Origin of the sequence: Enterococcus moraviensis ATCC BAA-383 (assembly GCF_000407445.1) — a bacterium.
Taxonomy (GTDB): domain Bacteria; phylum Bacillota; class Bacilli; order Lactobacillales; family Enterococcaceae; genus Enterococcus_L; species Enterococcus_L moraviensis.
In genome coordinates this window covers 1-57,671 of sequence record NZ_ASWB01000003.1, presented here as the reverse complement: position 1 = coordinate 57,671, position 57,671 = coordinate 1, and the positions used below count along the sequence as shown (strand labels likewise).

Annotated in this window: 50 protein-coding genes and 3 pseudogenes (1 of these 53 running past the window's edge); 46 read left to right on the top strand and 7 right to left on the bottom strand. The window is 35.5% G+C overall.

Annotated elements, in window-relative coordinates:
- The 5 genes from I586_RS10355 to I586_RS10335 form a co-directional block, all read left to right on the top strand.
- Window positions 1-469, top strand: the 3' portion of a protein-coding gene (locus tag I586_RS10355) for a response regulator transcription factor (protein WP_010766101.1). 218 nt of this gene lie to the left of the window's left edge; 469 of the gene's 687 nt are visible here — the last part of the coding sequence; its start codon lies beyond the left edge, outside the window; it ends in the stop codon at window positions 467-469.
- Window positions 470-587: 118 nt separating this feature from the next.
- Window positions 588-1,718 carry a glycerate kinase family protein gene (locus I586_RS10350; RefSeq protein ID WP_010766100.1) on the top strand — a complete coding sequence of 377 codons (1,131 nt, stop codon included), beginning with the start codon at window positions 588-590 and terminating at the stop codon, window positions 1,716-1,718.
- Between the two features lie 232 nt (window positions 1,719-1,950).
- The gene (locus tag I586_RS10345; protein ID WP_010766099.1) at window positions 1,951-2,631 is read left to right on the top strand and encodes an ABC transporter ATP-binding protein; all 681 of its coding nucleotides are present in this window, start codon (window positions 1,951-1,953) and stop codon (window positions 2,629-2,631) included.
- Entirely contained in the window at window positions 2,632-3,915 is a 1,284-nt protein-coding gene (locus tag I586_RS10340) for an ABC transporter permease (RefSeq protein ID WP_010766098.1), read from the top strand.
- Window positions 3,916-4,042: 127 nt separating this feature from the next.
- Window positions 4,043-4,984, top strand: coding sequence for an NADP-dependent oxidoreductase (locus I586_RS10335; RefSeq protein WP_010766097.1), 942 nt, complete (start codon window positions 4,043-4,045; stop codon window positions 4,982-4,984).
- A gap of 39 nt (window positions 4,985-5,023) precedes the next feature.
- On the opposite strand, the gene I586_RS10330 is transcribed toward I586_RS10335, so the two are convergent.
- Complete coding sequence (locus tag I586_RS10330) at window positions 5,024-5,320, bottom strand: ArsR/SmtB family transcription factor (protein WP_244147884.1); 297 nt, start codon at window positions 5,318-5,320, stop codon at window positions 5,024-5,026.
- A gap of 115 nt (window positions 5,321-5,435) precedes the next feature.
- On the opposite strand from I586_RS10330, the gene I586_RS10325 reads away from it, so the two are divergent.
- The 17 genes from I586_RS10325 (at window position 5,436) to I586_RS10245 (ending at window position 22,734) form a co-directional block, all read left to right on the top strand.
- On the top strand, window positions 5,436-6,074 hold the full coding sequence (locus I586_RS10325) for a nitroreductase family protein (protein WP_010766095.1): 639 nt from the start codon (window positions 5,436-5,438) through the stop codon (window positions 6,072-6,074).
- A 12-nt stretch (window positions 6,075-6,086) separates the two neighbouring features.
- Window positions 6,087-6,452: a DUF1304 domain-containing protein gene (locus I586_RS10320; RefSeq protein WP_010766094.1), complete on the top strand. Its 366-nt coding sequence runs from the start codon at window positions 6,087-6,089 to the stop codon at window positions 6,450-6,452.
- Window positions 6,453-6,614: 162 nt separating this feature from the next.
- Window positions 6,615-7,211, top strand: coding sequence for a nitroreductase family protein (locus tag I586_RS10315; RefSeq protein WP_010766093.1), 597 nt, complete (start codon window positions 6,615-6,617; stop codon window positions 7,209-7,211).
- A 25-nt stretch (window positions 7,212-7,236) separates the two neighbouring features.
- Window positions 7,237-8,082: a VOC family protein gene (locus I586_RS10310; protein ID WP_010766092.1), complete on the top strand. Its 846-nt coding sequence runs from the start codon at window positions 7,237-7,239 to the stop codon at window positions 8,080-8,082.
- Between the two features lie 815 nt (window positions 8,083-8,897).
- Window positions 8,898-11,345 (top strand): lectin-like domain-containing protein, encoded by a 2,448-nt coding sequence (locus I586_RS10305; RefSeq protein ID WP_010766091.1) that lies wholly within the window; start codon window positions 8,898-8,900, stop codon window positions 11,343-11,345.
- Between the two features lie 16 nt (window positions 11,346-11,361).
- Window positions 11,362-11,700 carry an LPXTG cell wall anchor domain-containing protein gene (locus I586_RS10300; protein WP_010766090.1) on the top strand — a complete coding sequence of 113 codons (339 nt, stop codon included), beginning with the start codon at window positions 11,362-11,364 and terminating at the stop codon, window positions 11,698-11,700.
- A gap of 1 nt (window position 11,701) precedes the next feature.
- Complete coding sequence (locus tag I586_RS10295) at window positions 11,702-12,490, top strand: WxL domain-containing protein (RefSeq protein ID WP_010766089.1); 789 nt, start codon at window positions 11,702-11,704, stop codon at window positions 12,488-12,490.
- Between the two features lie 28 nt (window positions 12,491-12,518).
- On the top strand, window positions 12,519-13,292 hold the full coding sequence (locus I586_RS10290) for a WxL domain-containing protein (RefSeq protein ID WP_010766088.1): 774 nt from the start codon (window positions 12,519-12,521) through the stop codon (window positions 13,290-13,292).
- Between the two features lie 93 nt (window positions 13,293-13,385).
- Window positions 13,386-14,450 carry a WxLIP family cell surface protein gene (locus I586_RS10285; protein WP_010766087.1) on the top strand — a complete coding sequence of 355 codons (1,065 nt, stop codon included), beginning with the start codon at window positions 13,386-13,388 and terminating at the stop codon, window positions 14,448-14,450.
- A 104-nt stretch (window positions 14,451-14,554) separates the two neighbouring features.
- Window positions 14,555-15,220 (top strand): hypothetical protein, encoded by a 666-nt coding sequence (locus I586_RS10280; protein WP_010766086.1) that lies wholly within the window; start codon window positions 14,555-14,557, stop codon window positions 15,218-15,220.
- A 28-nt stretch (window positions 15,221-15,248) separates the two neighbouring features.
- A complete protein-coding gene (lepB, locus tag I586_RS10275) occupies window positions 15,249-15,857 on the top strand; it encodes a signal peptidase I (protein ID WP_010766085.1) in 609 nt (202 codons plus the stop codon).
- A 45-nt stretch (window positions 15,858-15,902) separates the two neighbouring features.
- On the top strand, window positions 15,903-16,589 hold the full coding sequence (locus I586_RS10270; protein ID WP_010766084.1) for a winged helix-turn-helix domain-containing protein: 687 nt from the start codon (window positions 15,903-15,905) through the stop codon (window positions 16,587-16,589).
- Window positions 16,590-17,244: 655 nt separating this feature from the next.
- A complete protein-coding gene (locus I586_RS10265) occupies window positions 17,245-18,762 on the top strand; it encodes a helix-turn-helix domain-containing protein (protein ID WP_010766083.1) in 1,518 nt (505 codons plus the stop codon).
- 375 nt (window positions 18,763-19,137) lie between these two features.
- Entirely contained in the window at window positions 19,138-19,782 is a 645-nt protein-coding gene (locus I586_RS10260) for a DNA alkylation repair protein (RefSeq protein WP_010766082.1), read from the top strand.
- A 6-nt stretch (window positions 19,783-19,788) separates the two neighbouring features.
- Window positions 19,789-20,430, top strand: a complete 642-nt coding sequence (locus I586_RS10255) for an ABC transporter ATP-binding protein (RefSeq protein ID WP_010766081.1) — start codon at window positions 19,789-19,791, stop codon at window positions 20,428-20,430.
- A complete protein-coding gene (locus I586_RS10250; protein ID WP_010766080.1) occupies window positions 20,427-21,185 on the top strand; it encodes an ABC transporter permease in 759 nt (252 codons plus the stop codon). The genes I586_RS10255 and I586_RS10250 overlap by 4 nt, the downstream gene beginning before the upstream one ends.
- 148 nt (window positions 21,186-21,333) lie before the next feature.
- Window positions 21,334-22,734, top strand: coding sequence for a glycoside hydrolase family 1 protein (locus tag I586_RS10245; RefSeq protein ID WP_010766079.1), 1,401 nt, complete (start codon window positions 21,334-21,336; stop codon window positions 22,732-22,734).
- An 81-nt stretch (window positions 22,735-22,815) separates the two neighbouring features.
- Here the strand turns inward: I586_RS10245 and I586_RS17580 are convergent.
- Together I586_RS17580 and I586_RS10225 are read right to left on the bottom strand one after the other, a co-directional pair.
- A pseudogene (locus tag I586_RS17580) lies at window positions 22,816-24,365 on the bottom strand (IS3 family transposase).
- Between the two features lie 127 nt (window positions 24,366-24,492).
- Entirely contained in the window at window positions 24,493-26,001 is a 1,509-nt protein-coding gene (locus I586_RS10225) for a helix-turn-helix domain-containing protein (protein ID WP_010766075.1), read from the bottom strand.
- A gap of 389 nt (window positions 26,002-26,390) precedes the next feature.
- Between I586_RS10225 and I586_RS10220 the strand changes: the two genes are divergently transcribed.
- The 13 genes and pseudogenes from I586_RS10220 (at window position 26,391) to I586_RS10165 (ending at window position 39,495) form a co-directional block, all read left to right on the top strand.
- Window positions 26,391-27,509, top strand: a complete 1,119-nt coding sequence (locus I586_RS10220; RefSeq protein ID WP_010766074.1) for a site-specific integrase — start codon at window positions 26,391-26,393, stop codon at window positions 27,507-27,509.
- 266 nt (window positions 27,510-27,775) lie between these two features.
- Window positions 27,776-28,441, top strand: a complete 666-nt coding sequence (locus I586_RS10215) for a winged helix-turn-helix domain-containing protein (protein ID WP_010766073.1) — start codon at window positions 27,776-27,778, stop codon at window positions 28,439-28,441.
- A gap of 73 nt (window positions 28,442-28,514) precedes the next feature.
- Window positions 28,515-31,703, top strand: a complete 3,189-nt coding sequence (locus tag I586_RS10210) for a hypothetical protein (RefSeq protein ID WP_139242629.1) — start codon at window positions 28,515-28,517, stop codon at window positions 31,701-31,703.
- 16 nt (window positions 31,704-31,719) lie between these two features.
- A complete protein-coding gene (locus I586_RS10205; protein ID WP_010766071.1) occupies window positions 31,720-32,112 on the top strand; it encodes an LPXTG cell wall anchor domain-containing protein in 393 nt (130 codons plus the stop codon).
- Window positions 32,109-32,819 carry a WxL domain-containing protein gene (locus I586_RS10200; RefSeq protein WP_010766070.1) on the top strand — a complete coding sequence of 237 codons (711 nt, stop codon included), beginning with the start codon at window positions 32,109-32,111 and terminating at the stop codon, window positions 32,817-32,819. Before I586_RS10205 ends, I586_RS10200 begins: the two co-directional genes overlap by 4 nt.
- 14 nt (window positions 32,820-32,833) lie before the next feature.
- On the top strand, window positions 32,834-33,670 hold the full coding sequence (locus tag I586_RS10195) for a WxL domain-containing protein (protein WP_010766069.1): 837 nt from the start codon (window positions 32,834-32,836) through the stop codon (window positions 33,668-33,670).
- A 29-nt stretch (window positions 33,671-33,699) separates the two neighbouring features.
- On the top strand, window positions 33,700-34,530 hold the full coding sequence (locus tag I586_RS10190; protein ID WP_010766068.1) for a WxL domain-containing protein: 831 nt from the start codon (window positions 33,700-33,702) through the stop codon (window positions 34,528-34,530).
- Between the two features lie 24 nt (window positions 34,531-34,554).
- On the top strand, window positions 34,555-35,382 hold the full coding sequence (locus I586_RS10185) for a WxL domain-containing protein (protein ID WP_010766067.1): 828 nt from the start codon (window positions 34,555-34,557) through the stop codon (window positions 35,380-35,382).
- 48 nt (window positions 35,383-35,430) lie between these two features.
- A complete protein-coding gene (locus I586_RS10180) occupies window positions 35,431-36,264 on the top strand; it encodes a WxL domain-containing protein (RefSeq protein ID WP_010766066.1) in 834 nt (277 codons plus the stop codon).
- Window positions 36,265-36,290: 26 nt separating this feature from the next.
- Window positions 36,291-36,413 (top strand): annotated as a pseudogene (locus I586_RS17560) (DUF3788 family protein); the annotation flags it as partial.
- Between the two features lie 138 nt (window positions 36,414-36,551).
- Entirely contained in the window at window positions 36,552-37,697 is a 1,146-nt protein-coding gene (locus I586_RS10175; RefSeq protein WP_010766065.1) for a WxLIP family cell surface protein, read from the top strand.
- 337 nt (window positions 37,698-38,034) lie between these two features.
- Entirely contained in the window at window positions 38,035-38,778 is a 744-nt protein-coding gene (locus I586_RS10170) for a TraX family protein (RefSeq protein ID WP_034702336.1), read from the top strand.
- A gap of 171 nt (window positions 38,779-38,949) precedes the next feature.
- Window positions 38,950-39,495: an NADPH-dependent FMN reductase gene (locus I586_RS10165; RefSeq protein WP_010766063.1), complete on the top strand. Its 546-nt coding sequence runs from the start codon at window positions 38,950-38,952 to the stop codon at window positions 39,493-39,495.
- 486 nt (window positions 39,496-39,981) lie between these two features.
- Here the strand turns inward: I586_RS10165 and I586_RS10160 are convergent, their stop codons facing one another.
- From I586_RS10160 to I586_RS10145, 4 genes are all read right to left on the bottom strand, one after another.
- Window positions 39,982-40,704 carry a GntR family transcriptional regulator gene (locus I586_RS10160; protein WP_010766062.1) on the bottom strand — a complete coding sequence of 241 codons (723 nt, stop codon included), beginning with the start codon at window positions 40,702-40,704 and terminating at the stop codon, window positions 39,982-39,984.
- Window positions 40,705-40,819: 115 nt separating this feature from the next.
- Complete coding sequence (celB, locus tag I586_RS10155; RefSeq protein WP_010766061.1) at window positions 40,820-42,088, bottom strand: PTS cellobiose transporter subunit IIC; 1,269 nt, start codon at window positions 42,086-42,088, stop codon at window positions 40,820-40,822.
- A 274-nt stretch (window positions 42,089-42,362) separates the two neighbouring features.
- Window positions 42,363-43,175: a TPM domain-containing protein gene (locus I586_RS10150; RefSeq protein WP_010766060.1), complete on the bottom strand. Its 813-nt coding sequence runs from the start codon at window positions 43,173-43,175 to the stop codon at window positions 42,363-42,365.
- A gap of 6 nt (window positions 43,176-43,181) precedes the next feature.
- Complete coding sequence (locus I586_RS10145; protein ID WP_010762751.1) at window positions 43,182-43,781, bottom strand: LemA family protein; 600 nt, start codon at window positions 43,779-43,781, stop codon at window positions 43,182-43,184.
- Window positions 43,782-44,086: 305 nt separating this feature from the next.
- Between I586_RS10145 and I586_RS10140 the strand changes: the two genes are divergently transcribed.
- The 11 genes and pseudogenes from I586_RS10140 to I586_RS10090 form a co-directional block, all read left to right on the top strand.
- On the top strand, window positions 44,087-44,974 hold the full coding sequence (locus I586_RS10140; RefSeq protein WP_010766059.1) for an SDR family oxidoreductase: 888 nt from the start codon (window positions 44,087-44,089) through the stop codon (window positions 44,972-44,974).
- Between the two features lie 384 nt (window positions 44,975-45,358).
- Window positions 45,359-46,216, top strand: coding sequence for an AraC family transcriptional regulator (locus I586_RS10135; RefSeq protein ID WP_010766058.1), 858 nt, complete (start codon window positions 45,359-45,361; stop codon window positions 46,214-46,216).
- A 208-nt stretch (window positions 46,217-46,424) separates the two neighbouring features.
- Window positions 46,425-47,861: a family 1 glycosylhydrolase gene (locus I586_RS10130; protein WP_010766057.1), complete on the top strand. Its 1,437-nt coding sequence runs from the start codon at window positions 46,425-46,427 to the stop codon at window positions 47,859-47,861.
- Between the two features lie 53 nt (window positions 47,862-47,914).
- On the top strand, window positions 47,915-49,336 hold the full coding sequence (locus I586_RS10125) for a PTS transporter subunit EIIC (RefSeq protein ID WP_010766056.1): 1,422 nt from the start codon (window positions 47,915-47,917) through the stop codon (window positions 49,334-49,336).
- Between the two features lie 26 nt (window positions 49,337-49,362).
- Window positions 49,363-51,567, top strand: coding sequence for a glycoside hydrolase family 65 protein (locus I586_RS10120; protein WP_010766055.1), 2,205 nt, complete (start codon window positions 49,363-49,365; stop codon window positions 51,565-51,567).
- Window positions 51,568-51,724: 157 nt separating this feature from the next.
- Window positions 51,725-53,776: a BglG family transcription antiterminator gene (locus I586_RS10115; RefSeq protein WP_010766054.1), complete on the top strand. Its 2,052-nt coding sequence runs from the start codon at window positions 51,725-51,727 to the stop codon at window positions 53,774-53,776.
- Window positions 53,773-54,054, top strand: coding sequence for a PTS sugar transporter subunit IIB (locus I586_RS10110; RefSeq protein ID WP_010766053.1), 282 nt, complete (start codon window positions 53,773-53,775; stop codon window positions 54,052-54,054). Before I586_RS10115 ends, I586_RS10110 begins: the two co-directional genes overlap by 4 nt.
- Before the next feature lie 25 nt (window positions 54,055-54,079).
- A complete protein-coding gene (locus tag I586_RS10105; protein WP_010766052.1) occupies window positions 54,080-55,447 on the top strand; it encodes a PTS ascorbate transporter subunit IIC in 1,368 nt (455 codons plus the stop codon).
- Window positions 55,447-56,277 carry a transketolase gene (locus I586_RS10100; protein WP_010766051.1) on the top strand — a complete coding sequence of 277 codons (831 nt, stop codon included), beginning with the start codon at window positions 55,447-55,449 and terminating at the stop codon, window positions 56,275-56,277. The genes I586_RS10105 and I586_RS10100 overlap by 1 nt, the downstream gene beginning before the upstream one ends.
- A complete protein-coding gene (locus I586_RS10095; protein WP_010766050.1) occupies window positions 56,277-57,203 on the top strand; it encodes a transketolase family protein in 927 nt (308 codons plus the stop codon). Before I586_RS10100 ends, I586_RS10095 begins: the two co-directional genes overlap by 1 nt.
- A gap of 217 nt (window positions 57,204-57,420) precedes the next feature.
- Window positions 57,421-57,671 (top strand): annotated as a pseudogene (locus I586_RS10090) (PTS transporter subunit EIIC); the annotation flags it as partial.

Here is a 57,671-nt window from a genome sequence, read left to right as displayed (position 1 = left end):
ACCAATTATTATCATTTCAGCTCGAGATCATGAAAATAATAAGGTTGAAGCACTAGATCTAGGAGCAGACGACTATATTACCAAACCATTTGGAACACCAGAATTACTTGCTAGAATCAGAACAGCATTAAGACATGCTGCGAGGAACGGAGATATTCAAAACGAAGTGAAACAAATCAACAATGGTGATTTATGTATCGATATTGAACATCACACAGTTCGTAAAAGAGGGAACGTGATTCATTTGACCCCCAATGAATATAAGATCATTCAAGTTCTGGGTGAAAATGTTGGCAAAGTTCTGACTCACACGTATATTTCTCGAAACGTCTGGGGACCATACAGCAATGAAAGTCAGACTCTAAGAGTAAACATGTCAAACATTCGCAAGAAAATTGAAGACAATCCTGTTGAGCCTGAATATATAGTGACAGAAATTGGAATAGGCTATCGAATGTTAGAAAAATAACGTAAACGAAACTAAGGCAAATTTTGTCTTAGTTTTTTTCAGCAAGAATAGGAGTATCGAAAACCAAAGGATGGTAAAATTAGGACTATAAGTTAAGTGAAATGAAGGAGGAGCGAAAATGAATGTAGTAACCGCTGTTGATTCTATGAAAGGATCGATATCCAGCATTGAAGCAAATCAAATCATCACAAAAGTATTTACAGAAAAAGGGCATATTGTCAAAGACATAGCAATCGCTGATGGTGGTGAAGGGACTGTGTCAGCAATCGTAAAAAATGGAGACGGTCAGAAGATAACAGCACACGTTCACGCCTTAAATGGACAACTAGTGACTGCTGAATTTGGTTGGTTTAGTGCTAAAAAAGTGGCTGTGATCGAATCGGCTGCGGCATCTGGTATTCAGTATTTAGATGGGACAAAAGCAACACATCCACTAAATACCTCTTCTTATGGCACAGGAGAATTGATTTTAGCAGCAATAAACCACGGAGCACAAACAATCATCATAGGCCTAGGGGGAACTGGAACAGTGGACGGTGGAATGGGCTTGTTAAGTGCTTTAGGGGTTGAATTTTTTGATCAAGAAAATCAGTTATTATCTGCTAAAGGAAGTCACTTAGCTGTAGTGGATCATTTTTCAATTGAACAGGTAGATGTACGTTTGGCAGATGTTTCATTTCAGATTGCTTCAGATGTCACTAGTCCATTATTAGGGGAAACAGGGGCTGTTTATATGTTTGGTCAACAAAAAGGCTTAGCTGAAAATGAGCTAACTAATTATGAAGCAGGAATGAAAAACTATCAGGAAAAAATATGCGGGGGAATTGAGTCAGTAGCTGGCGACGGGGCAGCGGGAGGAATTGGTTTTGCGGTCAGAGTCTTTTTAAAAGGTGTCATTCAATCAGGCTTTGCGCTTATTTCAGAACAAACGGGGTTAGAAAAAGCAATTAAAGAAGCTGATCTAGTCATTACAGGGGAAGGGAAAATGGATGATCAAAGTCTGCAAGGAAAAGTCCCAGTTGGTATCGGACGTATCGCAAAAAAATACGATGTCCCAGTTATCGCATTTGTAGGAAGCTTTGACGGCGTGCAACAGCGTTTTCGTGAAGAAGGAGTGTCTGTGATCGTACCTATTATTGATCGAATAACGACGTTGGAGCAGGCGATGAATGAAGTGGAAAAAAACTTGCAGATTACCGCCAAACGAACGTTAGATTTATTAACTCTAATGGGGAAAAAATCTATCTAATGAGTGTTATCAAAAGAATGTGAAACAGTTTTTGTTAGTGTGAGTAGCTAATAAAAACTGTTTTTTATCTCCTCCTAAAGTCCGTAAAATATAGGTCTTAGGTACCATGACAAGAATGATAAATTCCGCCAAAATAATAAGAGAAATGGGAGGAAATAAGACGCAAAAAGATAAACAAAAAAATAAAATGATTGTGTAGTCAATGAAAATGAGAATCAGTGGAGGGGAAAAAATGTCTGTAATCGAAGCAAGAAATATAAAGAAAAGTTACGGTCGTAACGAATCAAAATTTGATGCATTAAAAGGTGTGGATTTGAAAATCGAAGAAGGTGAATCCGTTGCGATCATCGGGAAAAGTGGATCAGGTAAATCAACATTTATGCATATTTTAGCTTTATTAGATAAACCAACATCAGGAGAAATTTTATTAAATGACCAAGATGTAACCAGCATTGGAAAAAAAGAATTAGATAAAACAAGAAATAAACAATTTGGATTTGTTTTTCAGCAATTTTTCATGAATTCTAAAGATACGGTTTTAAATAACGTAATGTTACCACTAAAAATTGGTGGTATTTCTAATAGCAAACGAAAAGAAATGGCACTTGAAGCACTAAAAGCGGTTGAATTAGACGATAAAATCAATAATAAAGCGAACAACTTATCTGGTGGTCAAAAACAACGTGTGTGTATTGCGCGTGCCTTAGTAAACAATCCTAAAATTATTTTTGCAGATGAGCCAACAGGTAATTTGGATTCAACGACAGGGGATAAAATCGAGCAGTTGTTATTTGATTTAAATAAGGAAAAAGGAATCACGCTGATTATTGTCACGCATGATCCAGAGCTTGCAGCACGCTGTGATCGTCAAATTCATGTGCGTGACGGGTTAATTGTTGGGGGGAACGAGTAGATGAAATTTAGTGACATTTTAAAATCAGCCAGTTCAAATTTAATGCGAAATAAAGGGCGGACGATTCTAACAATCGTAGCTATTTTTATAGGCGCATTCACGATTTCATTAACAACAGGTGTTAATATTGGGGTGAATGATTACATCGATAAACAAGTTGGAAGTGTCGGTGGCCAAAATCAAATCATGATTCAACCGAAAATGAGTGGAGCAACTGGTGAAGAAGGCGAACCACAAAAATATGATGAGAACCAAAAAACAAGCTCAATGCAGCAACAAGAAGCATTGGATAGCAAAGATCTTGAAAAAATCAAAAAGATCGATGGTATCAAAAATGCAGAAGCGATGAAATCTGTTTCAACAAGTTATATTTCAGGACAGAACGATGAAAAATATGTCTTTTCAGGAATGCCGATGCTAGAAGAATTGAGTGTTGATCTAGAAGCAGGTAAAGCAGCAGATCAAAATAGTTCAGAATTTCAACTCAATTTAGCACCTGAATATGTGAAATCTTTAGGCTATAAATCAAGTGAAGAAGCAATCGGTAAAACAGTCAAAATCGCAGCGCCTTCTGCAGCGACAGGAGAAGAAAAAGTAGTCGAAGCGACTATCGTTGGGGTGCGCAATACAAGTTTGATCCAAGGCGGAATGTCGTTAATGAACCGTGCTCTTGTTGATGAAATTTCAAACATCAACGAAGACGGATTACCAGAAGCGATGAAAGGGCAATACGGCCTGATCATGGGTGAAATGAGTAAAGACGTAACGAAAACAGAAATTGCAGATGTGAAAGAACGTTTAGATAAAGCAGGATACATGGGACAAACCGTTGAAGACCAAATCGGTATGATCCGAAACGTGATCAATGCAATTACAGGTGTTTTAACAATGTTTGGTGCCATTGCCTTATTAGCGGCAAGTTTCGGAATCATCAATACATTGTACATGTCAGTGCAAGAACGGACGAGAGAAATCGGTTTGATGAAAGCCATGGGACTTAGCAGTGGGAAAGTCTTTACGATTTTCAGTGTAGAAGCGGCATTAATTGGGTTTTTAGGTTCCCTTTTAGGTATTTTGGGAGCAGTCGGAGCAGGTGCATTGATCAATCAAGTTGCAGCTGATTCATTCTTAGAATCCTTATCAGGTTTCACATTGATTCAATTCTCGGCTTCTTCATCTGCTGTTATTATTCTAGTGATCATGGGTATTGCATTCCTTGCAGGAACATTGCCAGCTAGAAGAGCAGCTAAGTTAGACCCAATTGAATCATTGCGTTATGAATAAGCGTTAAAGGATAAGAACAAGGCTTAAAATGCCTTGTTCTTATTTTTTGTAAGCATATTTTTTACCTAAATAAAAAATAAGGAGTATACTAAGTTCACATTTAGTCAAAAACGGAGGATTTATAAATATGAAAGCAGTAGTAATCAATCAATATGGCAGTAAAGATGAATTAATTGAACAAGACATAACCTTACCTGAATTAAAAGAAAACCAAGTACTTGTTAAAGAGCATGCTACATCTGTCAATCCAATCGACTGGAAATTAAGAGAAGGGTATTTAAAACAAATGTTTGACTGGCCATTTCCAATCATTTTAGGCTGGGACGTTGCTGGGGTCATCACTGAGGTTGGTAGTGGCGTGACGGATTGGAAAGTCGGCGATAAAGTGTTCGCTCGTCCAGAAACAACGCGTTTTGGTACGTATGCTGAAGAAACGATCGTTGATGATACTCTATTAGCAAAAATTCCAGAAAATGTTTCTTTTGAAGAAGCAGCAGCAGTTCCCTTAGCTGGGTTAACGGCATTACAAGCACTATTTGATCATGGAAAACTTCAAAAAGGCGAAAAAGTATTGATTCATGCTGGAGCTGGTGGTGTAGGAACGTATGCAATCCAATTAGCAAAACAAGCAGGGGCTTATGTCATAACAACTGCTAGCGAAAAAAATCATGAATTGCTCAAAAAATTAGGTGCAGATGAAGTAATCGATTATCATACGACGAACTTTGCGGAAGTATTAACAGATATCGACGTAGTTTTCGATACAATGGGTGGAGACATCCAAAAATCAAGTTTTTCTGTTCTAAAACCAAATACAGGACGTTTGATTTCAATCGTTGGCATTGCAGATGAAGAGTTAGCAAAAGAAAAAAATATTAAAGCAGAAAGCATCTGGCTTCAAACAAACGGCAAACAATTACAAGAAATTGCCGATTTAATGGCTTCTGGAAAAGTGATTTCAGTAGTTGGAGAAGTTTTTCCTTTTTCTAGACAAGGCGTTTATGATGCTCACGCATTAAGTGAAACCCACCACGCAGTTGGAAAAATCGTCATTAAAATGGCCGACTAAATAAATAGACCATCGTCAACAGGAGTTGTTGATGATGGTCTATTTGCTAGTTTTCCCTGATCTAAAGCGAATCAGCTCTATCAATCCTGGCAATTCTCGTTGGATGTACTCTTGATTTAAAACATAGGTTTTTGTCGTTCCCGTTTTAATTTCTTGAACTAATTTTGCATCCTTGAGTAGTTTTATATGATGAGATAGAGTAGATTTTACAATGTTGTATTTTTCAGAAGTGATTCGTTTTTCACCATCGATCAATAAGCACGTAACGATATTTAAGCGAATGGGATCACTAACTGCCTGTAATGCTTGAAGAACAGGATCGTTGCTATCAGTCATTTTATTTTTCATAAACAGATTATAACATAAACATTCTTCTTTACATATGGAAGAGTGAGTGCTATATTTTTAATGTTCGAAAAAAATCGAACGAAATACAGAAATGAGGGATATTATGGAAAACACATATAAAGAAAATAATTTCGAAACAATCATGAAAGGTAGACGATCGATTCGTAATTATGACACAACCGTTAAAATCAGCCGTGAAGAGATGGAACAAATCATCAATGATACGGTGAAAGCACCATCTTCTGTCAATATGCAGCCATGGCGTTTTGCCGTAGTAGAGAGCGCTAAAGGGAAAGAAGCATTAGCTCCGTTGGTTCGTTTTAATAAATTACAAAATGAAACATCTGCTGCAATGATCGTGATTTTTGGTGATTTAAACAGTTTTGAACATGCTGAAAAAATTTATGGTACAGCAGTTGAACAAAACTTAATGCCACAAGAAGTCAAAGAACGTCAGTTAGAAGCACTAAGCCCTTTGTTTGCGGAAATGTCGACAGAAGATAAAAAAGAAATGGCGATTATCGACGGTGCGTTGGCTGGAATGAATTTAATGCTCGTTGCTCGTGCTTATGGCTATGACACGAATCCGATTGGCGGATTTGAACGTGAAAAAATAGCAGAGGCTTTAGACATGGATAAAGAGCGTTATTATCCAGTTATGATCGTTTCGATTGGGAAAGCCAATGAAGAAGGCTATCCTTCTTATCGCTTACCGGCAACTGATATTACAACGTGGAAATAGGAGGGAAAATCAATGCATATTATTCCGTTAGTTTTAGCTGTGCTCGTTGCAGTTGAACATTATTACATTTTATATTTAGAAATGTTTCAAACAACTTCACTGGCGGCGCAACGTAGCTTTGGACTGGATAAAGAATTTTTGGATGATCCAAGAGTACAGACTTTGTTCAAGAATCAAGGACTATACAATGGCTTTTTAGCTACAGGAATTTTATGGGGCGCTTTTTTTGCTGTAAATAGTTGGAGTGTTGTGACATTTTTCATTATATGTATAGTGGTGGCTGCAGTCTATGGTGGACTGACATCATCAAAATCAATTCTATTGAAACAAGGAGTTCCAGCAATCATTACATTAATTACGCTATTGATTTTCAGATAATAATAATTGTTTTGAATTTGAAAAGCCTATATTTTAGGCTTTTTTCTTTTATTTTAAAAAAACTTATAAAAAGTAAGCTAAAATTCTTTACTTACTTTTAGTAAGAGTATATACTATGAAAGTAATCTAAAAACTAATTCGAATCGAAAAGGAGCAATACACATGACAGAATTTATTCAAGCTTTAAAAAAACGCCGTTCAATCTACTCTTTAGGAGATAATCTTCCACAATCACAAGAAGAAATCAAAGCCTTAGTCAAGGAAGTTGTTAGAGAAAGCCCAACATCTTTCAATTCACAAACACAACGTGTGGTGTTCTTATTCGGCGATGCACACAAAAAATTATGGTCAATGACAGAAGAAGCATTGAAACCTTTAACACCTGCAGAAGCTTTTCCAAATACACAAGCTAAACTACAAAGTTTTGCAGCTGGAACAGGAACATTGTTATTCTTTGAAGATATGGATATTGTTAAAAACTTACAAGAACAATTTGCCTTATATGCAGATAACTTCCCAGTTTGGTCAGAACAAGCAAGTGGTTTAACACAAGCAAACGTTTGGACTGCTTTGGCTCAAGAAAACATTGGTGCAAACTTACAACATTACAACCCAGTAATCGATGAAGCAGTTGCGAAAGAATGGTCTATTCCAAGTAGCTGGAAATTAAGAGCACAACTTGTTTTCGGTTCAATCGAAGCCGAAGCTGGCGAAAAAGAATACATGGAAGATAGCGCACGTTTCCTAGAATTTAACTAATAACGAGCAAGTGGAGGAGAAAAGTATGGTGTACACATTACCTAAAGAAACGATTGTAAAACTAGTAAAATTAAAAGTAGCGAATCTGGATGTAATGACAGAATTTTATACGCAGATGATTGGACTTGTTTTACTAAAAAAAGAAGAAAATACAGCTTTCTTAGGTGCACAACAGTCTTCTGAAGCAATCCTTATTTTGGAAGAACTTGTTGATCCTGTGGTAAAAGATAAGACGACGGGATTGTATCATACGGCTTTTCTCTTACCTACTCGTAAAGATTTAGGCAATACGTTATTGTGGCTATTGCAAAACAAGATTGAAGTTGGTGCCGCTGATCATGGCTACAGCGAAGCCATCTATCTAACGGATCCAGAAGACAATGGGATCGAAATCTATCGGGATAAACCGATGACGGATTGGGATATTCGAGCAGACGGAGAAATCATTGGTGTGACGGAAGAGTTGGATGGAGATGGGGTTGTCGCAGAAGCGGATGGCAAGTGGTTAGGTATGGCGCCAGGCTCAAGAATCGGACATGTTCATCTACAGGTTGCAGATTTAGAGGAGACTGAGAAGTTTTATGAAAAACTTGGTTTTTCTTTGAAATCGAATTTCGGCAACCGTGCGAAATTCTTCGCAGCAGGCGAGTATCATCATCATATAGGGACGAACACTTGGAATGGCGAATATGTGGCTTTAATTGGTGAGAATCAGTTAGGCTTGGCGTGGTATACATTCCAGTTACCATCCAGAGATGCATTTGAGCTTTTGAACAAGCAACTTGATGAAGCCTCTGTTGAATACGTGAAAGAACAAGAGCAAATCATGATAAAAGATCCAAATGGAATGCAGATTAAATTTGGGTATTAAATTATAAAGGTCAACTTCTTGATTGAGGTTGGCTTTTTTTGATTTTGTGACAATTTGTTACTTCTCGATGGGATGATTCTGTTGTTACATGTCCCTCTACCACCTTTAACTTAAATTGAACAGAGTAATCCTAGCTTTTTCGACTATGGAGAAACTTTTCTTCAGCAAAAATTCATTATACACATCTATCTATTTCTTATTTATCTAGTACTTTCCCCCTATTTTTTGAAGCTGGTACTCATGAACTATTTTTAAGTCTAAATTCAAAGAAATATTTTGTTATACAAAAGAGCATATGAAAAAAACTCAAGTAAAGTGAAAAAACGATAGAAATAAGAAAAGTAAAAAATGTTTTTTTTATGGATATATGCCCTTTTTTTTAATATGATTTTATACCAAAAAAATCCATAAAAAAGAAAAAAAATAGTGAAATCTAGCATAATTAAACAGGGAATACTGCTTTTTTCAAAAAATGTTTCCACTCTTTACACAGATTGATCATCACTTTTCTTGAAAAAAAAGTATAATAAAAAAGTGGATTTCAAAAACATCTCATTTTTATCGTTGTAATCTCGTTAAATAATTGCGAAATGTTTTTTTATCTCAGCTATGTTGTTATTAAAACATATTTGAATAGCGGGCAAATTAAATAGTTCCTTATTAGACAGACTAACTACTCTTTCAAAAGAATTTTAAATAAGGGGGTGATTAGTGATTTTCGATTAATACAATGAGTGTCACTTAGAGGTTATTGGGTTATAGGTTATCCCGAAAGAAAAACCTAAATTTATTTTATGAGGAGGTGAAAATAAAAGATGTTAGGTAAAGTAAAAAAACTTATTTTTACGACTTTAGTTGTTGGTATAAGCTGTGTTCCATTAATAGCAGAGGCTTCAGACTATGTTCAACCACCTCATAGTATTCCTTTGGATCAGATTTTTGTCACTCCCAAAGGAGCTAATAGTTATGTTGAGGGAAATAATGTTGTGATTACAGACAAAAAAACGAATCAAATAGGTAGTATTTTTTCTACAGAGCTAAATAAAATGGATTTGACACAAGATTTTAAGTCAGAGATGTATTTGTATATTGACGGTGCAGCGGATGGTATGACTTTTGTCATGCATAACGATAAAAATGCTATATCAAATTTCTCAGGTCGGGTAGGTGAATATTTTGGAATCTATTCAGGTAGATATTATATTAATAACCCTTCTGGACTGGACGGAAAGCAACTCAAGAAAAGTTTTGCTATAGAGTTTGATAGCTACTATAACAAGGGGTCTAATGACATGCATGTTCTTATCAATGATGGAAATGGCCATGTTGCATATAGTTTTCCAGATCAAAGAAGTTCATATATTACTGAGTCAGCCTATAGCTTAGTTATTGAGCATTATGGATTGCAATATCCGAAATTTAAATTAGGTGATGCTCGTTGGCGATTGTTTAGTATGGAATGGAAAGCGTTTGATTCTTCTGGTAAAGGATATGTGACCTACGCTCTTGAAGGCTTGGATCCTGTAACAGCAGAGATTTCTAAAAGTACTTTTGGTACTGATAGTGTGTATTGGGGATTCACAGGTTCTACGGGTGAAGAATTTGAAAAAGCTATTGTGGCGTTTAAATCAGTTCCAGGATTAGTAAATTACACCGAGAATGTTGAGTTTATGAATACTGAAGGGAAAAAAATCGAAAGTACTACCCAAGATTCAGAGGTGACCGTTCGTTATTCTGGGAAATATACAGGTGGTAAACAAAACATGATTCAACCAAGCTTTAAGTTTGCCTTGTCACCCAATCAAGTATACCAGCAAGGAACCTTTCTTTTGAATGGTATTTCTGTAACCCCAACGTATAGTAACAATGAGTTAGTTATTCCGTTGTCTAAAGATTTAACAGTTGGAGATCCCGTTGTTGATATTCAGTTTAAAGTAAAAGATACCGAGGTAACGGGTGATAAAAAGTTAACACTGACAGCACAAGCAGTTGCTGAAAACTTTATCTCAGATAAAGAGGCTGCTTACGATATCACGTATGATAAAACTGCACCAGTTGGAACGGGTAAATTGACGTTTATTGATATCGGGGACACAAAAGCAATCACGGAAGTTGCCGACTATAGTATCTTTTTATCCAACTATGAAGATGATTTTTCACCAAAAGATAAGATAAAGATCGATTTAACAACGGGACAAGATATAACAAATATTGTGAAAGCAGTCGGTTCAAGTAGTTTCCAAGTTACTCTTACAGATGAAAAAGGAAACGCACGTGACGTAACGATTCCAATTTTTATTCAAAATCAGGAAGTTGTTAAAAGCAGTCAATATATTATCTATGGAAAAGACTTTAGTGTTGGGGTAAAGGATTATCCTAAAACAGAAGCAGCACTGTTGACTCTGATTAAGGAGAAAGCCGAGTTACAACTGTGGGATTATAATGAAGTATCTGCAAATTCACTAGACAAAAATAAGTTGAATGTAACAATTGGGACATTACCGAAACCACCTGAACTTGCGGGCTTAGGCATCTATGAAGCAATCGTGTCTTATGGCGCAGACAGCGCAAAAGTAGACAAGACAATTCACGTTACTGTCACTCAAAGTTTTGCAACAGTAAAAATTTCTTTTGTCGATGAAAAAGATCAACCAATCATTGATGATCTATCCTTTGAAGCAGCGATTAATGATCGTATCGATTTAAGCCAAAATGCTCAAGTCCTTGAAAAACTTAGCGCAGTCAAAGGGATGAATTACATGTTAAACACACCGCCATTAGATGAAAAAGATCTCTTGGTTGTGCCAGAAGGAGTCACAAGGAAATATACCTTTAGAGGAACTTTGTTTATTGAGTCAGCCCCTAATGCAATTGATTTTGGGGATCAAAAAGTAAGTAGTAGAAATAAAAAATTCGACGATCCAAATTATGATCAACACTTAGTTATTTGGGACAACCGTTCATCATTAGGAACGTGGAAAATCACGTTAAAGCAATCACAAGATTTTAGTATTCCAGGGGATCCGTCAAACCGACTACCAAACGCCCTAAGCTACCAGACAACTAATGGAGAGAAAGTAATTTCGACAGAAGCCCAAGAAGTCTTCCGTTCAAAACACCAGTCTTCTGGAAAATATGATATTAGTGAAGAAACGTGGGGACCTGAAAAACAAGGGTTACGTCTGAATGTACCAGTCGGGTCTGTTAAACAAGTAGGAAAATACGAAACAACACTGACTTGGCAAATAGAAGAAGCCTATTAATGGAGGGAAGACTGTTATGAAAAAGCATCGAATTATTCGTTTTATTCTAATTCCTTTGATTTTTCTTGCCGTGTCTTTCGGTACGAATAATAGAGGCTGGGCAGCTGAGGAAGGTGGACAGGTACAGACAAACGCTGGGATCGTTTTAAAAAAATCTAATACTGAAACAGAACAGACAAGTGAATCAACCACAAATGAATCTTCAATTAGAGAGAAAAAGCCAGTGGGTCGGTTGCCGAATACAGGAGATTTAATAACAATCAGTTTTCTTTTCGCAGGTATTTTTTTAAGTATACTTGCAGCAATTTTTTTCTTTCTTAGGAAGAGGAGCATTGTGAAAGGAGAGCGTGATTGAGATGAAAAGAAAAACACTCATCAGTTACCTAATGTTGTTAGCTGTGTTTACAAGCCCACTAATAGCGAAAGCAGATGTTACTAATTATTCTGATAAAGGGACAATCGAATTTTATGGAAAACATCCAGTGCAAGTGATGGACCCAGAACGTCCAGGGACACCAGCTGATCCTGGGGAGAGCCCTAAGACAAATAATCTATTGCGTTTTGATTTTGTTCCTCAAATCGATTTTGGGGAAGCAAAAATGTCCAATCAAGATCAAACATATTATGGAAATGCGCAACTGTTCAAGGATGATACTGGCGCGCGAGGAAATTTTATTCAAGTGTCGGATTTTAGAAACGACAGTCCTGGTTGGACATTACAATTAAAACAAGAGACTCAATTTCAGAATATAGAAAAAGGTAAAGAATTAAAGGGTACGGTGTTATCGTTTGACCAATCATGGGCGAACTCAATAAATGATCCAGCAATGGCACCTACAGTATCTAAAGAAGTCATTCGGTTGTTGAATATCGGTGAAGTTTATAACTTAGCTGAAGCAAAACCAACTATGGGTGATGGAACTTGGGCGATTATCTTCGGTGCATCTGTGAACAATGATAAAAAACGACCAGATACACTAAAGCCAAAATTGGATGAACAGAACAATGCAATTGTAGATCCAAGGTTTAATAATCAGCCAATCTATGAGAACCAAGCTATCTCTTTATTTGTACCTGGTAAAGCAGCAAAAGAACCAGGAAACTACCAAACGGTGTTAACTTGGATATTATCCGAGCTACCATAAATAAACCAAATTTTAGGAGGAAACACACATGAAATTAACACACAAATTATGCGCAGCTACGCTATTAGCAGTATTAGGAGCAGCGGTAGCATTACCAAACGCTGTTCAAGCGGCAGAGGATCCATTGAACTGGAGCGGAAAAGGAACAATTAAATTTACTGAAGATGACGGTGGGGATAACACTATCGATCCAACAGACCCAACAAAACCGGTCGATCCTGAAAATCCAATTACAGAGCCAACTGTTAACCCAGCTAAAGGGCCATTAAAAGTGATTGCCGTAACTGATTTGAATTTTGGTGATAATAAAGTAGCGCCAGCTTCTGGTAATGGATGGGAATATACAGCCCAAGCAGCTGAAATTGTATACAAAAATGGAACAAAAGTAGTAAGTCCAAACTTTGTCCAATTTAAAGATACGCGTGCAGATAACCAACCCAATAAACACACAGTGACAGCAAAAGCGACAAAATTTACAAACACAGAAAAACAAGAATTAAAATCAGCTCAATTAAAATTTGGTAATGTGAAACTAATCAATGCAGCAGATCAAAATCAAGTGAACGCTGCAGGAGTTCCTGCAACACAAGTTGTTGAAACCGATGGGACAACACCAACAACCTTTGTTACACAAGATGCAGCAGATAAAGGATTCGGTCAATTTATCCTACAATTTGGAGATAAGGCCGATAGTACTGAAGCAGATTCTGTAAAATTATGGGTTCCTTCAGCAGGCAATAAATTATCAACAAGCAGTGGCTATTCTTCAACAATCACATGGACAATCGCTGACGCAAGATAATCTAAGTTACACGTAAAAGTAAAATGAAGTGTAAGAACAAGTCCGCCATTAGTGGCGTACTTGTTCTTAATATAAAAAGAAAGGCAGTATGGCATGAAAAAAAGAATCTTAACGTGGTTGGCAATTATTCTATACATAGGGATGAACAGTACTTTTTTATTCACAACGGGATTAGCAGAAGAAGATGACGGTAGTGGTTTCACATATAAAGTAATTCAGCCAGAAAATCAACATAATAAGGAAGTTGGTTATTACGACCTAAAAATGACACCAGGTCAAGAGCAAACAGTCACAATCAAAATGAATAATAGTTCCTCAGAAGAAATCACCGTAGAAGTCGCATTGAATAGTGCTAAAACCAATACAAACGGTGTCATCGAATATGGCCCTTCAAAACTAGAGAAAGATAAGTCGCTAAAATATGATTTTGCAGATCTCGTAAAAGGCGAAAAAACGGTTAAAATTCCAGCTAACCAAAGTATCGATTATAAATTAAATATAAAAATGCCGGATTCCCAATACGACGGAGTGATTTCTGGTGGTATCTACATGATCCAAAAAGGCCAAACAGAAAGCCAAGAAGCGATGATCAAAAATGAATACGGCTATTTAGTTGGGATGATTTTAACGGAAACAAACGCAGTGATAACGCCAGAGTTAAAACTTAATACAGTATTCGCAGAGCAGCAGAATTACCGTAACGCAGTATTTATCAATTATTCAAATGTAACACCTGTCTACCTTGATGATATGACTGTAGATGTTCAAGTCATGAAAAAAGAGTCGGATGAAGTATTATATGATACCAAGCAAAATAAAATGAGAATGGCACCAAACTCGCAAATTAATTTTCCTGTGTTGATGAATGGCGAGAAAATGCAAGCTGGGGACTATCGCGCTCATATTTTAGTTACAGCGGAAAATAATGGTAAGTGGGAATGGGAGCAAGAATTTAAAATCACGGATGAAGAAGCTGATAAATTTAACCAAGAAGATGTCAGTTTACTGCAAGAAAGTCGAGTGAATTGGATGACGATCATTTTGATCGTGTTGGGTGTTTTAGGTATCGTTGTGATCTTATTTTTTGTAGTTCGCTTCTTTAGAAAAAAGAACAAGAAGAAAGCTAGGAAGAAAAAGAAATCAGGTAAAAAAAGATAGTGTAATTAAATAACGTTAAACGAACAACGTTGTTTAGTGATTAAAAAAATGGCAGCTTAAAAGCAGGCAATTGCTAAAACTGCCAATCTTTGGGGGATAGAAAAATGTCGATACTAGATTGGCTATTCATTGGGATACTTTCAACGGCTATCCTCTGTATTATTTTCTCGATCGTTTGTTTGATTTCTTATTTTTTAACAAAAAAAGAGCGGCTAAAGATAAAACAACGTCGACCGAAAAATAGGAAAAAGCGCAGAATTCTTAAAAAAAAAGTGCATATGTTAATGAAAAAAGGTAAAAAACAAATTCAATTAGGGCTAACATTCTTACTTTTAGGCATAGCCTTAGCAGGTGGAGCTGCCTTTTCCCGCTACCACCAAGCAACAAATTTAGGAGATCGTGATTCAGATGGCATTGTAGAAGGTTACTATTTATTAAATAAGACATTCGAACAATTAGAATCGATCGAAGGGACACAAAATGTTGAGAAAACGAGAAAAAACATGCGGGAACTAGCTGCTAAACTATCAGGTTTTGGCATTCGCTACGCTGACCCCAGATTAACGGTAGAAGGACAACAGCTACTAAACCGATACTATTCGCAGATGAAGGAACTGGGATTGAATCTGAACAATCAATCAGTCGACAGCCTGCAAGAAAAAACAACCTATGAAAATTACTTAGCAGATATCAAAAAAGTTCAAACAATCCAGAAAAAAGTGTTTACCTATTTCAATGTGAATGAAACGGCACTAAAACAAAAGAAATAAAGGATTTAAGGAATGATTGTGAGGCTAAATGAGTAATAAAAAAATATCTAATAATAGGAGAAAACGTAGGAAGAAAAATAAGAAAAAACACTTTCTTCAAGAAATCAGTAAAGAACTTGGGATAACATTGTTGATTGTGTTGTTGTTATTATTCGTTTTATCTAAAGTGATCTTTGTGTTGCCTAAAAATGAAGGCTATGGCATGCGGGAAGCACTCAATGACGGAGACCGTGTTTATGTTGATCGCCTAGGTAAGCCAAAGCGTTTCTCGCTGATTTATTTTAAGCAGCCAAATGGAAAGGGGACTTCAATTCGTAGGGTCATAGGCTTACCGCAAGAACAAGTCAGTTACCGTAATGACGAACTTTATATTGATGATCGGTTGGTTGTAGAGCGTTTTTTTCAGAGAAAGTTGGCACAAGCAAAAATAGAAGATGAAGTAATTACTGAGGATTTTGATTCAACTGATATATTAGAAACAAAAGATGGGATAATTCCGAAAGGGAAGTATCTCGTACTTGGAGACAATCGTCATTATGCCACTGATAGTCGTTACTATGGTTTGGTTGATGAGCGAGCTGTGATAGGGATTGTGGAATTACGCTGGTGGCCATTTTACCAGATTAGAGCTTACTAAAGTAGCGATAAATCAAAAGAAAAAATTTCTATTGGAGGGGTAGACATGTATCGTATTGGCGTAGTAAATTTTGAAGGAGCAACAACGGAATGGGAACAGTTACAAGCGGTCATACCAAATGAATGGGAATTAATTCAGATTGATAATGATAACAAGACCTTTTGTGATTTGATCATTTTAATAGAAAATAGCTTAGAACAAGTTGGTGAAGTTTGCGGACAGTTGATACAAGTAAAAAACGAAGCAGATTCATTGATTTGGGTGTGGTCTGCATTTCAAAATGAGATGAATCGAATAGTGTATTTGAAACTAGGAGCAGATGGTGTAAAAACAGAGAGTTTGAAACTAGAAGAATGGCAGTTGATCGTCTCTAATTCGTTAAAACGAAAAAGGGTAACGGTAAAATTAGAGCCTGAAAGAACAGTACAAGAACATAGTTGTGAGGGAATTATTTTAAATCATAGAAATAGAAGTGTCATTATGAATGAGAATGAAGAGGTTCAATTAACTAATCTTGAGTACAAAGCCATGGAATTACTGTATAAAAATATTGGTAAAACCGTTACTTATGAAGAGATGTACAAAGTAATTTGGGAAGAGGAGAACAAAGAACGAAATTTTTATCGTATCAGCAATTTAATTTTTCATATCCGGCAAAAATTTGAACAAGAGATCGGTACCGCAGAAACAATTCGTACGGTGCGGTCAAAAGGGTATATATTGAATGTTTGAGTAAAAAACTAGCATAGATACTTACTTGACTCTTTGGAAAATAGTCCGCTATAAAAAAACTAAAGTGAATAGTTGATTATTTCTAATGGTATTTATTCTTCAATTTTAGAGTAACACAAATAAGCCTAGCTAGCTGCATAGAAAAAAATTAGGCGCCAGTTTTAGCAGATAATTTTACTTCATAAAGTTTATCTGTTACCCAAATTGCGAAAATGATACTCACCAATTTGAGATTAACAACATCAATATGGGATGTTCTGCGATGGGTAATAAGCAGATAACGTAGGATTTCTTTGAAAAGCAACGAAAGCAGTCTAACAAATAACTAGATATAAATAAGGTGAGTCTCTTTTGGAAAGATGATTTTTAGTACCTAAAAAATAACTAGATTGATGGATAGAGGTATCTAGTTCTGAGAAAACGGAGTTGATTGGATCGTTCCAAACTGAGGAATAGTTTCAATGTATAACATGTTAACTGCATCAGCAACAGACCAAATTCTAGTAATTGTTGTAAGAAAATTTTCTTGTCTTTACACAATCATAGTCATTTCTTACTCTATTTGATGGAGTTATTTTTCAAAGAGCTAAATTTGTTCTAAAAGTAATAATTAATAATAATAAGTTTCCAGCACATATTAAGGGGATAATTGTTCATGAAAGTACTACTAAATAAGGAATTTGTCTTTCGCTTAGAGATATTAAATAGCTTTCCACGAGGGAATAATATGGTTATGTCTATTTCGGATTTCACAAACAAATTATCGAAAGACAGACGAACTATTATCAAAAACCTAAAGTCTTTAGTAAATGATAGTAAACAATTAGAGTGTGAAAAATACATATCTATTGTTTTAAATGATGATAATACGTTGACTGTGACGGTTGCACAGGATTTCGATATCAATTACTTTCTACTTTATTATTTGGAAAAGTCGATTTTATTTAATCTTTGTCTTGAAATTTACAATAGTACTTTCTTTGATTTACATAGTTTTGCGACAAAGTATTTTTACAGTTACTCGACTGTTTATCGACAAACAAAAAAACTAAACCAAATTTTACAGCAATACAATTTAAGTTTAGATTTAAAAACGTCGAATAGTATCGTGGGTAAAGAACAGAACATTCGGTTTTTTTACTTCACATTATTTTGGGAATCTTACAAGGTATTAAAATGGCCATTCGAGGAAATTGAATTTAATAAACTAAAAGAGGTAATTGAAAAAAGTGACGAGGAACTAAAAACTTTTTTAGCAAAGCCAAACATGGTAATTATTTGGCTTGCGGTCACATTGTCCCGTATCGACAAGGGCTATTTCATTACTGAAGAATATGAATTTAATGAGCCAGCTTTTCCTATGCTCTCCAAAGAACAATTTTATTCTCTTTTTTTTGGTTTTTCTAAAGATTTTCAGATTTTATTGACGCTAGATGATGAAGCTTGGCATTATGAAGCCAACTTTTTATATTTTTCGCTCATTACAAGCCAAATCTATCCTTTAAAACAAATTTCAACTTTGAAGTTAACTGCTTTTTCTGGATTAAAAATAAATACCGCTACTTTGATTACTGAAAAATGGATAGAGAGATTTATGGCTGAACTCGAGATTGCTTTAGATGTTAATGAATATTTTTATCTTTATTACAATTTACTTTCACTCCATAGTAGATATTTGTATTTACCTGGTCCTGTGGAAACGGTCCCTTGTTTTACGAATATGTCTTATGGGAAAATAGATTTATTTATTGAGTATAAACTTATTTTATCTTTTTTGGATACGCTCTTTTCTGTTCCTATTATAGAGCCTTTATATGCTCAAAAAGATGCGCTATGTACGTTCTATTTGCTATTTATTTCGGAATTAATGAAAAGTAAACGTCCGGCTCTAAATATTGCGCTCTATTCTCACTCTAGTGTGTTTCAAAAAGAATTTTTTGAAGAGATGTTGATTAAGAACCTTTCATTTCCAGTGACTTTCCTACCTTACACTTCTAACAAGGTTGATTTTTTGATTACGGATGTTAGCTTGACTAGATGGTTAAAAAAAGATATCCCCACTTTTGTTTGGGATTCAACGATTGATCAAGAAAAAATTAATCGACTCACTACATATCTAGATACAATTTACACCCAAAGATATAAAATGAAGATTAGATATTCTCATACTTAAATATGAAAAAGCATTAATATACAGATTCATCAAGTTGATTCCAAAGATAGAGAAGTTTTTTCATTTAGAGAAAGAGAATTTTGGAAAGAAGATAAGTATTTGTAAAAGGAACTTGATAGTTTAAGGGCAACAGCGATGCTTTTGGGAGAAAAGAGTTTAACTCCGAGAGCTAAGTAGACACTGCGTAGCATCATACTGTAGACAAACTTCTAAATCGGGAGTTTTGTTTACAGTTTTTTTGTTTTATACTAATTATATAAACTATTTTGGGAGCGATTCTTTGGTAGTGAATAGCATGAAGATAAGCAAACTGTCAGAAAATATAGTTGAACTGATTTTTTCTCAAAGTAACCAGAAAAGTGAAAGGAGTATAAAATGACGTTAGAAGAAGAGTTGAAAGAAATAGCCAACGTTCCTAATGGATTTAAACCAATGGAACACTTAGCCGATTCACTTGAAAAAGAGCGGACAGAAAAGGAATTAGAGGAGCTAGCATTTACGTTATATGCATCTGAAATTTATCAAATACGAATGGTCGCTGTTTTTCTGTTTGGAAAGCGTGCATCAAAAAATCGTGAGGTACTAAATTTCTTGAAAAAGAATGTCTCAAAAGATGATAATTGGCGAGTGCAAGAAATTTTAGGGATGGCATTTGATCATTTTTGTAAAGAAATAGGCTATGAAGAAGCGCTAGTGACGATAAACGAATGGTTAAACTTTGAAAATAGTAGTACTAGAAGAGCTGTTTCAGAAGGGTTAAGAATTTGGACAAGCCGTCCTTATTTTAAAGATAATCCTGATAGTGCTATCCGTTTGCTGGCAACACTTAAAAATGACGACAGTGAATACGTTAGAAAATCATGCGGAAATGCGCTAAGGGATATCAGTAAAAAATATCCTGAAAAAATTATGGATGAATTATCGTTATGGCAAGGTAGTAAGGAAGAGCTTCAAATAGAAAAAATTATTTTCAAAAATAAAAATTTAGGACATTTTCTTAATAACAATCAAAAGGAATGATCAATCTTGTTAAAAACTGAACATATCTCTTTTCAACACCAAGAACAATTAATCCTAAACGATATCACCACATCGTTTGAAAAAGGCAGCCACACAACCATCACAGGCCCATCCGGCAGTGGGAAAAGCACTTTACTTAAGATCTTAGCGTCCTTGCTAACACCAACTAAAGGAAAGATAAGCTTCAATGATCAAGACATTGAAACGCTAACTCCAGAAAATTACCGCATGCAGGTTTCCTACTGTTTTCAACAACCTTCACTATTTGGCGAAACCGTACGGGATAATTTTATGTTTCCTTATGAAGTACGTAAAAAAGAATTTCAAGAAAGTCATGTATTGAACTTGTTAAAAGAAGTCAAACTACCTGAAAGTTATCTTGATAAAAAAATCACTGAATTATCAGGGGGTGAAAAACAACGTGTAGCTTTGATCCGCAATGTGATTTTTCTACCTGAAGTGTTACTGTTGGACGAAGTGACAGCGGGGTTAGATGAAGAGAGTAAAGCAATTGTTAATAACTGGTTACTGCAACTAAATCAGGAGAAAAACATTACACTGATTCGCGTAACGCATGATCCAGAGGAGATTGCCCAAGCCACGATCGTTAAAAAAATCGTAGCAGGTAGATTGGAGGAAACTGAATGAACTTAGCCGTGAATGATTTGTCGCTTTTATTTGCTGGGATGCTAGTGATAGTAGCATTACTGATCAGTTATAAAGAAAAATTAGGTTTTACCAAGGATATCATTATTAGTGTGTGTCGAGCGATCATTCAACTTGTTTTAGTTGGGTATCTCCTTAAATATGTTTTTCAACTAGATAATGTGATTTTGACCATCGTCATGGCTGGGATCATTATTGTTAATGCCGCGTTAAATGCGGGGAAACGTAGCAATCATTTGAAAAATGGTTTTTGGATTTCATTATTAGCGATTTTTTGTAGTACGGGAGTGACGATCGGTGTCTTAGTTTTATCAGGTGCAATTCGTTTTATTCCTTCGCAAATCATTCCCATCAGTGGGATGATTGCAAGTAATTCAATGATTGCAATTGGCTTGTGCTATCGAAATATGGACAGTTTGTTTCATGATCAAAGGCAAGCAGTCCTTGAAAAATTGGCGTTAGGTGCAGATATTAAGTTAGCTTCTCGTTCAATTGTTAGAGCAAGTATCCGAACGGGGATGGCACCGACGATTGATTCCGCCAAAACAGTTGGTATCGTTAGTTTACCTGGGATGATGTCTGGACTGATTTTTGCTGGAGTCGATCCAGTACATGCAATCAAGTATCAGATTATGGTAACGTTTATGCTACTTTCGGCAACTAGTATTGGCTCAGTTATTGCAACTTATTTAGCTTATAAAGAATATTATAATGAGCGCAAACAATTGATTCTTTAATAAAATTATTAAAAAGATAAGATGAAATCAGTCTTGTCTTTTTTTTATATGCTTTTAAAATTAAAAGTATAGACATTTGTTGTTTTTGGCTTTATAATGATGGGGAATACGAGGATTGAAAAATAATTCGATGAAAGTAGGGACCGTTATGCAACGAACATTTAAAGAGGATTTTTGGTGGGGTGCTGCGACATCAGGACCACAAAGTGAAGGGCGATTTAATAAAAAACATGCGAATATGTTCGATTATTGGTATGAAATTGAGCCAACAGATTTTTATGATCAAGTAGGACCGGATGTTACCTCTAACTTTTACAACAGCTATAAAGAAGATATTGCGTTGATGAAAGAAATTGGGTTAAATAGCGTTCGGACATCGATCCAATGGACACGTTTGATCGACGATTTTGAAACAGGAACGGTCAATGAAGAAGCTGTTCGTTTTTATAATGATGTGATCGATGAGTTTATTGCAGCGGGAATCAGACCTGTCATGAACTTACATCATTTTGATTTGCCTGTGGAATTGTATCACAAATATGGTGGTTGGGAATCAAAACATGTGGTTGATTTATATGTGAAATTTGCTGAAAGATGCTTTGAGCTATTTGGCGATCGTGTCAAAGACTGGTTTACACATAATGAGCCAATCGTTGTCGTTGAAGGAGAATACTTACACCAATTTCACTATCCCAAAATCGTTGATGGAAAAAAGGCAGTTCAAGTAGCGTATAATTTGAATTTAGCTTCTGCAAAAGCAATCCAAGCGTTCAGAAAAATGGGCTTGCAAAACGATGGGGGAAGAATTGGGATTATTTTAAACCTAACACCGACTTATCCAGCTTCTGATAATCCAAAAGATTTAGCTGCAGCGAATAGTGCAGAGTTATTTAATAATCGGATGTTTTTAGATACGGCTGTTCATGGGGAATTTCCGCAAGAGTTAGTTGATTTATTTATCAAAGATGGCGTTCTTTGGGAAAGTACACCAGAAGAATTGGCTTTGATCAAAGAAAATACGATTGACGTTCTAGGTGTTAATTTCTATCATCCAAACCGCGTGAAAGCACCAGATATTGCACCAAATAGTGTGGGGGCATGGGTGCCAAATCGTTATTTTGATGAGTACAATATGCCTGGTCGTCGGATGAATATTGACCGAGGTTGGGAAATTTATCCAAAAGCATTATATGATATTGCCATCAATATTCGTGATAATTACAAAAATATTCCGTGGTTTGTCTCTGAAAATGGGATGGGGATTTCAGGCGAAGAAAGGTTTATGAATGAAGCGGGCGTTGTGGAAGATGACTACCGAATTGATTTTATTCGGGAACATTTAGAGTGGGTTCATCAAGGAATCGAAGAAGGCTCGAATTGTTTTGGCTACCATTTATGGACACCAATCGATTGTTGGTCTTGGGCGAATGCTTATAAAAATCGTTATGGTTTTATCTCTACCAATATTCATACGCAAATAAAAACAATCAAAAAATCAGGTCATTGGTTTAAAACAGTTGCTCAAACCAATACAATAACCGATAAATAAAAAGAAAAGGATACAAAACTGATTGTGTAGTGACCCCAAAAAGTTAGACTTTTTATAGAGTGGATTTTTTCACTCTATTTTTTATGCAGTTTTTTGATTCAATTGTCGAAACTCTACTGGATTTTTCCAGTTAAGTTTTTCTTTAATCCGATGATGATTATAATAATAAATGTAGTTCTCAATTGCTTGTCGTAACTCATTTTGACTTTGATAGACTTTACCGTAATGCAATTCTTGTTTTATAATGCTGAAGAAATTCTCCATCGGAGAATTATCTAAACAGGTTCCTTTTCGAGACATACTTTGAAAGATACTGTTGTCCTTTAATGTTTGTATATAGGCGTTCATTTGATAAGCCCATCCTTGATCAGAGTGGAAGGTGCGACGATAGGGACAATCATTTGTTTGAGCGATAGCTTCTTCTAGACCACTCATCATCGTTTTACCGTTTAGTTGATTAGACGACTGTAACTTAAAATTTCACGGTTATACATATCCATAAATGGATCTAAATATCGTTTTTTCTGACAAAGGATGCCTGCTTTATCTGCTTCAAAGTACTTAAATTCAGTTGTATCTGTTGTGATTTTTTGGTGAGGAACAGTGGTGTTGAATCGGCGATGAATCAAATTTCTAGCGATCTTACCAACGGTTCCTTTATATGAATTGTATTTCCTTGATTTCTTAGTGAAAGCATTGACTTGTAACTGTAACTTTTGAATTAATCGCTGTACTTTCTTTTTATTTACTTGAAATCCACGTCTCTTCAATTCTTATGTCATTCTTCTATAGCCGTAATGTTGACGTTCCTTACGAATCGCTTGAATTTCTTCTTCAATCATTTGTGTTGAATTTGTTCTGTCTAAACATTTTTGCCAGTACATGTAAGTGGCTGTGTCTGGGACATAACGCTGCGAGTTATATCCCAGACACCTAGTATCCGAATAAACGGTGGGAGCAGAAGCAACTCCTTCGGAAATAAGCTGAAATTCACAAAAATTTGAAGAACAATTTTCATGAATTCCTTCTTATTTCTCGGAGTTAAACACTTCTGTCCCAACCGCATATCTTTTAATCGAAAGTGTCCTCGGAAGGGGTGAATGACTCGGGTGATTCGTTCATTTTTTGTTTGTCCTCTAAACACAGCCTCCTCAATTCTTTTAAATAGGCATTCTCAATTTTTGACATTCTATTTTCTTTTTCTGGTTTCTCTACTTGAGATTATTCACTTGGTAATGGCTGGGTTTCATTTCTCGTTTCTTCTTAGGCATTGTTGGTGGACGTCCTTTCTGTTTAGAGAGTACATCTATACCAAACTTCTGATACGTTTTAAGCCAATTCGCAATCAATGGTGGATTGTTCATTTTTAGAAGGTTGGCTACTTCTTGATAGGACAACTCTGTCGTCAAATACAACTCTATCGCATCCAGCTTAAATTGAACAGCGTAATTCTTATTTTTCCGACTGCGAAGTAGTTCTTTTTAACCAAGTTCTTTATAGCTATTAATCCATTTTCTTATTTGAGAATTATTTTTAAACCCATACTTTTTTGCGAGAAACGGTGTGCCTCCTTGACTAGATGAGTAGTCATGGACAATTTTAAGTTTAAATTTAAAACTGTATTTTGCCATACAAAAAAACTCCAAAAGTTAGATTTTCAGGTCTAACCTTTGGGGTCGGTACAGATTTCTAGTTTTATATCCCTTTTTTTTATTTGAAAATGTTGAAAGAATAAGTTATCTAAACTTCTAGTTAGTCCTAACTTTCAGATGGATATGAATTTTTTTTTTGTCGTATTTTAAAAAGAGCTTCATTAATGCGCACGAGATCCTCAATTCGAAGCTCTTCAGTTATATAGATCAATTGTTCATCTTTTGAAGCAGATTTAATTTCTGGAACAAAACTAGAGGTTAAAACAAGATCAAATGATGATTTTTTGAGTTTATCAATACTATTCACAATTTTAATATTGTAACTACCTTCTAAAAAATGAAATAACAGGTTACGTAATCTTTCTTCAGCAAGTATGGGTAAATCAGTGTCTATAAAAATTGAAATTTCGGTTTCGAAATAAGCAATATTTTGGATAGAAGCAAAAAAGAGAGCATAATTTGGGATAAGAAATTTTTGGTTTTCGAAAATCGTTAGACCAGTTTCTTTATATAACTGACTAATTAATTGCTCTAGTTTTAACGTAAGTTTTGGAAACCGAGTATTAACATTGGAGACTGTAGGATGGCCAAAAATTCCCACAGGAGCTGTTTTAAATAAAAAACAAAATAAATGATTTGCTAAGATATGAGTGTAAAATTTCTCCTTTTGACTTGCAGATATAAAATAAATTGACTTAGAAAAGTAAGAAAAGAAGGTTTCCACAGATTTATAGATGGAGGTCCGAAACTTTTTATGTAATTCTAATATAGGAGTTTTTAATTGCTTGTCTAGATAAAATTTAGATTGTGTCTGAAGAACTAATAAGAAAAAAAAGTACTCATTAGATGAAAGATAGTATTTTTTTTCCCAGTTATTCTTGTAGAGAACAAAGTCTTCAAATAATAATTCTTGAACCTCTAGCTGAGAAAAATTAATTGTATATCCTTTTCGATAACGAATCGTATTTATTGCTAGTATGAATAAACTGTCTTCAATGTTAGTTTTACTTAGTTGGTTATCATAGGGATGGAAAAGTTCGATTTGCATATTTTCTATTTGGTTTTTCTTTACAGGAAAAGGCCAGCTTTTTCCTTTGTACAATATCCAAAAGAAAGTATAAGCAAGTATTCGAATTTGTGCTTCATCTCCTATTAGATGAAGTTCACCTTTAGTATTACTTAGTTTTATGTCATAAATGTTTAAAAGCATTCGGATGTTATTCACTCTTCGTTGCAAAGTTGATTTAGAAATAAAGTACTCAGCCAAATATCTTGTTGTATTTATAGTATCACCAAGCAAAAGGTTGCTAAGAAGTTTGATACTAAAAGAATTACTAATAATATACATTTGAAAATAATAAAAGTCTTCATATAAGTGATAATCCATTTTGATTTTTTTCCCTAAGATAGTCAGGCTTAATTTTGAAGGTTCAATTACAAATTCTAAGTAATCTTTATACAATTCATCAATATAACCTTCAAGTGTACGACGCTCTAACCCAGATATTTTTGATAATTCATCAAGCCCTATAAAATCACTTTTATTTTTCAATATATAGAGAATTCTTATCTTATAAATAGAAGTCTTATCTAATAATTCGTGTAAAAATTCCATATTGTCCACCTTTTTTATTAATATTATATATTAATAAATATTTTGATGCAAAAAAGTAAATTAATGTAAAAAAATAACACGAATTATGAATCCCTAAAAAATTATTAAACTATATACTAAATTTATACAAAAAAAAAGAAAAAATTTCTGCATTGTTCAGAAATTCAGAAAATCTCTTAAAACAAGCAGAAAAAGTAGCGACTTTTCAAAATATAAATTAAAAAGACTTCTAAGTCAATGGATTTTTAATAAAATTATTTGATTTTTCATATGTTTTTTTTGTATTTTGTCTAAATGAAAAAAAAAAATACCTAATTGTTCATTTAAATGAACTTTTCTATTAGCCGTCAAAAAAAACGTCAAATTTTAACGGAAAGAAGTGAAATAGTATGGTGAAAAAAGGTGAAAATATATACAAAAGAAAAGATGGACGCTGGGAAGGACGGTATATAAAAGAACGTGATATCAATCAACGAATAGTTTACGGTTATATTTATGGGAAAAAATATTTTGAAGTAAAAGAAAAGCTAACTGTTATGAAAGCCAAAATGCCAGCTAATCCAAGAATAATCGATAAAAATACAAGTATACTAGAAGAATGGATGAGTTTTTGGCTAGTTAATATTATGAAAAAGAATATTAAAAGTTCCACGTATTATACTTATAAAAGATTAATCAATAAACAGATTATCCCGAATTTAGGACAATACCCAATACATCTCATTGATTCACAAAAAGTTCAATCATTCGTAGATCATCTACATGATAGAGATCTATCTCCTGGTACGATAAGAAACATATTTAATGTTCTTAAAAAAAGTTTAAATACAGCAGTTCAGCAAAATCATATTTATTCTAATCCCTGTGATAAGGTTATTTTACCTAAATACAAAAGAAAAAAAGTTCATTCTTTAACAATAGCCCAACAAAAGAAAATTGAAACTCTTGCACTTCAAGAGGAAGGATGTTCTCCTGTTATATTAGCCTTATATTCTGGTATGAGGATTGGTGAAATTAGTGGTCTAAAATGGTCTGATATTGATTTTACTGAAAATACTATTGCTGTTAGAAGAACGGTTTCAAGAGTACTAGATGAACGTATAACAAACTCGATCACAAAAGTCTATTCTGATACACCAAAAACAGCACAATCTGAGCGAATCATTCCATTGCCTAAGAATTTAAAAGCATACTTGAAAAAAAAGTATGACAGTTCTTCATCGGAACATGTTATTTCATGTAAAGGACGAGTAGCGGAACCAAGAGTCATCAATTATCGGTTCTCTAAGTTGGTTAAAAGAATTGGATTAAGAGAGATTCATTTCCACATACTAAGACATACGTTTGCGACAAGATGTTTAGAAAATGGAGTGGATATAGCAAGTTTGAGCAGATTGATGGGTCACCAATCAACTCGAATGACATTAGATATTTACACGGATTCAATGCTTGAAAAAAGACAGGCAGCAATGCAAATTGTCGATAATTTGTTGGAATCTTCAAACTAAAGAAAAAGTAAAATCAAAAATCGATTTTTGATTTTACTTTTTTCTTTAATTTTATTAGCCGTCACTACTGTGGTCAATTTATTTAACTATTCAGCTTATATCACGCAATGAAGAAGAAATTTCTGAATTTCTGAACAATGCAGAGAGGATACAAATAAAGAATCTCTCTTTTTTCCTATTTTAGTGGCTTACAAGAGAGTTTGCAACAGATATGGTTAATACATAAAGTTTTCAATAGTTTGCCGAAATTCAAGGAGGTGATATAGGTGATAAAATTAGGGTTTGTTTGTCTCGGATCAGAAGAAAGTATAAATATAAAAGGACTTTCTATAGCAAATGGTTATGAGTACACATTAGTAGAAGACAAAAATGAATGTATGACAAAAGATGTATTAGTTATAAATGTTGGTAGTGAAAATTATTTTTTAGAGACATGTGAGTGGCTGTTAGCAATTCAAAAAGCTGGATTAAAATTCGTATGGTTGATTCTTTCTGAGATAAACAAACAAGAGTTGGAAGTTTATTTACAACTTGGAATAAATGGATGGATAAATAGCGGAGATGAAGACAGCCAACTATTTCAGTTAATGCGTAATACAATAAGAAGTAATGATTTTAAAGATCGATTAGTGAGTCAAGAAAATGGTAACGGGGAATTGGCATTAAATAGGAATAATCTGAGTGTCAAGCTAAATAATGGGAAAGAAATTAGTTTAACTAACCAAGAATTTCAAATTTTAATGCTATTAAAAAAAAAAGAAAATCAAACAGTAAGTTACGAAGAAATCGGAGTATCGTTATGGGAAGAGAAATACGAAAAATATCGTGTGACAAATACCATTTTCCACTTGCGCAATAAATTGGGTATCTATGGAAAAGACTACATACAAACGGTAAGAACAAAAGGCTATCGCTTAATTGCTGCTGATTAATGAGTAAGACAAATTAAAAGAATAATGGGTGGAGGGTGGGCGCGAGAAAATCAAAAAGAAAGGGGAAATAGAAGTGAAGAGATCAATAAAAAAATCAGACAAGATCCTAGTCAGTATCATTTTAATGACGTGCATAAGCTTAGGGCTAGCTTTATGGGCTTACCTACCTAAAAATGAAGTAATGTTAAAAGCAAAAGCAAACGATGGCAATCCAATCGTAGTTGATAAAGGAACCGATGCTGCTCAAGAGCTTCCTTTTGATGGGCAACCAGTATTTGAAGCAACATTAAAAGGAAAATTTCCTGACTATTCACAAAATCAAAAAGTCATCACCAATTTAACAAGAGGACCTATTCATGGAAGAAGTTCAGTTATTACAGATCAAACACCCACAATGGCGGTAAAAACCGAAGATGGAAATATTATTCAAGTTTTTATTCATCATAGTTTACCTTTTGAAATACCGAATCATTCAATAATTACAGAGTTGGTATTGGTCGATGGTGAGGGGAATATAAAAAATCAGCTATGGATCTCTGGTGGAACCCCTAGTTTCGATATAGGGAAACAATTTGATGATAGATCATATGCTATAGCAGAGTTGTTAGTTCCTGTTGGAAACGGCCAGTATGAGCTACTGTATACAGGATATTATAACGATAAAGATATCGGCCCTTCTAGACTAGTCGTTGACAAAGATTTAAATATACTATCTAGATCTAAAATAGAAACGAATGGCTATCCTGAAAATCCAGATAATCAGTCAATGTCAAGAGCATCTATGAACTACAATAAAGATATTTATAAGTATTCATACATTGATTTAAATGGTGTGACGAAAGCAACAAGAACGGATGCTTATAATACAATTAAACTAGATGCAAACGGGAATTACACAACACCAGTATTGTTAACCTCAATGCAAGAGGCATTCGACTATGGCGTTAAGCTAGGCTATGGGAAAGGTGAACTGCCAGAAGGAGCAACTGATGGGCTATTACCTGAATCTCTTGTTAGAAGCGAAAGTCAAGAATATGTTGCCATATCAGTTTTAACTTCAACTCAGGAAAAACCCTTTTACTTTTTAAATATTTGGGATGAGACAGGAAATTTACGTTACACATATGAACCAGTGAGTGCGACGATAGAATATTTACAAGACATTTCATCGCCAGATTACTATTATTTTATAGAGACTGGAGAAAAAACATATTTAAAAAGATTAGAAGTTAATGAAAAAAAGGTTGTAACTATTAAAGAATACCCAAAGGGAACATCACTATTAATAAATCCAGGTCTGAATGATGATTATACCTATTTTGGGTATACGAATTCATTTTCCGGTGAACTAAACGGTTATGGAACTGAACCTGGATTGATCATGGGAAATATGGATAAAGACTTTAATATCCTTTCATTAGCAACTATAGATTCAACAGAGAAGTTGAATGTAAGAAACCTCATTCAGTTAACGGATACCAATGTATATACAAGTGGTGAAGTCAGCGGCACTCAATTTGTAGATGATTTTCCCACTGGCGGACCCTATACTAAAAGAGGAACAGCGGTAGCGAATAACTTTTATGGTATTTTAAACGCTGAAGACGACTTTGCTCCAATTATTAAAGCACCTAAGCAACTTATCATGAATCAAGATGATCCTGCACTGCAAACAGAACAGGCAAGAGAAGAATTCCTGCTAACTGGTGAGGTCGGAATAAATAACTATGAAGGCCTAAATGCAACGAAGGTTTATGATCAATTTGACTTTAACCGAAGCATGTCACCAAAAGATCAAGAATGGCTCAATAATAGAATCAACCGCAATCCTGAAAAAATAGATAACCCGATCGATTGGGATGCACTAGGGTTTGACTTTAAAACAGTCGGTTCGCAAAATGTCACTTATTTTGTTTCTGATTCACAGAAACAAATCACGTCAACATCTAGTAGAGTAAACGTGGTGACTGATGGAACAATCTATAATAAAAAAGGCATGCTTGATGCACACAATTTCCACATTCCGTTAACAGATGTGACAAAAGTTACAGATGCGGCATTAAGAAGCAAATCTAATTATGCAAAACTAGTCGCATGGGATATAGAAACAGGAGATAGCCTGCTGTCTTTACCATCAAAAGAAGGTATTGAAATCAATCAAGAACAACTTAAAGCGATTCAAGAGACTAAAAAAGAAGGAATCTTTGATTTAACTTTTACTCTTAATTACGGCGATGAGCCAAAACAACAAACGGTTAAAGTTTATGTTGGTGGAGAAAAAGTAGGAGATTATGTTTTTTATTCAACAGATTTCACTATACCTTGGGATATATCAAGAAATACGACAAGTGAAGAACTTTTAAGTGAAGAATATGGAAAAGTTTCTGCTTATCAAATCTCTAAAGGTACTGAAATGAGCAACTTGAAGGTAAGTGATAATGCGGTTGCCACCTTTAAGGCGATTGATCCTGTTTCAGGAGAGGTCAAACAATTACTACCAATACAGATTTTAGAACCGGAAACCAATAAGGTACTGGCAGAAAGCACTCTTGGTCCAAATGGAACAGTCTATTATCGTTATGAAGAAGTCGTCGTTCAATTTGTGGATGAAGCATATCAATTATTGTATGACGAAAATGATACGAATTTCCCAGCATCGACTACTTTAGGTGAGCGAATTGTTGGAAAACAACTGAATATTGCAGAAGAAACAGACATAATAACACAAAAAGCAACGATAGAGAAAAGTAAAGGATATGAATTTCTTAACTACTATCAAGCTGATATGAAAACTGTTTATCCAATAGATGGATTAGAAGTCCCATATTTGGAAGGAAAAGGTTGGACTGCGTACCTTCAGTTCAAAGGAACACTACGATTTATTAAAGTTCCTGAAACAATGCGTTTTGAAAATGGAAAAGTATCAGTGAAAGATCAAAAACTAGAAGCGTCAAGTACAAATGAAAGTTTGTTTATTGGCGATAATCGTACAGCACAAGAAAAAGATCGAGGTTGGCGTTTGTACGCAAAAATCAATCAAGATTTTGTTTCATTAGATAATGATCGTTTGCCAAATATTTTATATTACAATGATCAACCAATCGCTAAATCAAATGTTGAAATTAAAATGAACAATAGTGTTACTAAAACAGAAGTGAAGTTAACCAAAGACAGCGGATTGAATTTAAGAATTCCAGGAGGTACAGCCAAAAAGAAAACGTATGGCGCTGCTATCATTTGGGAATTAACCGCTGCACTTTAAAAGAGAGGAATACAAAATGAAAAAGAAAAAAAATATATTTGTCCTTTCAGGTTGTCTACTACTTTTAAGTTTTGGCGTTGCTGGAAAATCCATTCATGGGGAAGCTGGAGTAATGAAGTCTGATGCTGGTATAACATTCGTAAAAGGGTCAACAGAACCAACGACGGAACCGACGACAGAGCCAACAACAGAACCAACAACAGAACCAAGTCGAGATTCTGGAACTACTCCATCAGAATCTAGTAGCTCTTCATCCACTTTGGTGGGGTATGAAAAGCCACTTGGAGGTAAAAACTTACCAAGTACAGGTGAGAAAATAATACAAGTATTGCCATGGATAGGTCTAATCATGCTTGCATTTGTCGCCATCTTTTATCTAAGCAGAAACCGTAGGAGGGAGAAAAAATGAAAAAAATTCTTATTTATTCTCTGTTTTTGGGTAGCTTTATAGCGCTATTCTCAGGAATAAAACCTCAGCTGGTTCAAGCAGAAGGAAAGACACAAGGAAATATTTCTTTTACCGAAGACACCTCACCAGAGGAGCCGGTAGACCCAGAAGATCCAGAGGAACCTATTGATCCAAATCGTCCCCCAACTGAAGGACCGTATAGTTTAAGTTATGTAAGTGATTTTCAATTTGGTACGCAGTCGATTTCAGAAAAATCACAAGAATATTATGCACAGCTAGATAAAATAACTTCAGAAGGAACAGAAAAAGAAACACCAAATTTTGTTCAATTTACAGATAAGAGTGGGACAAGTAAAGGTTGGTCTTTAACCGCTAGACAAACACAACCATTTACTAATGAGAACGGGTTCGAGCTAAAAAACACCTATTTCATTTTTCGGAACCTCTATGCTAGTACCCCAATGGTGCAAGCAGGAACACCGACTGAAATCATGGATGAAGTAAAGCTATCTAGTGAAAAACCGAATGAAGCTGTACCCGTTGTAAAAGCTGGCCCAGAAACGGGACAAGGAACTTGGACGATTCAATTTGGTGAGACACTTGAAAAAGCGAAAAATAGCGTATCCTTTTTAATTCCTGGAGATACGCCGAAAGAAGAAGGAACATACGCGACAACTATTGAATGGACGTTTACTAATAGTTTATAGGAGAGGGGAATGAAATGAAAAAAATCAGTTTAATTTCGTGCGGTATTTTCCTACTTGCCTTGAGTGGGGGACTAACGTCTGAAGCGGTAGAGTATCCTGTATCGGGCGTTACTCAAGGTGATATTGGGTTTGAAGCATCAGATAATCCGCCGGCAACACCAGATCCAGATCCGGATCCTACCCCAGATGATCCAGATAAGCCAGATCCAGATCCAGATCCAAATCCGATTGGCGGAGCATTACGATTCACCCATATACCAAATATTAGCTTTGGTAACAACAACGCTATAACGTCTAGAACACAAAATTACTATGCAAAATTTGAACAAAGAGGGGCAGAAAATGCAGCTTCGACTCACTTATATCCAACTTATTTTACAGTTGAAGATATACGTGGCGGGACTATGGGATGGTCTGTAACTGTTTCTGGCAATGGCATTTTTACTGAAGAAAATCCAACTGGAAAGACAAATGAGCTTAAAACCACTTTGTATTTCTCCAATCCTTCGACGAAGTCACTTACAGATCTAGACCCTATTTTGTATGGTCCGGAAATGAGTAACAGTGAAAATGAAATCGCAGTGACCAATGATTCTTCGAGCAGTGTTCGCTTAGCTACAGCAATCGGAGAAAAAGAACAAGGATATGGGAAATGGTCAGTAGGATATGGTAGTACATCCACTGTTACAACTGGAAAAGGGATAGATGGCACTGGGACAGAAGGTAACATAGATGAAAGTAAAAAAGGTAGAAATGCTTCTGTAAAACTAACTGTACCGAACGGTCAAATCATCAATACTAAATCGTTATACACGACAACATTAACATGGGAATTATCAGATTCAATTTGATAAAATATATATATTTAGGAGAGAATAAAATGAAAAAATTAGTAATGTTAAGCTTAGTAAGCACTGCAATCTTAGGAACAATTGGCACAACATCAGCTATGGCTGAAGAATTAGTAGGAAATACAACAGGCGATATTGAATTTGTTGAAAATGATGGTGATATCGACTATGACAAAGATGTTACAGATCCAGGTGATGGTGGAGAAGATCAAGGCGATGGCACAGATATTATTCCTCCAGAAGGTGGAGATGCAACAACAGGACCTTTGAGATTTAATTATGTTCCTGCGATTCACTTTGGTCAAAATCGATTAGCTACAAAAACACAGAACTATTATGCGCTTTTCGATACAATAACTAAAAAAACTGATGGTAGCACAGAAGAAAAACCAACATTTTTTGAAGTAGTCGACTTGCGTGGCGGAACTAAAGGTTGGAAAGTTTCTGTGAAAAATGATCGCATTTTTACTTCAGAAGGAAAATCAATTAAAGCGACATTATCATTTACAGATATGACAATTCAAAGCAATAGCAACATTGTAGACGATGTGAAATTTCCAACGGTACCAGAACAATCAGTTGAAACGGTGATTGGTAATGATGCTGGTTCTTCAGTAGTACTTACACAAGCAGATAGCGCAAAAGAACAAGGATATGGTAGCTGGTCTGTTCGTATGGGTGATACTTTGAAACGAACTACAGGTCAAGGTAAAGATGGTACAGCTGAAACTGGCGATGTAGATGTTACAAAAAAAGACCGCAACTTAGGAGTTAAATTATCAGTAGATGGCGGACAAGTATTAGAAATCGGCAAAAATTATAGCACAGATTTAGTGTGGACATTAGAATCAGCATTATAAAAAGAGAATTGGAGAGAAATAGAAATGAAAATTAAAAATATTATTACATTAAGTTGTTTAATTAGTGGTATCGGTGTAACAACATTTGCAGATTTAGCACAAGCAGCTGAATTTCCTGCAATTACTACAGGAGATGTTACCTTTGAAGCGAATACAGATGCTGAAGGCGGAATTCCAGTTGTACCAGGACCAGGACCAGAAGAAAAACCAATTATTGAGCCAACAGGACCAGAAGGTAGCCACACAAATGGTCCATTACGTATTGAACATGTTCCAGGAATTTCATTTGGTAGTCAAAAAATTAGCTCAAAAACAGAATGGTACGATGTAAAGTGGGGGCTAGGAAAAGTCGGTGGAAGCACTGAAGAAGTTAAAATTCCTCAATTTGCTCAAGTAACGGATGAACGTGGAATCAAAGGGAGTTGGAACTTAACTGTTCAACAAGAAACACCATTTACTAATACTACAGATGCGACAAATCAATTAACAAACTCACGAATTGAGATTCATGAACAACAATTATTTAATACAGATGTAGCAGACGCTTCACCTTTATTAGATGGCGTAGTTGGCTTATCTGTTGGAAGTTCTGTAGATATTCCTGTTGGAGGTAATGCAATCCGCGTGCTTTCAACAAAGGCTGGTCAACATACAGATAGTTCAAAATCAAGTGTAACATTTGTATCTGCTCAAGATTATGCAGATGATGAAACTTTTTATGAAACAGCAAATCAAGCAACTTTAAAAGATGCACACTCAGGTTTGAAATTGCGTACTAACGGAACAGATAAAAAATACGATAAAGCATTATACAAAACAAACTTAATTTGGACATTAACAGATAGTTTATAATTCAAAATAAAAACGATCAATTAAAAAAATAAAAAGGGGTTACCAAAAATGAAAAAAATACAAGTACTTTCCGGCTTAGGAGCATGTGCTATCGCCTTAACACTTTTTGCAGGAACATCAACTACTGCACAAGCTGCTCCATTAAGTGAAACAACTGATGCAACAGTAACATTTGATGAGAATGATGGAGGCGTGAATCCTGGTGATAATGGTTTAATTATACCAGGTTCTCCAGATGAAAATATCTATGTTCCAGACGGTGAAGGTAAAAGTACGACTGGGCCGCTACGTTTCACGAATATTCCAGCATTAAAATTTGGCACAGTGAAAATTAAATCAACAGGTGCCAACTACGAATCACAGATGTCTCTTTACCAAAAATCACTAGATGGTAAAGTCCCACCTGCTGCTGATGCTAAGTTAAAAATTCCTCATTTTGTTCAGGTAGCAGATGAACGCGGTGGAACAGGACAATTTGAAGTGAAAGTTTCTGCCACTACATTTACTTCTGGAACAAAGGAATTAAAAAACTCACGTATTCAATTATATAATGGAGAGGTCCGTAATAGCAGTCTTGATATGGTTAGTAAAGATAATGATGCAACTGCCTTACTAGAAACCCCTGCTTTAATTGCTAAAAATACACCTGTAACAATTCCAACAGAAGCAGCAAATAGTATTTCTATTTTAAAAGTAAAAGCAGGTCAATCAGCAAATGCTTCAATTTCATCTGTAGTTTTTAGCCAAGGTTATACTTCAGATGCTGACTATAGTGATGTAAGTACTAATCCATACGTACAGCTAAATGTACCGCAAGGAGAACAACCAGAAAAAGAAACGTATACAGCTACATTAACATGGGAACTATCAGATACAATTTAATAGCATAAAGAGATAAGTAAAAGAGGTTGGGACAGGAGTGTTTAACCCCGAGAAATAAGAAGGAATTCATGGAAATTGCACTTCCGATTTTTGTGAATTCCAGCTTATTTCCGAAAGGGTTGCTTCTGCTCCCACCGTTTATTCGTATACCAGTTGTTTGGGATATGACTCGCAGAGTTATGTCCCAAACACTTCTCTTTTTTAGAAGAAATTGATACATAGCAAATGATTATCAGTGTAAAAATAAATTAGAAAATGGTACTCGCCAAATGAAAGGAATAAGAAAAATGAAAGAAATAAATAAATTGAGATTCTATTTTATGCTCATTTTTGTTATAGGACTGTGCTTTTTTAGTAATTTTCAACAAGTTGCAGCTGAAGAGGAAAACAATGGCTTTTCAGTAAAAGCAATTTTGCCAGAGAATCAACGGAATAAAGAGGTCACCTATTATGATTTAGAAGTAAAACCGGGACAAGAACAGGATCTATCTTTAGAACTATTTAATTCTTCATCAAATGAACAAGAATTATCGTTAGCAATCAATCCTGCAATTACGAATGATAATGGTGTAATCGATTATTCAACGTTACCCAAGAGTTATCAATATGATGCTTCATTACGTACACCAATCACTACGATAGCTTCAACAGATAAAAAGGTGAAAGTTCCAGCGAATAGTAAAAAAATCGTAAAAATTCATTTGAAACTTCCAAATGAAAAATTCAAAGGAATGATATTAGGTGGAATTTACATTACATCTTTAACGGATGATACAGAGGATTCTGATAAAAAAGAGACAGGAATGCAAATTAAAAACAAAATTGCGTATACGATTGGAATGACTTTGGTAGAAAGTAATGAAGAAGTCAAAGCCGATTTGCAATATGAGAAAACAACTGCGACTCAAGAGGCAGGACGAAATATAGTAAAAGCTACTATAAGAAATCCACAACCAATCAATTTAGATGATATCTCTTATCAAGCAAAAATATATAAAGAGGGGTCAACAGAAGTAATCCATGAACGTACAGTAGAAGGCTATAGAATGGCACCACAATCGGTATTTAACTATCCGATTTCTTGGAATAATAAGCCTTTTAAAGCAGGGAAATACCAAATCAAATTAACTGCAGAGTCAAAAAAAACTGGACAAAAATGGAATTGGGATGAAACGTTCACTATTAAAGCAGATGAAGCAAAGAAATTAAATGAAAAAGCAGTTGATTTAGAAGAAGATAACCAGTGGATGATGTATTTAATAGCTGGTGGTATTTTGTTATTAGTATTGATTTTAGTTCTAATTATAGTGTATGTGGTTAAAAGAAAACGGAAAAAAGAGCGTGAAGCTAAAAAACTAGCAGCTAGAAAGAAAGCTAAAAAAAGGAACAAACAAAAAGTATCAAATTCTAATAAGGATAGAAAAGAAAAGTAATGACATAAAAGAAAATACAAAATTTAGTAAGAAGTTTTTAATAAGATGATTTTTTATTTGTAAGTTAATATTAGAATGTATCTTATTTTGTTCTAAAATATTATCAATAAAAATAAATAATCATATGTATTGGAACAATATGTGAATTATTGGCTAACTGTTCTTTTTCATTATTTATGTTAACGGTCGTTTAACTATTCATATACTTGTCTGACGATTAATAAGAGACAATCGGGCTTTAGAAACGAAAAATTAAACTATTTAAAAAATACTTAGGTATACTGATATATGTATTCAAGTTTAAGCGTAATATCTAGTAGTTAAAAAAGGAGAATATATTGTACATGGAAAAAAAATCGATGGTTTTCATTTAAAAGTAATTGCAGTTTCAGCTATGTTGATCAATCACATAGGGATATTATTTGAATGGGGTCAAGGGACTCAGATGCTCCCATTTTTTGCAATTTCGGAGTTTGTAGGAAGATTTACTTTTCCTATTATGGCGTATTTATTAGTAGAAGGGTGCCATTATTCAAAAAATCTAAAAAAATATGTGTTAAGATTAACTACATTTTGGATTATATCAATTTATCCATTTTATCTACTGCATAATCAAGATTATAGTTTTTCTATAACGGATGTTCCAAACAATATTTTTTTCACGTTACTTATGGGGCTGTTAATGATGATATACTATGGTAAAACGAAAAATTCAGTATTACATTTTTTCATAGTTATTCTTTTTGCTGCATTTTCAATTTTATCTGACTGGAATGTAGTAGGAGTTCTTTTAATTTGGGCTTTGTATAAATTCCATAATGATAAAGGAATAAAAATTACGATGCTTGTATATTTTGTTTTATTCGAAGTTCTATCAATTATAGGATTGCTGTATTCCACAAATACATTAGCATATATAGTAGAATTAATTTCGCCGTTTGGTTTTTTAGCAGTAGGATATATCTTATTGCATTATAATGGAAAAAGAGGATATTCTCCAAATTGGGTAAAATGGGGATTTTATGCGTTTTATCCAGTTCATATAATAGTACTTGAAGTTATAAGATATTTAATTTTATAATTATAGTAGATGGGCATGTTTGTATTTAAACTTTTAGTAGCGTAAATCTTCTTTTGAATGTAACGAATTCATAGTTAGTTAAAAATATATACGAATAATGGTAAATTGCTATTGTAATCTAATTTCAATAGGAGTATACTTACTTTAAGTAAGTAGAAAGAAGGATGTATAATGACAAAATATGGTGTAATCGTAGGTTCAACTAGAAAAAATTCTTATTCAGAAGCAATTGCAAAATCAATCGTTAAGGGACTTCCAGAAAATTCAGAAGTTAAATTTATAACGATCGGAGATTTACCACTGTATAATCAAGATTTAGATGAAAACTCTCCAAAAGAGTACACTCGTTTTAGAGCAGAAGTAAGTCAACAAGATGCAATTATTTTTGTAACACCTGAACATAACCGTAGCATTCCAGCAGCGTTAAAAAATGCTTTAGATATTGCTTCTCGTCCATGGGGAGAAAATGTATGGGATGGTAAGCCAGCATTGGTAGCCTCACAGTCTATTTCTGGAATATCAGGTGTTTTAGCTAATCATGTGTTACGACAATCTTTAACTTTCCTAAATATGCCAACAATGCAACAACCAGAGGTTTATATCGCCAATTCAAATAATCTTTTTGATGAAAATTTACAGCCTACTAATAAAGGAACAGAAGATTTTTTGAAAAGTGTTGGAGAACAATTTAGTTCTTTCGTATCAAAATTTCAATAAACAATATAATTATTTATAAAGAGCTAGGAATTTATTATACCGCTCCAAAAAGTTAGATTTTAAGGTCTAACTTTTGGGGAGCAGTATATTATGTCGTAAGCTCTTTTTTTGTTTGCTTTTAAAACTAAAAGTATAAATAGTTATGAACGTTATCGTCATAATAATAATTCAAAAAGAAGTTGTAATAGATCGGTCTACAAAAAATGAGCCTATCTTTGATGAGTACAATATACCAAGTCGTCGAATGAACATTGACCGCGGTTGAGAAATATATTCAAAAGCGTTATATGATATTGCCATCAGTATTCGTAATAATTACAAAAATATTCCGTGGTTTTATCTCTACCAATATTCATACGCAAATAAAGACAATCAAAAATCAGGCCATTGGTTTAAAACAGTTGCTCAAACCAATACAGTAACCGATAAATAAAAAGAAAAATGTGACGCAAAACGAGACATCTGTTTTGCTTCACATTTTTTTAACTAGGCATAATCAACATTTAAAATAGAATAACTTCTTTGATCATATCGGTTTCTACTACATGAAAACTCAATAGGACGTCCATTTTTTGAATAAACAACTTGTTGTACTTCAAGAACAGGGTCATCTTTTTTACAATTAAGATAGTGTTGGTCGTACTCATCGGATTTATCTGCTTGAATATTTCGGTAAGCACCTGCAAAATCGAGAGATAGCTGTTCTTTAATATACGTATAAATAGAGTCTTTCAAGATATCAGTTGTTAGACCTGGCACCAAGTCGCAAGGCATATACGTATGCTCCAAAATAAACGGCTCATCTTCAAGAATTCTAAGACGAATGATTTTATAAACAGGCTGTTCTTCAGAAATAGCTAAACGTTCTTGGACTTCTTTTGAAGGAAATTCAACTTCAAATAAAATGACTTGGCTCTTTAATTTTTTATGGCGGTCGTGCATTTGTTTGCTAAGTCCATCATATTCATTGGCTGGTGAGGTATCTTTGTCCCAAAATGAACGATTTAATACTTTGGTACCAGAACCTCTTTGCGAGTATAAGAGACCTTCCATGACTAAAATGCCGATTGCTTTTTTGACAGTCATTCGGCTCACATTAAATTCTTTTACTAAATCTGTTTGGTTTGGAATCAGAGTATCTGTTTTATACACATTATTTTTTATTCGTTCGCGCAAGGTATCTGCGATTTCTTCATATTTTGGCTTCATATCGTTACAACCTCCTCATATGTATTGTAACTGATTATGAATGTATAGACAATTGAGAGTTTGAGACAAGGGGATTATTTCGGCTATCAAGATTCAAAAGAAAAAGAAAGCGCGATTAAATCGCACTTTCTTTTTCTTTATCTAATAAACGTAGGAATGGGAACCAAAGTAGACCGACAATAAGTAAATCGACAAGTTGCAATAGACCACCTAAAATCGAATTCGTTGCTAACATGCCGCTAAAGAAAATCGGAACAGTCCACGGAACGGATACGCCTGTTGGAGGTGGAACGATCCCAGCGGCCATCACAAGATAATTAAGGACTGTAACAATCAAAGGTGCTATGACCCAAGGAATCAAAATCGTAGCATTTAAAACAATCGGTAGCCCGAAAATTACAGGTTCATTTACATTGAAAATTCCAGGAGCTAAACTTAATCGACCGATATCTCGGTATTGTTTTTTCTTCATGATAAAAGCCATGATCAAAATAACAGCTAATGTCATACCAGAGCCGCCAAGTCCTACAGTGAACGTTTCCATAAATGGTTTTGTAATGATGTGAGGTAATTTTTCGCCTGCTTTGTAGGCATCTAAATTTTCTAACATCAAGGTATTCCAAATCGGGTCCATTACAGAATTTACAATGATTTGCCCATGTAAACCAAAGAACCATAAGAATTGCACAAAGAATAAAGCAATCAGAGTTGCGGGTAGACTGCTACCTAAACCAACTAATGGTTTTTGAATCACATCATAAATAACGTCATGAAGGTTTGTATTGAATAAACCAGTAACAATTGCATTGATAAATAGGAAAACAGATAAAGTTAAAATAGCAGGAATCAATGCAGCAAATGATTTCGCCACAGCAGGCGGAACTCCATCAGGCATCTTGATTTGCCAGCCTTTTTTAGTTACTCTACAATAAATCTCAGCGGCTAAAAACGCAGCAATCATCCCAATAAACATCCCTTTAGCACCTAAGCGATCTAAGGATAAGACACCAGAAACTTCCGTACCATCTTCAAGAGTCATGACAAAAGGTGTCAAAAGTAAGAAACTAGCAAACGAAACAGCACCGCCAAAAATCCCTTCGACATCATACGATTTAGATAAATAATAGCCAATACCAAACGTAACAAATACAGCCATGATGCTCATAGTTGCATTTTGACCGTTACCAAATAAAGAAGAAAGAGTGCCTTTTGTTGCATCATTGAAAAAAGGTAAGTTATTGATGACGACGATGATCGATCCGAACATTGTTAATGGAAATGACAGCATAAAAGCATCACGTAATACAGAAAGATATCTGTTTTGCCCCAGTTTATTAGCAAGCGGCATGATTTTTTCTCCAAGAGAATCCATAAAACCATTCATAATAATCAGTCCTTTATATTCTATTTGTAATCGATTACAAATAGAATATACCACCTTATTTTTTAAATGTCTATACTTTTATTCGATAAAGATAAGATTAATTTGTGAGAGAATAAAAAAAGAGCCTGGAACATAACCTTTTGGGTTATGTTCCAGACTCTTAGTATCCGAATAAATGGTGGATGTAGGAGCAACTTCTTCGTATTATTTCTCGGAGTTAAACACTTCTGCCCTAATGTCATTTTGGATTTAGGTAATGGTAAAAACAGCTTTTCTAGATACTAGCGCCACCGCCACCAGAAGAGCCGCCACCGCCAGAGAAGCCACCTCCACCACCGCTAAAGCCGCCGCCACTTGAAGAGCCGCCGCCAAAACCGCCGCCGCCCCAATACCAAGGACCGCCACCGCGACCACCGCGACCGCCACGACCTCCAAAGAGCATAAAAGGAAGAACGATGAGAAGAACAAAGAAAATACTAAAAATACCTTCTCCATCAGAACTATCATCTGAGTAAACTTGATCTATTTCGTCATCGGATAACGCATTTTGATCGGCAGGATAGTCATAATGTTTATCGATCAAGGTAGTGACTGCATTAAAGGTATACTGCAATCCTTGATTGATTGAGGCAGCATCGTCTGACTTCAAATCATCCTTCGCATGTTGAAGAATATTTCCTGCAATGCTATCCGTGATGACATCTTCCAAGCCATAACCGACTTCGATTCGGACATTCCGATCGCCATCATTAACTGCATAAAGAATTAAAACGCCATTATCTTCTTTTTGATTACCAATTTTCCATTTTTTAAAAAGATCTGGTGCGTAACTATCGATACTATCACCTTCAGTCGAATCGATCACAGCTAAAACCACTTGAGGAGCTTCTGTCTTTTCTTTATAAAGCTCGCCTTTTCTCTCAACTAAATTTTTAGTTGTTTCATTCAGAATTCCTGGTTGGTCCAGGTAAAAATGATCTGGTGAAGCGGGTAAGATTTCAGCAAAAGCAGGTAGTTGAAAGCCAAGGAAAAAGGTGACAAGGAAAACTAATACGCTAAGTAATAAACCTCGTCTAAAACGTTTCATCGATCATCACTTCCCACTAGAAGTACTAGTAGAATTATCAAAATTCACGGAAGGTACAGTGCTAGCTGTTGGATCAGCTTTAAAGTAATCCTTCTTACCTAGACCCATCATATTTGCAAAGATATTTTTAGGGAAAGAAACGACTTGTTCGTTGTATTCTTTCACGACTTCATTGTAACGTTTACGTTCAACCGAAATACGGTTTTCAGTGCCTTCTAATTGTGTCATTAATGTTTGTACATTATCATTTGATTTTAGTTCAGGATAATTTTCATTGATGACATTGATCAACGTCCCTACAGATTGATCCAACTCTTGACTAGCTTTGATTTTATCTGAATCATTGTTAGCAGAACCATAAGCTTCACGCGCTTTAGCAATATCACCAAAGACTTTTTGTTCTTGTTGCATGCTGCCTTTTACGCTGTTGACTAAGTTTGGCACGAGATCTGCTCTACGCTGCATCACGTTTTCTACTTGACTCCATTGTGACTCCACTGATTGTTCTTTTTTTGCTAATCCGTTGTATTGACTGACCCCGAAAACGCCTAATAAAACAATGACGATTACAGCGATCAAGCCAAATCTTGTTTTGTTGTTTTTCATGTCTTTTCCTCCTAAAATTTAAAAACTGAGTAAGCTCGTGAAGCGAGCTTTTTAAACTTGATGTAATGATATTGTAATGTTTCTGCAATGTTTTGACATCCAACTTAAGACCTATTTTTTATAAATAGATGGGTTTATACTGTTAATTATAAGGAGTTTTAAGCGATAAGCCAAAGAAACCGACTTTTCTGAAATTTGTTTCACATAAAAACAGATGATTTGTCAGGGTCCACAATTTGTATTAGGGTAAGGAAGTAAGCTGGTAGTTACTTTTTATTGGCAACAAATTCATAGGAGGAATCAAGATGACAGAAAAAATCGAAAATCCGTTAACAAGATTCTACGATGGGAAATTTGAAAAACAATCACAAGAAGCACCCGCATTACAACAAAAAATGACACCTGTACCTGATTGCGGAGAAACATCTTATAAAGGATCAGGAAAATTGGCAGGGTGCAAAGCCTTGATCACAGGTGGAGATTCTGGAATCGGACGTGCTGCAGCTATTGCATATGCAAGAGAAGGTGCCGACATCGCAATCAATTACTTACCTTTTGAAGAAGCCGATGCAAAGGAAGTGAAAGACTTGATTGAAGCAGAAGGACGCAAAGCCATTTTGTTGCCAGGTGATTTAAAAGATGAAACATTTACGCGAAAACTTGTTCATGAAGCGGCTAAAGAATTAGATGGCTTGGATATTCTAGTCCTAAATGCTGGTATGCAGCAAGCTGTGGAGAACATCAAAGACTTATCCACACAACAAATCATGGATACGTATACGACAAATATTATTTCAATGTATTGGGCAGTGCAAGAAGTGTTAGATTATCTGCCAAAAGGCGGTAGTATCATTACCACGACGTCCATTCAAAGTGCTGAGCCAAGTGCAAATTTATTAGATTATGCTGCAACAAAAGGTGCAATCACCTCTTTCAGTAAAGGATTATCAGCGCAATTAGCTTCTTCTGGTATTCGTGTCAATACCGTTGCGCCTGGTCCTATTTGGACAGCGTTACAAATTTGTGGCGGACAACCATCAGAAAAAATTCCTGAATTTGGACAAAAAGAATCGATTGGGCGAGCTGGACAACCGGTAGAATTGGCTGCTGTTTATGTTTTCTTAGCTTCTAATGATGCAAGTTATGTCACAGGACAAGTCTACTCTATCACAGGTGGTAGTTTCTTTGCTTGATTGATTTTATTAACTAAGGAGACGAGTCACAATGCCATAGGGGAAAGGAATATCCGAGTTGGTTTAAATCGTTGAACCTCTGTTAAAAAGAAAGCTACTGAGATTGTCAACGCGTTAGTCAGTGAAGGGCATCCAAATGACAGGTGATTCCAATTGCCATTACTCAATTTAAGATGTAACTAGATGAAGCAACAGATACCGAAAAAACAAAGACTCAAACGTCATTGCTTATAAAAAAGATGAACTACCTGATAACTAATAACGGATCACCTAAAATGTGTAGTGTATGTACTCGTTTTAGGTGATTCTTTTTCTATTTCGCTTAAAAGGAAATCTATGATAGAATAATCTGCAAAACTACGCCAAAAGAAATGGGGAAAATCAATGGCTATTTTTTTAGAGATGCCCGAGCTGAACCCTGAGTTTCCTTTCCGAATTATTTTAAATGATGGGAATATTTTAACCACGCCTCATTGGCATCGAGAAATTGAGTTGATTTATGTGACGAAAGGCAGCATTCATCTAGGAATCAATGATCAACCGTATAGTTTATCAGAAGGAGAGATCGTGTTGATCAATGGAGGCGATATTCATTACGTTTTAGCCTCACCTGGAAGTGAGCGAATCGTTTTTCAATTTGATCTAACTTTTTTTACTGGTTTAAATACAGAGGGGCTTAATTTGACTCGATTTTTTGAAGCTGTCGAACCATTTAGTCCAAAGTGGCACCGTGAAAAAGAAGCCGTTGTTAGAGAAATTTTGATAGAAATGTACCATGAAGAGCAACGGAAAGAAGCAGGGTTTCACTATCAACAAAAAGCAGATTTATTGAAGTTGTTCGTTTATCTTTTTCGAAATATTCCAGAGAAAAAAGAAATTCATAAAAGTCATGAAAAGGTGCAAAGTAAAGATATTTTAGAAAAATTAGATCAGGTATTTAGATATGTTGAACAAAACTATACAACGAAAATCACATTAGAAGAAGTGGCTAATTCCATCGGCTACAGTCAATTTTATTTCACGAAATTTTTTAAGCGAAATACTGGCAAAACCTTTATTACTTTTTTGAATGATTATCGTATTGATAAAGCAAAGTGGCTCTTGATCAACTCAACGGATAACGTTTCTGAAATCATTAGTCAAATTGGGATCGAAAGTGATAAAACGTTTTATCGTTTGTTCAAACAATCAATGGGGATGTCTCCTTTGAAATATCGTGAAAAAATGAGTGTTAAGAATTAATTGAATACATTGTAAGTGAAAGTAGACCTTCTGTAGAGGTCTCTTTTATTTTTTTGTCAAAGAGCAATATATGAGAATGATAAGACAAATTTTTGGGATTGAAACCGCTTGTAAATCTTTTATAATCAAAATGTATTTAGAGATAAGCGCTTATTAAAATATGGTAATTGGTATCATAACGCTATTTTTGAGAATAGAGGGAGACAATATGCAAGCACAAACAGGATTTTTATGGGGAGGAGCCATTTCGGCCGCTCAAACTGAAGGGAATTATTTGGCAGATGGCAGAAAAATGTCAAATTTTGATTATCTTCCATTGAACGATCAGCGGTTAAAACCCGTCTATTTAGATCAACAACATACGATTTTAAATCCAGAGAATAAAGAAATTTATCCAAGTCGTACAGCGATTGATTTTTATCACACGTTTAAAGAGGATATCAAATTGTTGAGTGAGCTTGGGATCAATAGTTTTCGTTTTTCCATTTCATGGTCTCGGATTTTTCCGACAGGAGAAGAAAATGGACCAAATCAAAAAGGATTGAATTTTTATGATCAAATTCTAGGGGAGCTTGAAAAATATCAGATTGAACCAATCGTAACCATTAGTCATTTTGATTTACCGTTTCATTTGGTGGAAAAATACAATGGATGGCAAAATCGCAAAGTGGTTGATTTGTATGTTCATTATGCAAAAACGATCATGACGTATTTTAAAGGGCGAATCAAGTATTGGATTCCGTTTAACGAAATGAATATGGTGTTGCATATTCCCTTTATTGGTGGTGGTATTACATTCAATTCAAAGGAAAATCCATTACAAATCCAATATCAAGCAGGGCACCATCAACTATTGGCCAATGCATTGACAATCAAAGTGGGAAAAGAAATTAATCCAGATACTCAATTTGGTGCAATGCTGGCAGCTGGTAAGACGTATGCATATACATGTGATCCAGAAGATGTGTTTGCCGCATTGAAAAGTGAGCGGGAGAATTTACTCTTTTCAGATGTTCAAGTTTTTGGGGAATATCCTAAGTTTACCGCGAACTTTTTTGAAGAAAACCATATTCAGCTAAACGTGACAGAACAAGATAAGCACATTTTAAAAGAAAATACGGTTGATTTTGTTTCATTTAGTTATTATTCTAGCGCTTGTACGTCAGCGAATCAAGATGGATTAGAAAAAGTCGCAACGAATGGCTTTATGACTGTTAAAAATCCGTATTTACCAGAAAGTACTAGTGTGTGGCAAAATGATCCATTAGGACTTAGAATCACGTTAAATCAATTGTATGATCGTTATCGAAAACCGCTATTTATTGTTGAAAATGGTTTAGGAACACAAGATGTATTACAAGGTCAAAAAATTGATGATGAGTATCGAATCGAGTATCTAAAAGGGCATATTCAAAATTTATTGCTGGCATTGAATGAAGATGGTGTGGATTTAATTGGGTATATGATGTGGGGAATTATTGATTTAACCAGTGTGAGTGAAGGGCGTATCAGTAAACGATATGGTGTAATCTATGTTGATTTGGATGATGAAGGCAATGGAACCGGGAATCGTTTGAAAAAAGCTAGTTACGATTGGTATCAAGAAGTTGTGAAAACCAATGGTGCTGCGGCATTTAATGATTAATAGAGTTTGTTGAAGCAATCAGCTACATGGGGAAACTGAGAGGGGATAAAAACATGACATCAAAAGACAATTATAACGAATTAGCGCAACAAATCATTGAAAACATCGGTGGAAAAGAAAACGTCGTATCAGCCGTTCATTGTGCAACACGATTACGTTTTCAATTGAAAGATGACACTAAAGTAAATGAGCAAGGGTTAAAAGAGCTCAGTGGTGTAGTGGATATCAATCCTACACCAACCCAATTCCAAGTGATCATAGGCAGTCATGTGGATAAAGTGTTTAAAGAAGTCATCGCGCAAGGAATCGTTAATGGGGATGCTGAAAATAGTGAGACACAAAGTGAAAAACAAGAGACAGGAATCTTCAATAAAATTGTTGATACGATCACAGCTTGTATGACACCGATGATCCCTGCGCTTACTGCTGCTGGGATGATCAAGGTTATTTTATCATTAAGTACGACGTTCCATTGGTTATCAAATGAATCAAGCACCTATCGTGTGTTAGATTTTATTGGTGATAGTGCGTTTTACTTTATGCCGATCTTATTAGCTGTATTTGCTTCACGTAAATTTAAAGTAAATACGTCACTTGCAGTAATTGTGGTAGGGATTTTATTGCATCCTAATTTTACTACGTGGGTTGCAAGTGGCGATCCGATTTCATTTTTGGGTATGCCGATTCAAGGAGTAGGCTATGCGGCTTCTGTTATTCCGGCCTTATTAACAATTTGGATCATGTCATACATTGAACGCGGTGTAGATAAAATCACGCCTAGTTCTCTGAAAATCATTTTAAATCCAACGTTGGTCTTACTTATCACAGCACCTTTAGTGTTGATCGTGATCGGTCCTTTAGGAAATTATGCAGGAATGGGACTTGCTTGGATAATCAATTTATTAGAAGGAAAATTAGGCTTTATCATGGTAGCGCTACTTGCTGCAGCTATGCCATTTATCGTAATGACCGGTATGCACCATGCCTTGACACCGATTTTTGTGGCTTCATTTGCTGCAACAGGAACAGAATCATTGATTTTAGTTGCTCAAGTTTGTGCTAATTTAGCTCAAGGTGGGGCTTCATTAGCGGTAGCATTGAAATCAAAAGATAAGAGTGTTAAATCAATTGCAACGGCTGCTGGAATTTCTGCAATCATGGGAATTACAGAACCAGCCTTATATGGCGTAACGATGAAGTATAAAAAACCATTGATTGCAGCGGTGATTGGTGCGGGGATTTCTGGTTGTTTTGCAGGGATCATGCATGTTACTCTTTATGTACCACAAAATAGTGTGATGGCAATTCTTGGTTTCTCTGGCGATAAAGGGGTAGCCAATGTGATTGCAGGTGTATTGATGATGGTGATGTCACTGGTTATTCCATTTATTCTGACATTGTTTTTACAAAAAGAGCCAAAGAACACTGTTTCTAGCAAAGAAGTTGAAACGAAAGGAACAGCTTCTGCTGTTTAAAAAAAGCTGATCAAAGGAGAAAAAAGATGAATTCTGAGTATTTGCTGGCGCTAAATGATCTTAATAACCAAAATCCTGATTATATTGAAACCTTGTTTGCATTATGCAACGGCCATGTAGGCGTACGTGCATCCAGTATTTTAAAAGGAAAAACGACAAAAGGAAATCCTGGAACGTTTATCAATGGTTTTTACGATACACATCCGATTGTTTACGGAGAATGGGCTTATGGTTATGCGAAAAATCATCAAACGATCGTAAAACTGCCTGATATAAGAAGTCTTATCATCGAGATCGATGGAGAAAAATCAACTGAAGCAGACTGGCGTACAACACAAACTGATTTTCAGCTGAATATGAAAACTGGGATGTTGGAAGAACGTTATGAAATCGAAACGTTGCACGGAAAGATATTTTCATTATCTCTTTGTTCATTTTTATCCTATTCTCAGGCGGAAGTCAGTGTTTTTCACTATACGATCGAAGCGTTGAATTTTTCTGGTGAGCTGCTGATTACTAAGCAGATTGCATTTCAAGAGGGAAACACTAATGAAGATGGAACAATTGATCCGCGTGTTGCTTCATCTAAAAGTAAACTTGGAATTGTGCCGTTAAATGACGAGTGGATCGAAGTGAAAACAGAATTTAGTGAACAATCTGTTTTGCTCTCTCAAGTGATGCAAACTGCTGATGGCGTGGATGAGATCGGTGGTTTAGCTGTATCAAAACGAGTCTTTGTTCAAAAAAATCAGGCAGTTACTTTAACAAACTATGTCGTACTGTCAAACCCGCTCACAACAGAGAGTCGTAAGATTGAAAGGGAAAAAGACAAGTTGACCACAGTTAAACGTCACTTGGAATTTAATCAGTTAGCCAAAGAACACATACAGCATTTTTCTGAATTCTGGCAAGCAAGTGATATCGAAATTACTGGTGACCCGATTCTGCAAAAAGGGATTCGTTTTAACCTATTTCATCTATATCAAAATGCAGGGCGAGATGGTTTGACGAATTTTGCTGCGAAAGGATTGACTGGTGAAGGTTATGAAGGGCATTATTTTTGGGATACTGAAATGTATATCTTGCCGTTTTTTATCTATACACAACCCAAAATTGCCAAACAATTACTAACATATCGGGTATCGATTTTACCAAAGGCCCAGGAACGAGCAAAGGAAATGGCACAAAACAGTGGCGCTTTATTTGCTTGGCGAACAATCAATGGCGAAGAAGCTAGTGCGTATTATCCTGCTGGAACAGCTCAAGTCCATATCAATGCCGATATTGCCTATGCTTTTCAATTATATGAACGAGTAACAGGAGATCATCAATTTATCGCAGAATCTGGTGCTGAAGTGATTTTTGAAACTGCACGTTTTTGGTTGAACTACGGCAGTTGGATCGGAAATGAGTTTTGTATCAATGGTGTGACAGGGCCCGATGAGTATACAGCTTTAGTCAACAATAACTATTATACAAATAAAATGGCTCAAAATAATTTAAGCTATGCTGTCACTTTAGCACAACGTCTGAATTCAGTTAAAGAAGCAGAATGGTCTACTTGGCAACAAGCCGCCGAAGGAATGAAACTGCCATACGATCATGAAAAACAACTGATCAAACAAGATGACACGTTCTTTGAAAAAGCCAAATGGCCATTTGAAGAAACACCAAAAGAGAATTATCCACTGTTACTACACTATCACCCGATGATTATATACAAACATCAGGTGTGTAAACAAGCAGATGCCTTGTTAGCTGAAATGCTATTTCCGCAAGATTACTCAGTTGAGCAAATTCAAAGAGATTATCAGTTTTATGAAGAGGTGACGACCCATGATTCTTCGTTGTCACGTTCTATTTTTAGTATTTTAGCCAGTCGTACGAAGCAACAGGATAAGGCCTATAGTTACTTTATGGATACAGCATTGATGGATCTAACAGATTTACAAGGCAATGCTAAAGATGGGATTCATGCAGCAAATATGGGTGGTAGTTGGTTGAGCATCATTTACGGTTTTGCAGGCTTATCAAGTACAGGGCAAACAATCCAGCTTGAGAATCATTTACCAAAAGAAATTGAAGGGTTGGCCTTTAAGCTAAACATTCATGGAACACTCGTCAAGGTGAAAATGGATAAAAAAGAATTAAAGGTAACCCTTCTAGAATCAAACGAACAATTATCTATAAAACAATTGTCTGAAAATAAGGCAATGATTGCAATCAACTAACAAAATAGCTATGGAGTCAGTAATCAATTGACTTCCATGGCTTTTTTGTTATTTTTTTAATTGAGTCCAATCATTTTGAAAAATCAAAATTAGATTAGACCCAACGTTTCTTTAATTTGTAGCGTTTACATTATATAGTGAATACAGGAGGAACAAGATGATTGATTATCGAATGAGTTATCTTATCGACATGTCGCATAAAGTAGGGCACTCTATTCAAGAGCTGAGCGAGATTACAGGATTGCCTACAGAAACCGTGATTGATCAGTTAGGGAAAATTGATGAGCAGCTGCAGAAATTTTCTTATGAACCGATTTATAGGGAAGAAGACAAACTCTATTTTCCAAAGCAAGTAGCCGATAAATGGTTGGAACTTCATTTTGGTAAGTTGGAAACAGAGATTTTCTATTCAGAATATGAACGACAAGCGCTACTTTATCTGTTGACGTTTACTGCAGATGAGGATTTATCTGTGTTTCATTATCAAGAATTTTTTCAAGTCAGTAAGAATACGATCTTAGCGGATATCAAAAAGTTGCGGGAACGCTTAACGAAGTATCAGATCAAATTAGACTATTCACGAAAAAAAGGATTTTATTTATCGGGACGTGAAGAAGATATTCGAATTCAAGCACATCAAATGATTGCAAAAGTCGTCACGTCAGTTTCAGGGAAATGGGGCTTAAAAAAAGGCTTGGTTAAGTATTCAAGAACGTTTGAAGCAGATGTTCGTTCATATCTTTTTGAAACGATCAAAGCAAGTGAGTTAGTGATTGTACCAAGCCGAATTGAAGAAACGATTTATTTTATGGTGTATGTTTTAAGGCGTGCAAAATCACATTCAATTAAGTTGGATCGACAAGCAAAAGAGAGGATAAAAGAGCTGAATGCTTTTCATGGAAGTCAGCTATTTTTAGCTAAATTCTCAACTATCTTAGATCCTGAAAGTGAACAATTTTATTTCACACTCATTTTTATGACGATTACACAAGGAGAAATCCGCGATACTGCGCTGGAATTTTTACTAGAATGTGCGAGCCAAATCATTCATGAGATGGAACGTTTAGCAGCAATCGAATTTAAAGCGTATCGAAAATTACTACTCGATCTTTTTTATCATTTGGTGCCAGCTTTTTTTAGAATCAAGTATCATTTTTCTTTAACGAATGTGCTGATAGAAGAAATCAAAGAACAATATGGCGAATTATTCGCTTTGACAAAAATAGCGTTGCACCCTTTAGAGATGCTGACAGGTCAAGCGATCCCAGATGAAGAAGTGGGGTATTTTACGATTCTATTTGGCGGTGAAATTGGAAATCAGCGGGAATTAAATCGGGTGATTCGCTATAAAGCATTGGTTTTATGTCCAAGTGGAATTAGTTCTAGTTTAATCATGCAATCAGAGTTGAAGGAACTTTTCCCAACGATCGACTTTAGTTTAACAACAACGGTTGATCAATTAGAAAGTCTTGCCGAATCTGAATACGATGTGATTTTTTCGAGTGTTCCGTTAAATACACAAAAGAAAATGTACTTGGTCAATCCAATCATGACACAGCTAGAAAAAAATAACTTGATCCGTCATGTGCAAGAAGAGTTATTGATACCAGGAATCGTTGTCCCTTCTATCGACGAAATAATTGAAACCTTATTACCATATATCGAGTTAAAAAAAGGCGTCACCAAAGAAAAAATATACAGAATCTTAAATCGAAAAATGATCAAAAAACTAAAAGTGAAAGAAGATGAGAAGCCAATGCTATCGGAGTTGCTGACAAAAGAAATGATCCAGTTGACGGATAAAACATTAACATGGGAAGAAGCGATTGCTTATGCGGCACAACCTCTAAAAGAACAGGGGAAGATTACAGACAATTATATTGACGCAATGATTCAAAAGGTGAAAGATTACGGTGCCTTTATTCATATTGGGAAAGGAATCGCCTTGCCGCATGCGAGACCAGAAGATGGGGTAAAACAATTAGGAATGTCTCTTTTAAAAGTGGAAGAGCCTGTGTTGCTTTTAGGTGATCCTAAGCATGAAATTACAATTTTTATCTGTTTAGCAGCGGTAGATAATGAAATGCATTTAAAAGCATTGGCGAGTTTGACGAAGATTTTATCCAACAAAGAGAATTTAGAAAAACTATTAGTAGCAAAGGATCAAGAAACAATTATTCAGTTATTAAAGGAAGGAGAATCATTATGAAAATGGCAGCAGTTTGTGGATCTGGATTAGGATCTAGTTTTATGGTGGAAATGAATATCAACAGTGTATTGAATGAATTAGGGGTAACAGGAGTTGAGGTGGCACATTATGATATGGGAAGTGCCACACCGGATTTGGCAGATGTCTTTTTTGTTGGTGGGGATTTAGCAGATAGTGCGCAGCATTTAGGGAATGTTGTAATTTTAGACAGTATTATCGATATGGACGAGTTGAGAGAAAAAGTGAAAGCCGTTTGTGTCAAAGAAGGGTTACTTTAAAGTCTAAGGAAGGTGGGAGAAAAACATGAATAGTGTTTTAAATATATTGATCGACATTGCAAGTACGCCAGCGATTTTGGTGGCGTTGATTGCGGTATTAGGCTTAGGACTACAGAAAAAGCCGATTTCAGATGTTGTCCGTGGCGGAATCAAGACATTTGTAGGATTTCTAGTCGTAACGGCAGGTGCGGGAGTGATCGAAGGGTCACTGGCACCGTTTGGTGAAATGTTCCAGCATGCGTTTAATATGCAAGGAGTAGTGCCAAATAATGAAGCAATCGTTGCTTTGGCTTTAACAAAATATGGGACATATACAGCACTTATTATGTTAGCAGGAATGGCGTTTAATATTTTGATTGCGCGCATTACGAAATTTAAATATATTTATTTGACTGGTCACGCAACACTTTACATGGCGTGTATGATTGCCGTGATCATGAGTGTAACAAAAATGAGTGCAGTGCCACTCGTTTTAGTAGGCGGGTTGGCATTAGGATTGGCTAATACGATTTTTCCAGCAATCGCTCAGCCGTTTACCAAGCAAATCACGAAAAATGATTCAGTGGCTCTAGGTCATACTGGGAATTTTGGGTATGCTCTTAGTGGGTTTATTGGGAAATATGTAGGGAATAAAGAAAAATCAACGGAAGATATCAATTTTCCAAAAGGGTTATCTTTTTTACGAGATTCAACCGTTAGTATTACATTGACGATGGGGATTGTGTATACAATTGTCGCGTTGTTTGCAGGAAATGACTTTATTTCTGAAAATCTTAGCAATGGTACTAATTATATTATTTATGCCTTACAACAAGCAGGGATGTTTGCAGCGGGTGTTTTCGTAATCCTGGCTGGGGTTCGTTTGATTTTAGCTGAAATTGTACCAGCGTTTAAAGGGATTTCTGAAAAGTTAGTGCCGAATTCTATTCCAGCTTTGGATTGTCCAATCGTTTTTCCTTACGCACCAAATGCTGTATTGATTGGCTTTTTAACTAGTTTTGTTGGTGGAATCGTGAGCTTGTTTATTATGATCGCTACAGGTACAACAGTGATTATTCCTGGTGTGGTACCGCATTTCTTCTGTGGCGCGACAGCCGGAGTTTTCGGAAATGCTACAGGAGGCGTTCGTGGAGCCGTTGTCGGCTCATTTATTCATGGCGTGATCATTAGCTTTATGCCGATTTTATTGATGCCAGTTATGGGGGATTTAGGCTTCCAAGGATCAACATTCTCCGATACAGATTATGGTGTGACGGGGATATTCTTAGGGAAATTAGCAGATATGGGCGGTCAAATCGCAGTCGTTGCAGGAGTTGTGGCGGTGTTGGCATTACTGATTGGTTTAACTGTTTTCGGCAAGAAAAAGACCAATGAAACGAAGGAGGCAGCATAATGGATACACAGAAATTTGCAGATCAAATTCGTTATTATACGATGCGGGAGTTAGATAATTTAGGTTTTGGACATTTTGGTGGTAGCTTGTCTATCGTTGAAACATTGGCTGTTTTATATGGAAAGGTTTTGAATGTTTCGCCAGAAAGAAAAGACGATCCAAATCGCGATTATTTTGTTCTATCAAAAGGACATGCTGGACCTGCGCTGTATGCTACCTTATTTTTAAAGGGATATTTTGATGAAGCGTTTCTTTTTAGCCTAAACCAAAATGGAACCAATCTTCCTTCACATCCTGATCGAATCAAAACGCCTGGGGTAGATATGACCACAGGCTCACTTGGACAAGGAATCTCAGCTGCGACAGGCATTGCAAAAGGCAATCAATTGTTAGGCAAAGAGAATTATACTTTTGCAATTGTGGGTGACGGAGAGTTAAACGAAGGACAATGTTGGGAAGCGTTTCAGTTTGCAGCGCATCAAAAGTTGGATCATTTGATCGTGTTGATCGATGATAATAAGAAACAATTAGATGGTTATACAACGGATATTTGTGATCCATTTGATTTTGTTGAAAAAATGCAGGCGTTTGGTTTTAATAGTTGGCGGGTGGATGGTGGCGATGTATCAGCTATTGAAGCCGCAATCAATCAAGCGAAACAAGGATATGGAAAACCAACAGCGATCGTTTTAGATACAGTGAAAGGGCAAGGTGTTCCTTACTTTGAGGAGCTAGTGGATAATCATCATGTTCGTCCAGATGAAGCAGGGAAAATCGCAATCAAAGAAGCTATTGAAAGCCTAGCTAAAAAGATCGAGGTGAACCAGTAATGAAAGACTTAGAAATGCGTCAGGTGTATACTAACACCATTCAAGAATTAGCAGAAAAAGATCAAAATGTTTTAGCTTTAGAAGCTGATTTGGCAGGTTCGATGGGAACCAGCAAATTAAAAGAAAAATTGGGCAATCGCTATATCAATGTAGGAATTATGGAAGCGCAAGAAATGAGTGCAGCGGCAGGGTTGGCTGTAACGGGATTTGTTCCATTTATCCACACGTTTGCACCATTTGCGACACGACGTTCATTTGATCAAGTATTTATCTCTCTGGGCTATGCTCAAAATCATGCCGTCATCGTTGGGACAGATCCAGGTGTTACAGCTGAAATGAATGGTGGAACGCATATGCCGTTTGAAGATGTAGCATTGATGCGAGTGATCCCGAAAAATACAATCTATGAAGTGTCAGATCCGTATCAATTTAAAGCTATTTTGGAATATGCTCATACAGCAAAAGGCTTGTTCTATATTCGAACGATACGTAAGCAAGCGAAATCACTTTATACAGGAGAAGAAGATTTTTCAAAAGGATACTGTAAGTTGAAAGAAGGAACGGACGGTACGATTTTTGCTAGTGGGATCATGGTAGAAGAAGCGCTTCAGGCAGCGGCTGATTTAGAAGAACGTGGTATTTCAGTTCAGGTGATCGATTTATTTAGAATCAAGCCAATGAATGAAGAAATCGTAATCGAAGCTGCCAAACTAGGACCAATCGTAACCGCAGAAAATCATAACATAATCGGCGGGCTAGGAAGTGCTGTAGCGGAAATCGTTACGGAAAATCAGCCTGTGAAGATGAAGAGAATCGGTGTCAAGGAACAATTTGGGCAAGTGGGTAAATCAGAGTATTTGAAAAAGGTTTATGGATTAAAGGCTGTTGATATATCCGAGGCAGTCAAAGAAGTGTTAAATAAATAATGATGAATTGATTGTCTAATCTATCTCAAGAGAGCGTTCAAAAATTGTATTTTTACGATTTTTGAACGCTCTTTAGTAAGAGCATATCCAATTATAGGTCCAACTTACGGACTTTTTCCCATAGATTCAAGCAAATATTGTAAGCGTTATATTGTTGTGTTAACTTACAGATAAGAGCTTGTACAACTCAAATTAGTCAGTTGGAAAGAGGGAAAAAATGGGAGCAAAAGCAAAAGAAGCAATGCAAAAATTTTCGCGTTCGGCGATTATGCCAATTAAATTTATGGCAGTCATGGGATTATTTTTAGCAGTTGCTGTTATTTTACAGTTGGAATTTATGCCATCTTTTATACAAACCATTGGATTGTTGATTAAAACAATGATGGATGCCATGATGAACAATTTAGCAATTATTTTTTGTGTAGGAATTGCTTCATCAATGGCAAATAAGAAAAAAGTAGAGGCTGG

Bases quoted from the DNA above. Each gene is read 5' to 3' on its own strand.
- I586_RS10120 (WP_010766055.1), top strand. From the start codon at position 49,363: ATGAATTCTGAGTATTTGCTGGCGCTAAATGATCTTAATAACCAAAAT.
- I586_RS10305 (WP_010766091.1), top strand. From the start codon at position 8,898: ATGTTAGGTAAAGTAAAAAAACTTATTTTTACGACTTTAGTTGTTGGT.
- I586_RS10260 (WP_010766082.1), top strand. From the start codon at position 19,138: ATGACGTTAGAAGAAGAGTTGAAAGAAATAGCCAACGTTCCTAATGGA.
- I586_RS10245 (WP_010766079.1), top strand. From the start codon at position 21,334: ATGCAACGAACATTTAAAGAGGATTTTTGGTGGGGTGCTGCGACATCA.
- I586_RS10195 (WP_010766069.1), top strand. From the start codon at position 32,834: ATGAAAAAAATCAGTTTAATTTCGTGCGGTATTTTCCTACTTGCCTTG.
- I586_RS10200 (WP_010766070.1), top strand. From the start codon at position 32,109: ATGAAAAAAATTCTTATTTATTCTCTGTTTTTGGGTAGCTTTATAGCG.
- I586_RS10095 (WP_010766050.1), top strand. From the start codon at position 56,277: ATGAAAGACTTAGAAATGCGTCAGGTGTATACTAACACCATTCAAGAA.
- celB (WP_010766061.1), bottom strand. From the start codon at position 42,088: ATGAATGGTTTTATGGATTCTCTTGGAGAAAAAATCATGCCGCTTGCT.
- I586_RS10340 (WP_010766098.1), top strand. From the start codon at position 2,632: ATGAAATTTAGTGACATTTTAAAATCAGCCAGTTCAAATTTAATGCGA.
- I586_RS10190 (WP_010766068.1), top strand. From the start codon at position 33,700: ATGAAAAAATTAGTAATGTTAAGCTTAGTAAGCACTGCAATCTTAGGA.
- I586_RS10165 (WP_010766063.1), top strand. From the start codon at position 38,950: ATGACAAAATATGGTGTAATCGTAGGTTCAACTAGAAAAAATTCTTAT.
- I586_RS10295 (WP_010766089.1), top strand. From the start codon at position 11,702: ATGAAAAGAAAAACACTCATCAGTTACCTAATGTTGTTAGCTGTGTTT.
- I586_RS10125 (WP_010766056.1), top strand. From the start codon at position 47,915: ATGACATCAAAAGACAATTATAACGAATTAGCGCAACAAATCATTGAA.
- I586_RS10205 (WP_010766071.1), top strand. From the start codon at position 31,720: ATGAAAAAGAAAAAAAATATATTTGTCCTTTCAGGTTGTCTACTACTT.
- I586_RS10345 (WP_010766099.1), top strand. From the start codon at position 1,951: ATGTCTGTAATCGAAGCAAGAAATATAAAGAAAAGTTACGGTCGTAAC.
- I586_RS10135 (WP_010766058.1), top strand. From the start codon at position 45,359: ATGGCTATTTTTTTAGAGATGCCCGAGCTGAACCCTGAGTTTCCTTTC.
- I586_RS10250 (WP_010766080.1), top strand. From the start codon at position 20,427: ATGAACTTAGCCGTGAATGATTTGTCGCTTTTATTTGCTGGGATGCTA.
- I586_RS10280 (WP_010766086.1), top strand. From the start codon at position 14,555: ATGTCGATACTAGATTGGCTATTCATTGGGATACTTTCAACGGCTATC.
- I586_RS10265 (WP_010766083.1), top strand. From the start codon at position 17,245: ATGAAAGTACTACTAAATAAGGAATTTGTCTTTCGCTTAGAGATATTA.
- I586_RS10180 (WP_010766066.1), top strand. From the start codon at position 35,431: ATGAAAAAAATACAAGTACTTTCCGGCTTAGGAGCATGTGCTATCGCC.
- I586_RS10105 (WP_010766052.1), top strand. From the start codon at position 54,080: ATGAATAGTGTTTTAAATATATTGATCGACATTGCAAGTACGCCAGCG.
- I586_RS10315 (WP_010766093.1), top strand. From the start codon at position 6,615: ATGACAGAATTTATTCAAGCTTTAAAAAAACGCCGTTCAATCTACTCT.
- I586_RS10185 (WP_010766067.1), top strand. From the start codon at position 34,555: ATGAAAATTAAAAATATTATTACATTAAGTTGTTTAATTAGTGGTATC.
- I586_RS10140 (WP_010766059.1), top strand. From the start codon at position 44,087: ATGACAGAAAAAATCGAAAATCCGTTAACAAGATTCTACGATGGGAAA.
- I586_RS10330 (WP_244147884.1), bottom strand. From the start codon at position 5,320: ATGACTGATAGCAACGATCCTGTTCTTCAAGCATTACAGGCAGTTAGT.
- I586_RS10350 (WP_010766100.1), top strand. From the start codon at position 588: ATGAATGTAGTAACCGCTGTTGATTCTATGAAAGGATCGATATCCAGC.
- I586_RS10285 (WP_010766087.1), top strand. From the start codon at position 13,386: ATGAAAAAAAGAATCTTAACGTGGTTGGCAATTATTCTATACATAGGG.
- I586_RS10145 (WP_010762751.1), bottom strand. From the start codon at position 43,781: ATGAAAAACAACAAAACAAGATTTGGCTTGATCGCTGTAATCGTCATT.
- I586_RS10290 (WP_010766088.1), top strand. From the start codon at position 12,519: ATGAAATTAACACACAAATTATGCGCAGCTACGCTATTAGCAGTATTA.
- I586_RS10130 (WP_010766057.1), top strand. From the start codon at position 46,425: ATGCAAGCACAAACAGGATTTTTATGGGGAGGAGCCATTTCGGCCGCT.
- I586_RS10335 (WP_010766097.1), top strand. From the start codon at position 4,043: ATGAAAGCAGTAGTAATCAATCAATATGGCAGTAAAGATGAATTAATT.
- I586_RS10100 (WP_010766051.1), top strand. From the start codon at position 55,447: ATGGATACACAGAAATTTGCAGATCAAATTCGTTATTATACGATGCGG.
- I586_RS10220 (WP_010766074.1), top strand. From the start codon at position 26,391: ATGGTGAAAAAAGGTGAAAATATATACAAAAGAAAAGATGGACGCTGG.
- I586_RS10175 (WP_010766065.1), top strand. From the start codon at position 36,552: ATGAAAGAAATAAATAAATTGAGATTCTATTTTATGCTCATTTTTGTT.
- I586_RS10325 (WP_010766095.1), top strand. From the start codon at position 5,436: ATGGAAAACACATATAAAGAAAATAATTTCGAAACAATCATGAAAGGT.
- I586_RS10115 (WP_010766054.1), top strand. From the start codon at position 51,725: ATGATTGATTATCGAATGAGTTATCTTATCGACATGTCGCATAAAGTA.
- I586_RS10150 (WP_010766060.1), bottom strand. From the start codon at position 43,175: ATGAAACGTTTTAGACGAGGTTTATTACTTAGCGTATTAGTTTTCCTT.
- I586_RS10160 (WP_010766062.1), bottom strand. From the start codon at position 40,704: ATGAAGCCAAAATATGAAGAAATCGCAGATACCTTGCGCGAACGAATA.
- I586_RS10270 (WP_010766084.1), top strand. From the start codon at position 15,903: ATGTATCGTATTGGCGTAGTAAATTTTGAAGGAGCAACAACGGAATGG.
- I586_RS10110 (WP_010766053.1), top strand. From the start codon at position 53,773: ATGAAAATGGCAGCAGTTTGTGGATCTGGATTAGGATCTAGTTTTATG.
- lepB (WP_010766085.1), top strand. From the start codon at position 15,249: ATGAGTAATAAAAAAATATCTAATAATAGGAGAAAACGTAGGAAGAAA.
- I586_RS10310 (WP_010766092.1), top strand. From the start codon at position 7,237: ATGGTGTACACATTACCTAAAGAAACGATTGTAAAACTAGTAAAATTA.
- I586_RS10320 (WP_010766094.1), top strand. From the start codon at position 6,087: ATGCATATTATTCCGTTAGTTTTAGCTGTGCTCGTTGCAGTTGAACAT.
- I586_RS10300 (WP_010766090.1), top strand. From the start codon at position 11,362: ATGAAAAAGCATCGAATTATTCGTTTTATTCTAATTCCTTTGATTTTT.
- I586_RS10225 (WP_010766075.1), bottom strand. From the start codon at position 26,001: ATGGAATTTTTACACGAATTATTAGATAAGACTTCTATTTATAAGATA.